The 57211-nt window shown below is 69.8% G+C and carries 49 protein-coding genes and 1 riboswitch (1 of these 50 cut by a window edge); of the genes, 34 read left to right on the forward strand and 15 right to left on the reverse strand.

Going from position 1 to position 57211, the window contains the following annotated elements; translation table 11 throughout:
• Positions 1–292, reverse strand: a 292-nt coding sequence (locus tag FREUN1FDRAFT_RS07520; RefSeq protein WP_083828602.1) for a ferredoxin, incomplete at its 3' end; no start/stop codon positions are given.
• Between the two features lie 120 nt (positions 293–412).
• Between FREUN1FDRAFT_RS07520 and arc the strand changes: the two genes are divergently transcribed.
• The 5 genes from arc (at position 413) to prcA (ending at position 6633) form a co-directional block, all read left to right on the forward strand.
• Positions 413–2218 (forward strand): proteasome ATPase, encoded by a 1806-nt coding sequence (gene arc, locus FREUN1FDRAFT_RS07525; RefSeq protein ID WP_006539392.1) that lies wholly within the window; start codon positions 413–415, stop codon positions 2216–2218.
• Positions 2219–2770: 552 nt separating this feature from the next.
• Positions 2771–4288 carry a depupylase/deamidase Dop gene (gene dop, locus FREUN1FDRAFT_RS07530; protein WP_369809776.1) on the forward strand — a complete coding sequence of 506 codons (1518 nt, stop codon included), beginning with the start codon at positions 2771–2773 and terminating at the stop codon, positions 4286–4288.
• A gap of 222 nt (positions 4289–4510) precedes the next feature.
• Entirely contained in the window at positions 4511–4729 is a 219-nt protein-coding gene (locus FREUN1FDRAFT_RS07535; RefSeq protein WP_006539394.1) for a ubiquitin-like protein Pup, read from the forward strand.
• A gap of 352 nt (positions 4730–5081) precedes the next feature.
• On the forward strand, positions 5082–5903 hold the full coding sequence (gene prcB, locus FREUN1FDRAFT_RS07540; protein ID WP_006539395.1) for a proteasome subunit beta: 822 nt from the start codon (positions 5082–5084) through the stop codon (positions 5901–5903).
• A 1-nt stretch (position 5904) separates the two neighbouring features.
• Positions 5905–6633, forward strand: coding sequence for a proteasome subunit alpha (gene prcA, locus FREUN1FDRAFT_RS07545; protein WP_006539396.1), 729 nt, complete (start codon positions 5905–5907; stop codon positions 6631–6633).
• A gap of 109 nt (positions 6634–6742) precedes the next feature.
• Here prcA and rsgA read toward each other — a convergent pair whose 3' ends face one another.
• Together rsgA and FREUN1FDRAFT_RS07555 are read right to left on the reverse strand one after the other, a co-directional pair.
• Positions 6743–8008 carry a ribosome small subunit-dependent GTPase A gene (rsgA, locus tag FREUN1FDRAFT_RS07550; protein ID WP_006539397.1) on the reverse strand — a complete coding sequence of 422 codons (1266 nt, stop codon included), beginning with the start codon at positions 8006–8008 and terminating at the stop codon, positions 6743–6745.
• Between the two features lie 347 nt (positions 8009–8355).
• A complete protein-coding gene (locus FREUN1FDRAFT_RS07555) occupies positions 8356–9114 on the reverse strand; it encodes a dienelactone hydrolase family protein (protein WP_006539398.1) in 759 nt (252 codons plus the stop codon).
• 294 nt (positions 9115–9408) lie between these two features.
• On the opposite strand from FREUN1FDRAFT_RS07555, the gene FREUN1FDRAFT_RS07560 reads away from it, so the two are divergent.
• The 9 genes from FREUN1FDRAFT_RS07560 (at position 9409) to FREUN1FDRAFT_RS07600 (ending at position 20002) form a co-directional block, all read left to right on the forward strand.
• The gene (locus FREUN1FDRAFT_RS07560) at positions 9409–10521 is read left to right on the forward strand and encodes a hypothetical protein (RefSeq protein ID WP_006539399.1); all 1113 of its coding nucleotides are present in this window, start codon (positions 9409–9411) and stop codon (positions 10519–10521) included.
• Between the two features lie 10 nt (positions 10522–10531).
• The gene (gene pafA, locus FREUN1FDRAFT_RS07565; RefSeq protein ID WP_006539400.1) at positions 10532–11890 is read left to right on the forward strand and encodes a Pup--protein ligase; all 1359 of its coding nucleotides are present in this window, start codon (positions 10532–10534) and stop codon (positions 11888–11890) included.
• A gap of 188 nt (positions 11891–12078) precedes the next feature.
• On the forward strand, positions 12079–12711 hold the full coding sequence (locus tag FREUN1FDRAFT_RS07570; protein ID WP_006539401.1) for an FKBP-type peptidyl-prolyl cis-trans isomerase: 633 nt from the start codon (positions 12079–12081) through the stop codon (positions 12709–12711).
• A gap of 85 nt (positions 12712–12796) precedes the next feature.
• Entirely contained in the window at positions 12797–13951 is a 1155-nt protein-coding gene (locus tag FREUN1FDRAFT_RS07575; protein ID WP_006539402.1) for a YafY family protein, read from the forward strand.
• Positions 13948–14913, forward strand: coding sequence for a YafY family protein (locus tag FREUN1FDRAFT_RS07580; RefSeq protein WP_035950649.1), 966 nt, complete (start codon positions 13948–13950; stop codon positions 14911–14913). The genes FREUN1FDRAFT_RS07575 and FREUN1FDRAFT_RS07580 overlap by 4 nt, the downstream gene beginning before the upstream one ends.
• The gene (locus FREUN1FDRAFT_RS07585; protein ID WP_006539404.1) at positions 14913–15134 is read left to right on the forward strand and encodes a hypothetical protein; all 222 of its coding nucleotides are present in this window, start codon (positions 14913–14915) and stop codon (positions 15132–15134) included. Before FREUN1FDRAFT_RS07580 ends, FREUN1FDRAFT_RS07585 begins: the two co-directional genes overlap by 1 nt.
• 355 nt (positions 15135–15489) lie before the next feature.
• Positions 15490–15768 (forward strand): Sec-independent protein translocase subunit TatA, encoded by a 279-nt coding sequence (gene tatA / locus FREUN1FDRAFT_RS07590; protein WP_006539405.1) that lies wholly within the window; start codon positions 15490–15492, stop codon positions 15766–15768.
• A gap of 208 nt (positions 15769–15976) precedes the next feature.
• Entirely contained in the window at positions 15977–17002 is a 1026-nt protein-coding gene (tatC, locus tag FREUN1FDRAFT_RS07595) for a twin-arginine translocase subunit TatC (protein ID WP_006539406.1), read from the forward strand.
• Between the two features lie 54 nt (positions 17003–17056).
• On the forward strand, positions 17057–20002 hold the full coding sequence (locus FREUN1FDRAFT_RS07600; protein ID WP_035950678.1) for an RNA helicase: 2946 nt from the start codon (positions 17057–17059) through the stop codon (positions 20000–20002).
• A 76-nt stretch (positions 20003–20078) separates the two neighbouring features.
• Here FREUN1FDRAFT_RS07600 and FREUN1FDRAFT_RS07605 read toward each other — a convergent pair whose 3' ends face one another.
• The 4 genes from FREUN1FDRAFT_RS07605 to FREUN1FDRAFT_RS07620 are packed head-to-tail and all read right to left on the reverse strand — an operon-like array spanning position 20079 to position 24255.
• A complete protein-coding gene (locus tag FREUN1FDRAFT_RS07605; RefSeq protein ID WP_006539408.1) occupies positions 20079–21305 on the reverse strand; it encodes an ABC transporter ATP-binding protein in 1227 nt (408 codons plus the stop codon).
• Positions 21306–21320: 15 nt separating this feature from the next.
• On the reverse strand, positions 21321–22163 hold the full coding sequence (locus FREUN1FDRAFT_RS07610; RefSeq protein ID WP_006539409.1) for a carbohydrate ABC transporter permease: 843 nt from the start codon (positions 22161–22163) through the stop codon (positions 21321–21323).
• Positions 22160–23047 carry a carbohydrate ABC transporter permease gene (locus FREUN1FDRAFT_RS07615; protein WP_050795771.1) on the reverse strand — a complete coding sequence of 296 codons (888 nt, stop codon included), beginning with the start codon at positions 23045–23047 and terminating at the stop codon, positions 22160–22162. The genes FREUN1FDRAFT_RS07610 and FREUN1FDRAFT_RS07615 overlap by 4 nt, the downstream gene beginning before the upstream one ends.
• On the reverse strand, positions 23044–24255 hold the full coding sequence (locus FREUN1FDRAFT_RS07620; protein WP_050795772.1) for an ABC transporter substrate-binding protein: 1212 nt from the start codon (positions 24253–24255) through the stop codon (positions 23044–23046). Before FREUN1FDRAFT_RS07620 ends, FREUN1FDRAFT_RS07615 begins: the two co-directional genes overlap by 4 nt.
• A 361-nt stretch (positions 24256–24616) precedes the next feature.
• A riboswitch (cobalamin riboswitch) is annotated at positions 24617–24693 on the forward strand.
• Between the two features lie 53 nt (positions 24694–24746).
• Here FREUN1FDRAFT_RS07620 and FREUN1FDRAFT_RS07625 point away from each other — a divergent pair.
• The 4 genes from FREUN1FDRAFT_RS07625 (at position 24747) to FREUN1FDRAFT_RS07640 (ending at position 27874) form a co-directional block, all read left to right on the forward strand.
• Positions 24747–24983, forward strand: a complete 237-nt coding sequence (locus tag FREUN1FDRAFT_RS07625) for a CbtB domain-containing protein (RefSeq protein ID WP_006539412.1) — start codon at positions 24747–24749, stop codon at positions 24981–24983.
• A 77-nt stretch (positions 24984–25060) separates the two neighbouring features.
• The gene (locus FREUN1FDRAFT_RS07630) at positions 25061–25864 is read left to right on the forward strand and encodes a CbtA family protein (RefSeq protein ID WP_232295087.1); all 804 of its coding nucleotides are present in this window, start codon (positions 25061–25063) and stop codon (positions 25862–25864) included.
• Positions 25861–26853 carry a cobalamin biosynthesis protein gene (locus FREUN1FDRAFT_RS07635; RefSeq protein ID WP_006539414.1) on the forward strand — a complete coding sequence of 331 codons (993 nt, stop codon included), beginning with the start codon at positions 25861–25863 and terminating at the stop codon, positions 26851–26853. Before FREUN1FDRAFT_RS07630 ends, FREUN1FDRAFT_RS07635 begins: the two co-directional genes overlap by 4 nt.
• 226 nt (positions 26854–27079) lie before the next feature.
• The gene (locus FREUN1FDRAFT_RS07640; protein WP_006539415.1) at positions 27080–27874 is read left to right on the forward strand and encodes a VOC family protein; all 795 of its coding nucleotides are present in this window, start codon (positions 27080–27082) and stop codon (positions 27872–27874) included.
• A gap of 198 nt (positions 27875–28072) precedes the next feature.
• Here the strand turns inward: FREUN1FDRAFT_RS07640 and FREUN1FDRAFT_RS07645 are convergent, their stop codons facing one another.
• Entirely contained in the window at positions 28073–29377 is a 1305-nt protein-coding gene (locus FREUN1FDRAFT_RS07645; RefSeq protein WP_006539416.1) for an NtaA/DmoA family FMN-dependent monooxygenase, read from the reverse strand.
• A 435-nt stretch (positions 29378–29812) separates the two neighbouring features.
• Here FREUN1FDRAFT_RS07645 and FREUN1FDRAFT_RS42900 point away from each other — a divergent pair, with 435 nt between their 5' ends.
• From FREUN1FDRAFT_RS42900 to FREUN1FDRAFT_RS07660, 4 genes are all read left to right on the forward strand, one after another.
• The gene (locus tag FREUN1FDRAFT_RS42900; RefSeq protein ID WP_232295090.1) at positions 29813–30178 is read left to right on the forward strand and encodes a PadR family transcriptional regulator; all 366 of its coding nucleotides are present in this window, start codon (positions 29813–29815) and stop codon (positions 30176–30178) included.
• A complete protein-coding gene (locus FREUN1FDRAFT_RS07650; RefSeq protein ID WP_006539418.1) occupies positions 30175–31449 on the forward strand; it encodes a tetratricopeptide repeat protein in 1275 nt (424 codons plus the stop codon). Before FREUN1FDRAFT_RS42900 ends, FREUN1FDRAFT_RS07650 begins: the two co-directional genes overlap by 4 nt.
• Positions 31450–31537: 88 nt before the next feature.
• Complete coding sequence (locus tag FREUN1FDRAFT_RS07655) at positions 31538–32467, forward strand: sugar phosphate isomerase/epimerase (RefSeq protein ID WP_006539419.1); 930 nt, start codon at positions 31538–31540, stop codon at positions 32465–32467.
• 80 nt (positions 32468–32547) lie between these two features.
• Positions 32548–33357: a patatin-like phospholipase family protein gene (locus FREUN1FDRAFT_RS07660; RefSeq protein ID WP_157474443.1), complete on the forward strand. Its 810-nt coding sequence runs from the start codon at positions 32548–32550 to the stop codon at positions 33355–33357.
• Positions 33358–33379: 22 nt separating this feature from the next.
• Here the strand turns inward: FREUN1FDRAFT_RS07660 and FREUN1FDRAFT_RS07665 are convergent, their stop codons facing one another.
• The 3 genes from FREUN1FDRAFT_RS07665 to FREUN1FDRAFT_RS07675 all read right to left on the reverse strand — a co-directional run bounded on the left by FREUN1FDRAFT_RS07665 (position 33380) and on the right by FREUN1FDRAFT_RS07675 (position 36394).
• The gene (locus FREUN1FDRAFT_RS07665; protein ID WP_050795773.1) at positions 33380–34486 is read right to left on the reverse strand and encodes an alpha-hydroxy-acid oxidizing protein; all 1107 of its coding nucleotides are present in this window, start codon (positions 34484–34486) and stop codon (positions 33380–33382) included.
• Positions 34487–34662: 176 nt separating this feature from the next.
• Positions 34663–35439, reverse strand: coding sequence for a FadR/GntR family transcriptional regulator (locus FREUN1FDRAFT_RS07670; RefSeq protein ID WP_006539422.1), 777 nt, complete (start codon positions 35437–35439; stop codon positions 34663–34665).
• A gap of 151 nt (positions 35440–35590) precedes the next feature.
• Positions 35591–36394 carry an enoyl-CoA hydratase/isomerase family protein gene (locus FREUN1FDRAFT_RS07675; RefSeq protein WP_006539423.1) on the reverse strand — a complete coding sequence of 268 codons (804 nt, stop codon included), beginning with the start codon at positions 36392–36394 and terminating at the stop codon, positions 35591–35593.
• 512 nt (positions 36395–36906) lie between these two features.
• Here FREUN1FDRAFT_RS07675 and FREUN1FDRAFT_RS07680 point away from each other — a divergent pair.
• Together FREUN1FDRAFT_RS07680 and FREUN1FDRAFT_RS07685 are read left to right on the forward strand one after the other, a co-directional pair.
• The gene (locus FREUN1FDRAFT_RS07680) at positions 36907–37668 is read left to right on the forward strand and encodes an SDR family oxidoreductase (RefSeq protein WP_006539424.1); all 762 of its coding nucleotides are present in this window, start codon (positions 36907–36909) and stop codon (positions 37666–37668) included.
• A gap of 8 nt (positions 37669–37676) precedes the next feature.
• Positions 37677–38426: an enoyl-CoA hydratase/isomerase family protein gene (locus FREUN1FDRAFT_RS07685; RefSeq protein ID WP_006539425.1), complete on the forward strand. Its 750-nt coding sequence runs from the start codon at positions 37677–37679 to the stop codon at positions 38424–38426.
• 114 nt (positions 38427–38540) lie between these two features.
• Here FREUN1FDRAFT_RS07685 and FREUN1FDRAFT_RS07690 read toward each other — a convergent pair whose 3' ends face one another.
• The gene (locus tag FREUN1FDRAFT_RS07690) at positions 38541–39374 is read right to left on the reverse strand and encodes an amidohydrolase family protein (protein ID WP_006539426.1); all 834 of its coding nucleotides are present in this window, start codon (positions 39372–39374) and stop codon (positions 38541–38543) included.
• 70 nt (positions 39375–39444) lie between these two features.
• Complete coding sequence (locus FREUN1FDRAFT_RS07695) at positions 39445–40506, reverse strand: phosphotransferase family protein (protein WP_006539427.1); 1062 nt, start codon at positions 40504–40506, stop codon at positions 39445–39447.
• 332 nt (positions 40507–40838) lie between these two features.
• Between FREUN1FDRAFT_RS07695 and FREUN1FDRAFT_RS07700 the strand changes: the two genes are divergently transcribed.
• From FREUN1FDRAFT_RS07700 to FREUN1FDRAFT_RS07710, 3 genes are read left to right on the forward strand one after another with little or no spacing between them, the layout of a single operon-like run.
• Positions 40839–41702 carry an SDR family oxidoreductase gene (locus tag FREUN1FDRAFT_RS07700; protein WP_006539428.1) on the forward strand — a complete coding sequence of 288 codons (864 nt, stop codon included), beginning with the start codon at positions 40839–40841 and terminating at the stop codon, positions 41700–41702.
• Complete coding sequence (locus FREUN1FDRAFT_RS07705) at positions 41699–42463, forward strand: carboxymuconolactone decarboxylase family protein (protein WP_006539429.1); 765 nt, start codon at positions 41699–41701, stop codon at positions 42461–42463. The genes FREUN1FDRAFT_RS07700 and FREUN1FDRAFT_RS07705 overlap by 4 nt, the downstream gene beginning before the upstream one ends.
• Complete coding sequence (locus FREUN1FDRAFT_RS07710) at positions 42460–43173, forward strand: TetR/AcrR family transcriptional regulator (protein ID WP_006539430.1); 714 nt, start codon at positions 42460–42462, stop codon at positions 43171–43173. The genes FREUN1FDRAFT_RS07705 and FREUN1FDRAFT_RS07710 overlap by 4 nt, the downstream gene beginning before the upstream one ends.
• Before the next feature lie 4 nt (positions 43174–43177).
• Here the strand turns inward: FREUN1FDRAFT_RS07710 and FREUN1FDRAFT_RS07715 are convergent, their stop codons facing one another.
• Positions 43178–44374 carry a cytochrome P450 gene (locus tag FREUN1FDRAFT_RS07715; protein WP_006539431.1) on the reverse strand — a complete coding sequence of 399 codons (1197 nt, stop codon included), beginning with the start codon at positions 44372–44374 and terminating at the stop codon, positions 43178–43180.
• A 312-nt stretch (positions 44375–44686) separates the two neighbouring features.
• Here FREUN1FDRAFT_RS07715 and FREUN1FDRAFT_RS07720 point away from each other — a divergent pair, with 312 nt between their 5' ends.
• Both FREUN1FDRAFT_RS07720 and FREUN1FDRAFT_RS07725 read left to right on the forward strand, forming a co-directional pair.
• Positions 44687–45730, forward strand: a complete 1044-nt coding sequence (locus tag FREUN1FDRAFT_RS07720; protein WP_006539432.1) for a DUF2382 domain-containing protein — start codon at positions 44687–44689, stop codon at positions 45728–45730.
• A 252-nt stretch (positions 45731–45982) separates the two neighbouring features.
• Positions 45983–47263, forward strand: coding sequence for an amidohydrolase family protein (locus tag FREUN1FDRAFT_RS07725; protein ID WP_006539433.1), 1281 nt, complete (start codon positions 45983–45985; stop codon positions 47261–47263).
• Positions 47264–47547: 284 nt separating this feature from the next.
• Here FREUN1FDRAFT_RS07725 and FREUN1FDRAFT_RS07735 read toward each other — a convergent pair whose 3' ends face one another.
• Positions 47548–48807 carry an amidohydrolase family protein gene (locus FREUN1FDRAFT_RS07735; protein WP_006539434.1) on the reverse strand — a complete coding sequence of 420 codons (1260 nt, stop codon included), beginning with the start codon at positions 48805–48807 and terminating at the stop codon, positions 47548–47550.
• A gap of 361 nt (positions 48808–49168) precedes the next feature.
• Between FREUN1FDRAFT_RS07735 and FREUN1FDRAFT_RS07740 the strand changes: the two genes are divergently transcribed.
• From FREUN1FDRAFT_RS07740 to FREUN1FDRAFT_RS07760, 5 genes are all read left to right on the forward strand, one after another.
• Positions 49169–50254, forward strand: a complete 1086-nt coding sequence (locus FREUN1FDRAFT_RS07740; protein ID WP_006539435.1) for a TIGR03857 family LLM class F420-dependent oxidoreductase — start codon at positions 49169–49171, stop codon at positions 50252–50254.
• Between the two features lie 369 nt (positions 50255–50623).
• Positions 50624–52987 carry a LuxR C-terminal-related transcriptional regulator gene (locus tag FREUN1FDRAFT_RS07745; protein ID WP_006539436.1) on the forward strand — a complete coding sequence of 788 codons (2364 nt, stop codon included), beginning with the start codon at positions 50624–50626 and terminating at the stop codon, positions 52985–52987.
• Between the two features lie 549 nt (positions 52988–53536).
• Complete coding sequence (locus tag FREUN1FDRAFT_RS07750; RefSeq protein ID WP_006539437.1) at positions 53537–54676, forward strand: lipocalin family protein; 1140 nt, start codon at positions 53537–53539, stop codon at positions 54674–54676.
• Positions 54677–55075: 399 nt separating this feature from the next.
• Entirely contained in the window at positions 55076–56587 is a 1512-nt protein-coding gene (locus tag FREUN1FDRAFT_RS07755; protein WP_006539438.1) for an acyl-CoA synthetase, read from the forward strand.
• A gap of 317 nt (positions 56588–56904) precedes the next feature.
• Positions 56905–57211 carry the beginning of an ABC transporter substrate-binding protein gene (locus FREUN1FDRAFT_RS07760; protein ID WP_006539439.1) on the forward strand. Its footprint extends 977 nt past the window's final position, so only the first 307 of its 1284 coding nucleotides appear in the window; its start codon is at positions 56905–56907; its stop codon lies off the right edge, out of view.

A 57211-nucleotide genomic window follows, 5' to 3' on the forward strand; every position in this document is an offset into this window, starting at 1 on the left:
CGAGGTAGATGCAGAAGCCAGGGCACTGCTCGGCGGCGTCACGGACCTCCGTGAGCAGCGGCAGCGGCACGACCACGTGGGTGCCGGGCTCGCTCTGCAGCTCGCCGTCGGCGTTCTTCACGTAGGCGAGGCCGTCGATGTCGAACTCGAACACGGAGGGTGCATACTGGACGCACAGACCGTCGCCGGTGCAGGAGTCCTGGTCGATGCGGACCCGGAGGTCGGGCGAGAGGTCGGGCGAATCGCCCGGGTTCACTGGTGTTGCCACAGAGCTCCGATCTTCTGTCACCATGGCACCGTAACCCGCTGTTTACGGCAAAGCCGCGTCGTACTCGTGCGACAGGCCTGCCAGCGGCTGTGACAACGGTAGTGTTGGTTGCGTCCCGGTCGGCACGGGGGAGGTGGAGGCGCGGTGTCCGGTCCCCGTTCGGGCTCTGGCTCCGGTGGGAGCACGGGTCGTCCTGGTGACGCCGATTCGCAACGGTCGGTGTCCGAGAAGGAAGTACACGAACTCACGACTCAGGTCACCTTCCTGGAGGAAGAAGTGGCCATGCTGCGGCGAAGGCTGTCTGAATCGCCTCGACAGGTACGTGTCCTGGAGGAGCGGCTTGCCCAGATACAGGCGGAGCTACAGACCGCCACTGGGCAGAACGACAGGCTTGTCGCGACCCTGCGGGAGGCACGTGACCAGATCATCTCACTGAAGGAGGAGGTCGACCGGCTCGCGCAACCGCCGAGCGGGTACGGCGTCTTCGTTCATGGATACGACGACGGCACGGTCGACGTGTTCACGCAGGGCCGAAAGCTCCGCGTGACGGTGTCGCCGAACGTCGACGTCAAGCTCCTGCAGCCCGGTCAGGAGGTCATGCTCAACGAGGCGCTCAACGTCGTGGAGATCCGCGCGTTCGAGCGGCAGGGCGAGATCGTCCTGCTCAAGGAGGTCCTCGAGAGCGGTGACCGGGCTCTGGTGATCGGCCATACCGACGAGGAACGGGTCGTCATGCTGGCCCAGCCCCTCCTGGACGGGCCGATCCGAGCGGGCGACTCGCTTCTCATCGAGCCCCGGTCGGGCTTCGCCTTCGAGCGGATCCCGAAGTCCGAGGTCGAGGAGCTCGTCCTGGAAGAGGTGCCCGACATCGGGTACGAGCAGATCGGTGGGCTCAAGGGTCAGATCGAGTCGATCCGCGACGCCGTCGAGCTGCCGTTCCTCTACAAGGACCTGTTCCTGGAGCATCAGCTCAAGCCGCCGAAGGGTGTGCTGCTCTACGGCCCACCCGGCTGCGGCAAGACGCTGATCGCCAAGGCGGTGGCGAACTCCCTGGCCAAGAAGGTCGAGGCGCAGACAGGCCAGGGCTCCGGCCGGGCCTTCTTCCTCAACATCAAGGGTCCGGAGCTGCTCAACAAGTACGTCGGTGAGACCGAGCGGCAGATCCGGCTGGTGTTCCAGCGGGCGCGTGAGAAGGCGTCCGAGGGGATGCCGGTGATCGTGTTCTTCGACGAGATGGACTCGATCTTCCGGACCCGTGGCTCGGGTGTCTCCTCGGACGTGGAGAACACGATCGTTCCGCAGCTGCTCAGCGAGATCGACGGCGTCGAGCAGCTGGAGAACGTGATCGTGATCGGCGCGTCCAACCGGGAGGACATGATCGACCCGGCGATCCTGCGGCCGGGCCGGCTGGACGTGAAGATCAAGGTGGAGCGCCCCGACGCCGAGGCGGCCAAGGACATCTTCGCCAAGTACGTCCTGCCCGAGCTCCCGCTGCACGCCGACGATCTCGCCGAGCACGGAGGCAATCGCGAGGCGACCTGCCAGGGCATGATCCAGCGGGTCGTCGAGCGGATGTACGCCGAGAGCGAGGAGAACCGGTTCCTCGAGGTCACCTACGCCAACGGTGACAAGGAGGTCCTGTACTTCAAGGACTTCAACTCGGGTGCCATGATCGAGAACATCGTCGCTCGGGCGAAGAAGATGGCGGTGAAGGACCTCATCGAGAGCAACGTCCGGGGCCTGCGCATGCAGCACCTGCTGTCGGCGTGCCTGGATGAGTTCAAGGAGAACGAGGACCTGCCCAACACCACGAACCCGGACGACTGGGCCCGGATCTCCGGCAAGAAGGGCGAGCGGATCGTCTACATCCGCACGCTCGTCACCGGGACGAAGGGCACCGAGGCCGGGCGCTCCATCGACACCGTGGCGAACACCGGCCAGTACCTGTAGGTCGGATGAGCAGGTGGGTGCGGGCCGGTGGCGGGCCCGTACCGGTAGGGCACGCGCGGCGGCCGTCTCGCTAGGCGAGGCGGCCGCCGCCGCTTTGGTTCAGCCCGCCTGCGCGGCGACCCGCTGGAGATCCCGTGCCGCCACACGGCGCGCCAGCAATTCGCGCCAATGGGGCACAGGGCACCGAGTCGCTTGGCGGTCCGCAAGAAGTGCGGATTTCGGTTGCTGCAGCAGCCAAGATCCTCACTTCTTGCTCGAGGGCGGCGGCGGCAACGGCGGCCCGAAGCTCGGGGGACTCTGCCTACATGCTCCCGGAGCCGGCTGACGATTCGCGCCGTCGGCGCCTGTGCCGCGCGAAATTCAAGATAGTCAACGATGTTGACGTGCGGCCGCGTCCAAAAACGATCATGGAAATTCATGCTGCTGTCCGTGGGTTCCGGACCCCGCGAAGACCACACTTCCGTCGCCGGGGACGTTCCGGGCGGACGGGTCGGAACGACCAAGGGCGCCGTCCGGCCGCCCAGGTGGCTCCTCAGCACCTACGCTTGCAGGGTGAGCGTGCGCCGGATCATGGGGATCGAGACCGAATACGGCGTGTCCGTGCCCGGTCAACCCAACACAAACCAGATGCTGGCCTCGTCGTTGGTGGTGAACTCGTACGCCAACAGAGCCGCGACCGGGGGCAGTCGTGCCAGGTGGGACTTCGAGGAGGAGTCGCCACTGCGCGACGCCCGCGGCTTCGAGCTGCCCAGGGAGCCCGCGGTCGATCCGAGCGCACCCGCGAACGAGGATGACCTGGGGCTGGCGAACGTCATCCTGACCAACGGCGCCCGGCTGTACGTCGACCACGCCCACCCGGAGTTCTCGACGCCCGAGGTGACGAACCCACGCGACATCGTCCTGTGGGACAAGGCCGGCGAGCGGGTGATGGCGGAGGCGGCCCGCCGTGCTCTCGCGGTTCCCGGCACGATGCCGGTCCACCTGTACAAGAACAACACCGACAACAAGGGTGTCTCGTACGGGTGCCACGAGAACTACCTGATGGCCCGGTCCACCCCCTTCGGGGAGATCGTGCGGCACCTGACTCCGTTCTTCGTCTCCCGGCAGGTCTTCTGTGGCGCGGGCCGGGTGGGGATCGGCGCGGACGGGCGCGAGGCGGGCTTCCAGATCAGCCAGCGCGCGGATTTCTTCGAGGTCGAGGTCGGCCTGGAGACCACGCTCAAGCGCCCCATCATCAACACGCGCGACGAGCCGCACGCCGACCCCGAGAAGTACCGGCGCCTGCATGTGATCATCGGTGACGCCAACATGAGCGAGATCTCCACCTACCTCAAGGTGGGTACGACCTCGCTGGTGCTCGCCATGATCGAGGCGGGCTGGCTGGAGGTCGACCTGTCGGTGGACGCGCCGGTCGCGACCCTGCGCGCGATCTCCCACGACCCGTCGCTGCGGCACCTGCTGACGCTGCGGGACGGGCGGCGGATGACCGCGGTCCAGCTGCAGATGGAGTACTTCGAGCAGGCCCGCAAGTTCGTCGAGGACCGGCAGGGGGCGGACGTCGACGCCCAGACGGCCGATGTGCTCTCGCGCTGGGAGTCGGTGCTCGCTCGCCTGGAGGTCGACCCGATGTCCTGCTCGCGGGAGCTGGACTGGGTGGCGAAGCTGTCGATCCTGGAGGGCTACCGCTCGCGCGACACGCTCGGCTGGGACTCGCCCCGGCTGCAGCTCGTCGACCTGCAGTACCACGACGTCCGGCCGGAGAAGGGCCTCTACAACCGCCTGGTGGAGCGTGGGCGCTTCAACCTGCTGCTCGGCGAGGATGAGGTCACCAGCGCGATGACGGAGCCTCCCGAGGACACCAGGGCGTTCTTCCGCGGCCGCTGCCTGGCGAAGTACCCGCAGCAGGTGGCGGCCGCGTCCTGGGATTCGGTCATCTTCGACATCGGCCGGGAATCGCTGCAGCGTGTGCCAACCCTGGAACCACTGCGCGGCACCAAGGCCCATGTGGGTGCGTTGCTCGACCGTTGCCGTACCGCTTCCGACCTGGTGGACGCTCTGTCGGGGAACTGACACCCAACCGTTCTGGTGGGCGTGTCTCCGGAGGCCTGCAACCGCGAGGCGGCGGTTCATCCGGGGATGGCGGACGGTGCCATGGGTGGTCGGAGTTTTTGCGCCCTCGGCGGACGAGGCGACGTCGTCGCAGGTTCGTGATGGAGTGGAGCACGCACCGGTCCATCGGAAGTTGTCGGTGGAGCGGGATAGTGTCGCCCCAGGCGATCGAAGGAGGCTCCCATGGCCCAGAGGGACAGCGGTGGCGGGCAGCAGCACACCAGCCGCCGCACCGACGAGAGTGGCGAGGCCCAGGTCGAGGAATCCGGTGCCTCGGACCTCAAGGAAAGGCACGAGAAGCTCTCCGAGGACGTCGACTCCCTGCTTGACGAAATCGACGACGTTCTTGAGGAGAACGCCGAGGAGTTCGTGAAGGGATACGTCCAGAAGGGCGGCCAGTAGGGTCTGTCGTCCCCGCGGGCGGTCAGGTCGGGCACTCGCCGTGCCCGGCGGGCCGGCCCGCGGAGGGCTGCGGAGCTTTGACCTGAGCTGCTTTGGTCGGTGCGGCTCCTGCCCTGTGCTGCTTCCGCCCTGCGTTGGCCCACGGTCCGGTTGGTCCCGATGGAGGGTCGGATCGGGCCGGGCCGAGTGCCCGGTCTCGATGTGGCCCTGGTGGGACGGAGCGGGGCCACTGCCACTGCGGCCGCCCACCACGCGACCTCACGTGGCATGTTGTGCGTCACCGGCGGCGGGCTGGGCCAGGGGGCCATCCGACGCTGCCGGGGGGAATGATCGACTATCTGAAGGGGGATGCGTGCCTGATCCATCGGGATTCGGGCGTCTACCGGCTGTGTTCATGACGCCGGGAACGTCGTCGTTCACCGATTTCCTGTCCGTTGCGGCTCCGGAACTGCTTCCGGGCGCCCGCGGTCCGTTGCCCGCTCCGGTGACCGACGCGGCTCACGGCACCACCATCGTGGCCGTGACCTTTCCCGGTGGTGTGATCATGGCCGGCGACCGCCGTGCCACACAGGGGCACATGATTGCCCAGCGGGACGTCGAGAAGGTCCACCACGCGGACGAGTTCTCCTGCGTGGGGTACGCCGGCACCGCCGGCGTGGGCGCCGAGCTGATCCGCCTGTTCCAGGTGGAGCTGGAGCACTACGAGAAGATCGAGGGCTCCACGCTGAGCCTGGACGCGAAGGCGAACCGGCTCGCGTTCATGGTGAAGGGCAACCTTCCCATGGCGATGCAGGGCCTCGCGGTCATCCCGCTGTTCGCCGGCTTCGACACCGAGACCGGCCAGGGGCGGATCTTCTCCTACGACGTCGCCGCGGCGAAGTCCGAGGAGCGCACCTACGAGTCGATCGGGTCGGGTTCGGTCTTCGCCCGCGGCTCGCTCAAGAAGCGCTTCCGCCCGGACCTCAGCGCCGACGACGCGGTCCGCATCAGCGTCGAGGCTCTCTACGACGCCGCCGACGACGACTCGGCGACCGGTGGGCCCGACCTCATCCGCAAGCTGTACCCGATCGTCGCCTCGGTGACCGCGGACGGCTACCGTCGCCTCACCGATGACGAGGTCGGACCGGTGGTCGAGGCGCTCATCGACGCCCGCGCGCAGAACCCAGGAGGCTGACGTGACCATGCCGTTCGGCTACGCGAGTCCCGAACAGCAGGTCCGGGACAAGTCCGAGTACGCGCGCAAGGGCATCGCCCGCGGCCGGAGCGTGGTCGTCCTGACCTACGTGGACGGGATCCTCTTCGTCGCGGAGAACCCGTCCTCGACCCTGCACAAGATCAGCGAGATCTACGACCGCATCGGTTTCGCCGCGGTCGGCAAGTACAACGAGTTCGAGAACCTCCGCACCGCGGGTATCCGGATCATGGACACGCGGGGCTACATGTACGACCGCCGCGACGTCACCAGCCGGGCACTCGCGAACGCCTACGCGCAGACGCTGGGCGCGATCTTCACCGAGAGCATCAAGCCCTACGAGGTCGAGATCGTCGTCGCCGAGGTGGGGGACACCGTCGCGGCGGACCAGATCTACCGGCTGACCTACGACGGCTCGATCGCGGACGAGCGTGGCTTCATCGCGATCGGTGGGCAGTCCGAGCAGGTGATGACCTCGCTGCGCGAGCACCACACCGAGGGCCAGCCGCTGGCCACCGCGCTGCGGGTCGCCGTGTCCGCGCTGACCGCCGGTGCCCCTCCGGGAACGGCACAGAACGGCGAGCGCAGCCTGACGGCGGCCAACCTCGAGGTCGCGATGCTCGACCGCACCCGCAGCCGGCGGCAGTTCAAGCGGATCGCCGGCAGCCAGCTCGAAAGCCTCCTGGCGGAGTCCGCACCCTCCTCGTCCTGACACGGGCGGTTCTCTCACCGCGCCGTCCCGGGGCCAACCCCGGGACGGCGCCGCGGCTCAGTCGGCCCTACCGCCGTAGGGGCTCGACTGCTGCACTGTCAGGTCCGGCTCACCGATGCCGGCCCTGACGCTCACGGTCGGCGTACAGCCGACGCATCTCCTTATGGGTGCTCTTCCACCGGGCCCGTTCCTCGGCGGCGAGCCGGGCATCGTGACGGGCCTGCATCCAGGTGCTTTCCCGGTGGAGCTTCCGGTAGCTCGCCAGCCTTCGACTGGGCAGGGAGCCGTCCTCGACCGCGGCGAGCACCGCGCATCCGGGTTCGGAGCTGTGCTCGCAGTCGGTGAACCGGCAGCCGGACGCAAGCTCGGTGATCTCGGCGAAGGTCGAGTCGACGCCATCACCGGCCCCCCAGAGCCCGACCCCGCGGATGCCGGGAGTATCGATGAGCACTCCGCCGGCGGGCAGAGCGATCAGCTCCCGGCGGACGGTGGTGTGCCGGCCCTTCCGGTCGCTGGCCCGTACGGGCCCGACGGCGAGCAGGTCCGTGCCGACGAGGGCGTTGACGAGGGTGGACTTCCCCACGCCAGAAGGTCCGACGAGCACGGCGGAGCGACCGGCTGGGCCGGGCCCGGCCAGCTCGCCGCGCAGTTCGTCCATGCCGAGTCCGTCCGCGGCGCTCACGGTGAGGACGTCGACGCCGGGTGCGGCGGCCGCCGCAGCAGGCAGCCATGCCGAGTGGGCGGCCGTTCCGGCGGCAGCCAGGTCGGCCTTCGTCAGGACGATCAGTGGTCTGGCACCACTCTCCCAGGCCAGTGCGAGCAGCCGTTCCAGCCGGGCCATTCGTGGTGGCTCGGTGAGCGCCGCGACGACCAGCACCAGATCGATGTTCGCGGCGAGAGCCTGGCCGGTGGAGCGCCCGCCGGCGGTGGCGCGGACGAGCACGCTGTGCCGGGGGAGTACCTCGAGGATCACTGCGGCACTGGCCGGGTCATGCGTCGCCGGTCGTCGCGGGCTGGGGGTGCCCAGGGTCACCCAGTCGCCGGTGCACGCAGACAGGAGCGGATCGACCGCGACGTCCCGGCCGATCTCGGCCTCGCACGGCCCGTGCTCACTGATCAGGCTGCATCTGCTCCGGTCGCGCCGGACGACCCGGGCCGGTGTCTGACCCGCCTGGCGACGGGCCGCGAACGCGGTTTCGTCCTTCTCGGTCCAGCCGTAGCGGCTCAGGAGAGGTCGCGGCGCGCTGGGAGTGACGGTTGCCGGGCCCGACGGGAGGTCGGCGGAGAAGGCGATCTGCTGGCCGGGAACCAGCGGACGAGCGGGATACCGAGAAGACGATGAATTCAGAGAAGATGACGGATTCTGAGAAGACATGGTGGAGACCTTCGGGATGAGGCCTCCCTGACCCTGCCATGAGTACTCAAAGCCACCCGGCCGGGGCCGACTGGCTGGTCGTGGCGAGGTTCAGACAGAGGCCCTGCGGATGAGACGGAACGGCTCGTCTGAGGCGGTCGCAGTCCGCGTGGTCATGGCCACCTCTCCCGTGTTCTCCTGCTCGGTCATCTGCCGCCAGCGGCCGTCCAGCCCGGCGTGATCAGGCGCCGCGGTTCTGGTCGTTCTCGCTCGCGGGATGGGACGTTACCGTGCCGGCGTGGTGGTGCCCACCGGTTTTCCGCGCCGCCCGCGGGGAGCACCCGCCTGCACGCCGGCACGTGGTCCGCTCAGGCCGGGCGCACCCGCTGCTCCAGGAATTTGACCGTCCGCCGCCAGGCGTCGGCGGCCGCCTCGGGGCGGTGGACGGCCGGCCGGTCGTGGCTGTGGAAGGCGTGGCCGGCGCCCGGGTAGCTGACGAGCTCCGTCGGCTGGCCCGATCGAGCCGCGGCGACCCGAAGCTCGTTGATGTCGGCGAGCGGGATCAGGGCGTCCTCCTCGCCGTACAGGCCGAGCCAGGGGCCCATCAGCGCCGGCGCGATGTCGAGCAGCGGGGGTACTCCGGGCCAGGCGGAGGCACTGACCGATCCGCCGTAGAACGACACCGCGGCGGCGAGTGGCCGGCGGCTCGCCGTGGCCAGCGCCACGGTTCCGCCCATGCAGAAGCCGATGACGGCCGTCTGGGACGGGTCGAGGCCGGCGTCGCTCAGGTGCGCGAGGCAGTCATCCACATCCGCGTGGATCCCGTCACCGGTGAGCGTGCCCATCTGCGGTATCGCGCCGGCCCAGCCGTCGGTGGGGTCGACCTCGGCGATGCCGTCCCGGTGGTACAGGTGGGGCGCGATCGCGAGATAGCCCGCATCGGCCAGCTCGTCGCAGACGGACAGCAGGTAGGGGGTGATCCCGCGGGCGTCCTGGATCACCACGATCCCGCCGCGCGGCGGGTCGTCGGCGGCGGGGGCGGTCACGGTCGCGGGCGTGCGGTCCCGGGCCGCCACCTCGGTTCGCAGATGGTCGTGGGTGTGATTCTCGTTGGCCTCGGTTGTCATGTCGGCCATCCTTCCCCCGCGTGGGGCAGGGCAGCACCATCCGGGCCGATGTTCCCGCTTCGGTTCCCGCTTCCGCTCCCACCCGGTTGCGGCCAGGTCGTGGCGGACACCCGCGGCGCGCACCGTTTCCGCCGCGGTGTCGGTGACGCGGGCGATGTGGCCTCCGGTGTGGTCCCGCCCGGACACGCCACCCCTGATGCCACCCCACCCGGACGCCCTGACCTGCGGGACGCTGCCCCTGGTCGCCCTCTGTAGGGGAGTGGCCGCCGACGGTGGCTTGGTAGTGGAGGGGTGATGGTGCTGACGGTGGAACGCCGCCGCCTGACCATGGTGCGTCGCGCGGCGGCGCTGCCCGTGGGGATGGCTGTCCTGCTCGGCCTGATCGTCTGCCTCTACGGCTCGACCGTCACCTCCGTGCGCCCTCGTGGCCTGCCGGTGCTCGTGGCGGGCCCGGCGCAGTCGACGAAGGCGTTCATGGACGAGGTCGAGCACATGTCGCCCGGTGCCATGCGGGTGACCGTCGTCACGGACGCCGATGCCGCCGACCGCGCACTGCGTGACCGCAAGGCGTACGCGGCGTTCGTCTTCACCGCGGACGGCCTGTCGCTGCGGCTTGCCTCCGCCGCCAGCCCGGCGGTGGCCGAGGCGCTGGTGCGCGGTATGGCGATGACGTTTCCCGATCTGCGCATCCCGGTCGTGGATGTCGTCCCGAACGCCGCCGCCGATCACCAGGGTGGCGGGGTGTCGGCCGGGTACCTGCCGCTGGTGCTGATCGCGGCGGCGGTGGGGGTGTTGCTGGCACGTTCGGGCCGGTCCCGGCAGCAGCGTCTCGTGGGCCTGTCGTGCTTCGTGGTCGCCGGTGGGGTGGCTGGCACGCTGGCGTTGAGCGGTGGTCTTGATGTGCTTCCCGACAACTTCCTGCGCAGCGTGGTCGTGCTGGCCGTGATCACGGCGGCGGTCACCGCGCCCGTGATGGGGCTGGGCGCGGTTGCCGCTGTGCGCGGTCTCGTCGCCGCCGTCGCCCTGACGGTGGTCGGGGTGGCGTTGTCCGGGGCGTCGTCGGCGCCGGAGATGCTGCCGACCCCGTGGGGCGGGCTCGGCCAGTTGTTGCCGCCCGGAGCGGGGGTGACCCTGGCGCGGTCGACGCTCTACTTCGACGGGGCTGGTGGAGCCGGGGCCGCCGCGGTGCTGACGATCTGGGCCGTGGCCGGGATCGCGCTCGTGCTCGTCGGCCGGGAGCGGGCCGGCGCCGGGATCGCCCGTCGGCCGGGAGCCCCGTTGCCGGGTGAGCCCGCCCCCGCGGAGGTGGGCACGACGCCGGTGACGGGGCAGATCGTACGACCCCGAGAGGGTGGACTCGAGATCAGCCACGGCGTCTCGCCGCGCGAGGAGGGCTTCCGAGCATAGGGTCGGTCTCGTGGATCGCCGCATCTTCGGCCTGGAAAACGAGTACGGCGTCACCTGCGTGTTCCGAGGGCAGCGGAGGCTGTCTCCGGACGAGGTGGCGCGGTACCTGTTTCGGCGTGTCGTGTCCTGGGGGCGCAGCAGCAACGTGTTCCTGAAGAACGGCGCCCGGCTCTATCTGGACGTCGGTAGCCACCCGGAGTACGCCACTCCCGAGTGCGATTCCGTGCCGGATCTCGTCACGCACGACAAGGCCGGTGAACGCATCCTGGAGGGCCTCCTCGTCGAAGCCGAGCGCAGGCTGCGGGAGGAGGGCATCGCGGGCGACATCCATCTGTTCAAGAACAACACGGACTCGGCCGGGAACAGCTACGGCTGCCACGAGAACTACCTCGTCGGCCGGCACGGGGAGTTCAGCCGGCTGGCCGACGTCCTGGTGCCGTTCCTGGTCAGCCGCCAGATCCTGTGCGGTGCGGGCAAGGTGCTGCAGACTCCGCGCGGTGCGGTCTACTGCATCTCGCAGCGCGCCGAGCACATCTGGGAGTCGGTGTCCTCGGCGACGACCCGCTCGCGGCCGATCATCAACACCCGCGACGAGCCGCACGCCGATGCGGAGCGCTTCCGTCGCCTGCACGTCATCGTCGGTGACTCGAACATGAGCGAGACGACGATGCTGCTCAAGCTCGGCTCGACCGACCTCGTGCTGCGCATGATCGAGGCTGGTGTGGTGCTGCGGGACATGTCGCTGGAGAACCCGATCCGGGCCATCCGCGAGGTCTCGCACGACATGACCTGTCAGCGTCGGATCAAGCTCGCCAACGGCCGCGAGGTGAGCGCGCTGGACATCCAGCGTGAGTACTACGCGAAGGCGGTGGAGTTCGTCGAGCGGCGCGGCGGGGATGCCGTCGCGAAGCGGGTCCTCGACCTGTGGGGCCGTACCCTGCTGGCCATCGAGACCGAGGATCTGGAGCTTGTCGCCCGGGAGATCGACTGGGTGACGAAATACGTGCTGATCGACCGGTTCCGGCATCGGCACGGCCTGCCGTTGTCGTCGCCGCGTGTCGCCGAACTGGACCTGAAGTACCACGACATCCACCGCGACCGCGGGCTCTACTACCGGATGGAGCGGGCCGGCCTGGTCGAGCGGGTGTGCCGCGACCTCGACATCTTCGAGGCCAAGTCGGTTCCGCCGCAGACCACCCGGGCCCGCTTGCGTGGGGAGTTCATCAAGCGGGCGCAGGAGAAGCGGCGCGACTTCACGGTGGACTGGGTCCATCTGAAGCTCAACGACCAGGCGCAGCGCACGGTGCTGTGCAAGGACCCGTTCCGCTCGGTCGACGACCGGGTGGACAAGCTGATCGCGAGCATGTAGGCGCGAGCAGCCCAAGGCCTTCGGCGCGGCCGGGGCGTTCGCCGCAGCCAGGTCGCGGGTGGTCGGTGTGTGGTCCTCTACAGTCGTCTGCACATGTGCAGCCAGCTCGTCCGGAGTGTGGCGCCGAACGCGGCGGCGGTGTTGCCTGCCGTGCCGGCGTCCCGCGCAAGCAGAGGATCTCAGTTTCCGTGACCGTTTTCTCCCGTGACGTCGCAGCCCGTCATCGTCGCCGGCTGATCGGCCTCGTTCTCCCCGCCGTGCTGCTGGTGCCGATGGCCGCCTGCAGCTCGTCGGACGCCCCCGACGGAACCAAGGCCGCTCCGGTTGCGGCGCCGTCCGCGGCGGCGACTGCGGTCGGGGGCGCGCCCGCGGTGGAGAACGCCACCGACCTCAGGCGCAAGCCCGTCGCGGCGGCCGGTGCGGGCGAGGCACCGTCCGAGCTGGTCACCAAGGACCTGGTGACCGGCGACGGCAAGGTGGCGACCGACTCGAGCACCGTCACGATCCACTACGCCGGCACGATCTGGAAGACCGGCAAGCAGTTCGACGCGAGCTGGGACCGGAGCACCCCCGAAACGTTCCCGCTGCAGAACACGGTGACCGGTTTCGGCCAGGGCATCGCCGGGATGAAGGAGGGCGGTCGTCGCCTGATCGTGATCCCGCCCGACCTGGGCTACGGTCCGATGGGCGGCCAGCCGGCAGCGGGGATCGAGGCCGATGACACGCTGGTCTTCATCGTCGACCTGCTCGCCGTGGGCAGCGGCGACGCCACCGGCAGCGGCTCCGGGGGTGCGGCGGGCTCGACCTCCGGGCAACTGTGAGTAGCAGGCGTAGCTGACGATCGGCGTGGTCATCGCGGCAGGCCGGTTGCCGAGATCACGCCGAGTACGGCTAGCCTGATCAGATGTGTCCCGCCGACGGCTGGAGCGCCTGCTCAATCTGACGATGTGCCTCATGGCGACATCGCGTTTCCTCACCGTGTCCCAGATCGGGGAGATGGTGGACGGCTACGAGCCGGGGGAGTCGGAGGAGGCCCGGGAGGCGTTCCGCCGGATGTTCGAGCGAGACAAGCAGTCGCTGCGTGAGATCGGCATCCCGGTCGAGACCGGTTCCGACTCGGCCTTCAGCGACGAGCTCGGCTACCGCATCCCGCGCGGCGACTACGCGCTCGGCGAGATCCCACTGGATCCCGACGAGTTCGCCGCGCTGGCACTTGCGGCATCCCTGTGGTCCAGCGAGGCACTGGCCGCGCCGGCGGCGAGCGCGCTGCGCAAGCTCGCCGCCGCCGGGGCGCCGGTCCGTCCCGCGGCGCTGCGTGGGCCGGACCCGCTGGCTGTCGCCTCCGGGCCCGCGGCCGGGTTCGACGCGGCGGATGGCTTGGGCGGCCTCGGGTCCACCGACGGGTTCGCGGGGTTCGAACCAAGGGTCGACGCGACGGAGCCGGCGTTCGAGGCCGTGCTCGCCGCCGTCCAGGCCAGGCGAGAGGTGCGCTTCCCCTACCGCCGCCCTGGCCAGACTGAGGACACCGAGAGGCACCTGCAGCCCTGGGGCGTGTTGTCCTGGCGTGGCCGCTGGTATCTGGTCGGGCACGACCTGAACCGGCAGGCGTCGCGGGTGTTCCGGCTGTCGCGGGTGACCGGCCCGGTGCGGTCGGTCGGCCCGGCCGAGGCGTTCACCGTGCCACCCGAGGTGGATCTGCGGGCGATGGTGTCCGCGACGGAGCCCACCGAGCCCACCCGCACGGCCCTGCTGTGGGTCCGGCGTGGCTGTGGGCACGCGCTGCGCCGCCATGGGCGGCCCGCGGGGCCTGCTCGGGCGGCGGCAGCGGAGCGGGTGGGCCGCCTCCCGGGCGGTGATCTTCTGGAGGTCGAGTTCTCCGATCTGGAGCGCTTCGCCCGCTGGGCGGTCGGCTACGGTCCCGACGTGGTCGTCCTCGAGCCGGCGGACCTGCGCGGCGAGGTCGTCCGCAGGCTGCGGGCCACTGTCGCGGCGACAGCGCCGCCAACGCCGGCAGCGCCGCCGGTTGCCCGTGCGGCGGCTGTGGGAACCGGGCCGAGGTGAGCGGATCGGTGGATCGGTTCAGCCGCCTGCTCGCGCTGGTTCCGTGGCTGCGGGCCCACCCGGGGGTATCGCTGGAGGACGCGGCGAGCGAGTTCGGGATCACGGAGCGCCAGCTCCGGGCCGACCTCGATCTGCTGTTCGTCTGCGGGCTGCCCGGTGGTGCTCCGGGTGACCTCATCGATGTGAGCTACTCCGGGGACCGGGTGACCGTGGTCGACCCGCAGACCCTCGACCGGCCGCTGCGGCTGTCGGCCGACGAGGCCATGGCGCTTCTCGTCGCTGCCCGGGCGCTGACCGACGTGCCGGGGCTGACCGGCCGCGAGGCCCTCGACCGGGCGGTGCGCAAGGTGGAGGAGGCCGTCGGTCACGAGTCGGCCCGCCATGTGCGGGTGGCGCTCGACCCGCACGACGAGGTGCTCGCGGTGTTGCAGGAAGCGATCCGCCTGCGCCGTCGGGTGCGCCTGCGCTACCTGGTCTGGGCCCGGGACGAGATGACCGAGCGGGAGGTCGACCCGATGCGGGTCCTCGTGCGCGGTGGCTACTGGTACCTGGAGGGCTGGTGCCGTCGGGCTTCGGCGGTGCGTCTGTTCCGGCTCGACCGGATCGATGGCCGCGCGGGCGTCGACGTTCTGGACGTCGCCGCGCAGCCGCCGCCGGACGCGACCCCCCGGGACACCGCCGAGGGGGTGTACCAGCCGGGGCCGGACGACATCCCGGTCCGGCTCGATCTCGATCCGCGGGCGCGCTGGGTGGTCGACTACTACCCGGTGTCCCAGGCGTGTGACCTGCCTGACGGGGGGGTCAGCGTGGTGCTGCGGGTGGCCGACCTGGCGTGGCTGAGCCGGCTGGTCCTCGGCTTGGGCGAGCTGGTGCGCGAAGTGGAGCCGGCGTCGGTCGCCGCGAGCGTGCACGAGGTCGCGGGCCGCGCGCTCGCCGGGTACGGCGACGGGACCATAGGGTGATGGGTGTGCCTCTGCTCCTCGTGCATCTCGTGATGATCTTCGGCTCGCTCGGCGTGCTGGCGCTGTGCGCCCTGCGGCTGTGGAGGCAGATCAAGGCGACGAAATCCGCGGCCTTCGAGCTGAAGGACCGCGCCGCCGACCTCGGAAACAAGGTGTCGGAACTGGCCGAGCGCCTGGAATCCGTGGATGTCGCCGCCCGGCTGGCGGCCAACGCGAGGTGAGGCAGTCGACTTCGGCGACGGTCGCGCCAGGTTTCCGTATGGCGACGCCGGGTGCCGATGTGGCCGTGCGGGGTCACTGAATGACCTCGCAGGGTCATGGTGTCGTGGCGGTCTGATACCAAACGCCGGTCGGTTCCGTCGATAAGGCGTGGTCGGAGTGTCCTGGATGCCCTGCGCCGGCGGCCCGGTTTGTAGCGGAAAGTGCCGGTGAGGCAGCTCATCATCTTCGCGTTGCGAAGACGTCACCTGCGGGATACCCGGTTACTGTCTATCCCTTCCTAGGCTGACCGACGTAGCATCGACCGCACCGGTCTCCCGACCGCGCCGGCATTTGCATTTTTGGAGGACGCCTGCCATGCCCAACCTTGGCACGACCGAGATCATCATCATCGCGCTGGTAGTCATGGTGCTGTTCGGCTCCAAGAAGCTTCCCGACGCGGCCCGTTCCTTCGGCCGGTCGCTGCGCATCTTCAAGGCTGAGACGAAGGGCCTCCGCGAGGACGACGTCTCGTCCCAGCCGGCCCCGGCGCCCGCGGCGCAGCCCGTCGCTCCGCTCCCGATCGAGAGCCGTCCCGTGGTGACTCCGGCCACCTCGGTCAACGGCGCATCGCCGGTCGACGCCGAGCGCCGCTGAACGATGCCGGTGCGGTCCGGGCCGTCAGGCCCGGACCAGCTTGCCGACTGGTCCGCGCGCTGGCTGGCCCGGCGTGCGCACATCGGCGGAACCTCCGTTTGAACCCCACGGAGCGGTAGCGGCGAGCTGAGCGACAGCGTCGCCCCGGTCATCCGTGGTGAGCCCGTCCGTCCGAACCATCGCCCTCATCGAGCAGGAGCCTCAGCCCGTGCCACGGTTGCCAACGCCGCGCACCCTCGCCTCGTCGGTGAACCAGCGGCGCACCCGCACGGTCGAGGACAGCAGGATGCCCCTCACCGAGCACCTGCGCGAGCTACGGAACCGCCTGGCCAAGGCGCTTCTCGCCTTCGGCATCGCGTCGATCATCTGCTTCATCCGGGAGCCGCACATCTTCCAGTGGCTGATCGACCCGTACTGCTCCCTGCCAGCGGACAAGCGCGGTGACTTCGGCGGTGGCGACGGATCCTGCAACCTGTACTTCTTCGGCATCCTGGATGCCTTCACCATCCGGCTGAAGATCGCGATGCTCTCGGGCGCGGTGTTCTCGGCCCCGATCTGGCTCTACCAGCTCTGGTCGTTCATCACCCCCGGTCTGCACCGCAATGAGCGGCGCTGGTCGCTGACCTTCGTCCTCGCCTCGCTCGTCCTGTTCGCCGCCGGTGGCTTCTTCGCCTACATCACGCTCCAGACCGGCCTGAAGCTGCTGCTCGGTTTCGGCGGCGATGGTCTTGTCAGCGTCCTGGACGGAAGCAAGTACCTGAGCTACGTCTTCGCGATGCTGCTGGTCTTCGGGCTGTCGTTCGAGGTGCCGCTGCTCATCACGATGCTGAACCTCGCGGGCCTCGTCACGACCGCGAAGCTGCGCTCCTGGCGGCGGGCCGAGATCTTCCTGGTGTTCGTCTTCGCCGCCGTCGTCACGCCGAGCCAGGACCCCTTCACCATGCTGGCGCTGGGTCTGCCGATGATCATCCTTTATGAGGTGGCGCTGATCATCGGGTGGGCCAACGACCGGCGCAAGATCCGCCGGGGCGACACCTCGCCGTACGCGGACCTGGCTGACGACGAGGTCTCACCGCTCGACTTCGACGACACCAGGGCGGACCGCGCGAGCGGCGCGGGCAGCCGCGGTGCCGGGGCCGCGGCCGGCTCGGGAAGCGGGTTGAACGTGGACACGGTGGTGGCCGGTGCCGCCGGTGCGTCCCCCGCCGACAACCTCCACGGCGACGTCACCTGATTCCGCCGAACACCCGCTTTTTGCGCCACGCCCAGGCGGCGTAGGGTGAGCAACGTGTCCTCCGCGCCTGGCGCCGTCGAGGAATTCGCGGCCCGGTATCCCTTCGGGCTCGATCCGTTCCAGTCCGAGGCCGTCAACGCCCTCGCCCAGGGCGAAGGTGTGCTTGTGGCCGCGCCGACGGGCGCCGGCAAGACGGTCGTCGGCGAGTTCGCGGCGCACCTCGCGCTCGCCACCGGCACCCGCTGCTTCTACACCACGCCGATCAAGGCGCTGTCGAACCAGAAGTACGCGGATCTGGTCGCCCGCTACGGTGCCGACTCGATCGGCCTGCTGACCGGCGACACGTCGCGCAACGGCGACGCCCCGGTGGTCGTGATGACCACCGAGGTCCTGCGCAACATGCTCTACTCCGAGGCCGCGGGCAGCGGCCGGCTCGACGCGCTCGCCTACGTGGTCATGGACGAGGTCCACTACCTCGCCGACCGCCAGCGGGGCGCCGTGTGGGAGGAAGTGATCATTCACCTTCCTCAGCACGTGCGCCTGGTCTCCCTGTCGGCGACGGTCAGCAACGCCGAGGAGTTCGCCGAGTGGCTGGTCACCGTGCGGGGCCACACCAGGGTGATCGTCAGCGAGCATCGCCCGGTGCCGCTCTACCAGCATGTGCTCGCCGATCGGTCCCTGCACGATCTCTTCGTCGATCGCTCCTCCGGGTCGCGTGCCACGGCCTCGGACGGCCCGGTCTCCGGCTCCGACGCACGCACCACCACCACCACCACCCCGGACAGCCCCGACACCCCCGTGGTCGGGAGGCGTGCCGCGAACCGGGCCGCCGCCGCGGAGCGTGTAACGCCGGGCGGCCCGCGGTCGGGTGACTCGGGTGGCCAGGCAGCGGGCGGCCGGGTGGTCAACCCGGACCTGCTCAGGCTCGCGCGCGAGGAGTCACAGTCCGGCTACGAGCGCGGCCGCGGGCCCCGCTCCGCGCGGCCGGGCCGGCCGGGTGGCGGTGGCGGTGGCGGTAATGGTGGCGGTCGGCGTCGTTTCGGGCCCCCGAGCCGCCCGGACGTCGTGATCCGGCTCGACCGGGCCGGTCTGCTCCCCGCGATCGTGTTCATCTTCAGCCGGGTCGGCTGCGACGCCGCGGTCAACTCCTGCGTCCAGGCGGGCCTGCGCCTGACGACATCCGACGAGCGGCGGGAGATCAACGCGCATGTGCGGGCCCGGACGGCGGGCATTCCGCAGGCCGACCTCGACGTGCTCGGCTACTGGCAGTGGCTCGACGGGCTGGAACGCGGCATCGCCGCCCACCACGCCGGCATGCTCCCCACCTTCAAGGAGGTGGTGGAGGAGCTGTTCGTCCGCGGGCTGGTTCGGGCCGTGTTCGCCACCGAGACCCTCGCCCTGGGCATCAACATGCCGGCTCGCACCGTCGTGCTCGAACGCCTGACGAAGTTCAACGGCCAGACCCGGGCGGACATCACCCCGGGGGAGTACACCCAGCTCACCGGGCGTGCCGGGCGACGCGGGATCGACGTCGAGGGCCATGCGGTGGTGCTGTGGCAGCCCGGGCTGGACCCACTTGCCCTCGCCGGCCTCGCGTCGACCCGTACCTACCCGTTGAAGTCGTCGTTCCGGCCGTCGTACAACATGGCCGTCAACCTGGTCGGGCGGCTCGGTGCGCAGCACGCGCGGGTGGTGCTCGAGTCGTCGTTCGCGCAGTTCCAGGCGGACAAGGCGGTGGTGGGGATCGCCCGTGCCGTACGCCGCAACCAGACCGCGATCGAGGAGCTCACCGCCGCGCTGGACTGCGACCGCGGTGCCGTCGCGGAGTATGACGAGCTGCGTCGCCAGATCCGGGAGCGGGAGAACAACCTGTCCCGTGCGGGCACGGCGCGCCGGCAGTCCGAGGTGGCCGAGGCGTTGGCGAGACTGCGCAGTGGGGACGTGGTGCGCGTTCCGTCGGGGCGGCGCGGCGGCCTCGTCGTGGTGCTGGATGCCGGGCTCGACACCGGGTCGCCGGAAGGGCCCCGGCCGGTCGTCCTCACCGTGGACCGGCAGGTCCGGCGGCTGTCGATGATCGATTTCCCGGTCCCGGTGGAGCCGCTGGCGCGGGTGCGGATCCCGAAGTCGTTCAACCCCCGCTCACCGCAGGCCCGCCGCGATCTGGCGTCGTCACTGCGCAACACCCGGCTGCCCGAGGAGCCCGGCCGGCGGGAGCGGATGCGGTCGCTGGCGGCGGACGACACCGAGCTCGCCCGGCTGCGGCGCGCCATGCGGGCCCATCCCGTGCACGACTGCCCGCAGCGTGAGGCTCACCTGCGTTCCGCCGAGCGCATCGACCGGCTGCGCCGGGAGACCGCCGGCCTCGAACGCAAGGTCGAGGGGCGCACGAACACGGTGGCCCGAACGTTCGACCGGGTCCGGGACACCCTCGCCGAGCTCGGCTACCTCAGCACCGGCGGCGACTCCGTCACCGAGGCCGGGGCCATGCTGGCACGGATCTACACCGAGCAGGACCTGCAGGTCGCGGAATGCCTGCGCACCGGGGCGTGGGAAGGGCTGACCCCGCCCGCGCTGGCCGCGGCCGTCTCGACGCTGGTGTTCGAACCGCGTGGCGACGACGTCGCGGCTCCCGCGTTGCCCGGCGGTGCGGCCCTGCAGGAAGCCCTCGCGGACATGGCGAACATCTACACCCGTCTGAGCACGGTCGAGGATGAGCACCGGCTGGGCTTCCTCCGCCCACCGGATCTGGGTTTCGTCGCGGCAGCCTTCGGGTGGGCATCGGGCCGCGGGCTGGAACGGGTGCTCTCGGAGGCCGGCACCGAGCTCACCGCCGGTGATTTCGTCCGCTGGATGCGCCAACTCCTCGACCTTCTCGACCAGATCGCGCAGCTGGCACCCAGGTTCATGGCGGGCGAGAGCGGGGCCGGGGTGGGCAAGGCCGCCCGGGACGCGATGGACGCGATCCGCCGCGGAGTGGTCGCCTACTCGATGTCGGTCTGAGCGCGCGTCGGGCCCGTGCGCACGTTTGGCCTGCGTGGACGCCGGGCCTGCGTGGACGTCGGGCCTGCGCGGACTCTCAGACCCGGGGCGCGGTGAGGTTGGCACCGCTGACCGGGTCGAACAGGTGGAGCCGTGTCGTGTCCACCCACAGCCGCACCGGCTCGCCCTTGGTCGCGCGGCTGGCCGCGTCGAGCCGCGCCACCAGCTGCGTGCCGCCGCTGCCGGGCAGGGGCGGATCGATGGGCAGATCGGCGTGCAGATCGGTGCCCAGCGCCACCGGGCCCGCCCAGGAGGAGTGGACGTACTTGTCGGAGCCGAGGGACTCCACGACCTCGGCGCGCACCGTGCACCGCGCGCCACTGCGGTCGGCGGGGACGAGGGCGGCGTCCTCGAAGTGCTCGGGACGGATCCCGCACACGAGTGGGCGCTCACCCGACGGCGGTGCCGCCCGGCGCAGCCGCTCCAGCAGCCGCCCGACGTCGGGCTGACGTCCGTCGTCGGGCTGCGGCCCGTCCAGCCGCCACTCGCCCAGGGGAGTGCGCAGCGCGCGGCCGTCGGCGGTGAGGGTCACCGGAAGGAAGTTCATCGCCGGCGAGCCGATGAACCCGGCGACGAAGATGTTCACCGGCGCCGCGTAGAGCTCGCCCGGGGGTGCGATCTGCTGGATGCGTCCCGCCCGCATGACCGCCACCCGGTCGCCCAGCGTCATCGCCTCGGTCTGGTCGTGGGTCACGTACACGGTGGTCGTCCCGAGGCGGTTCTGCAGCCGGGAGATCTGGGTCCGGGTCTGCACGCGCAGCTTCGCGTCCAGGTTCGAGAGTGGTTCGTCCATGAGGAAGGCCTGCGGCGAGCGGACGATCGCGCGGCCCATCGCCACCCGTTGGCGCTGCCCGCCGGACAGTGCGGCCGGCCGGCGTTCGAGGTGTTCGGTCAGGCCGAGGATCCGCGCGGCCTCCTCCACCTTGCGGGCGATCTCGATCTTCGGCAGCTTCGCCAACGACAGCGCGAACCCCATGTTCTGCCGCACCGTCATATGCGGGTACAGCGCGTACGACTGGAACACCATCGCGATGTCGCGATCCCTCGGCGGCAGCCGGTTGACGACCTTCCCGCCGATGCGCAGCTCGCCGGCGGTGATGTCCTCCAGCCCGGCGATCATGTTCAGGGTGGTCGACTTCCCGCATCCTGACGGGCCGACCAGGATCAGGAACTCGCCGTCGGCGATCGTCAGGGTGACGTCGTCGACCACGACCCGGCCGTCGGCGAAGCGCTTGCTCACGTGATCCAGAACGATGTCGGCCATGACCGGTGCCAACCCCTAGCCCTTCACCGCGCCGGAGGTCAGCCCGGCGACGATCCGTCGTTGGAACAGCAGAACGAAGACGATGATCGGGATGGTGATGACCACGGCCGCCGCCGCGATCGACCCGATCGGCTGGGCGAACTGCGACGCCCCGGTGAAGAAGGCGATCGCCGCCGGGGCCGTGCGGGACGACTCCGTGGACGTCAGCGAGATCGCGAACAGGAAGTCGTTCCAGCAGAAGATGAACACCAGGATCGCGGTGGTCACCGTCCCGGGCGCCGCCAGCGGGGCGATCACCCGGACGAAGGTCTGAGCCGGCGTGGCCCCGTCCATCGCGGCGGCCTTCTCCAGGTCCGGCGGGATCTCCCGGAAGAACGTGGCGAGGGTGTAGATGGCCAGCGGCAGCGAGAACGTCAGGTACGGGACGATCAGCCCGATCCAGGTGTCGAAGATCCCCAGCTGGCGCCACAGGTTGAACAGCGGGCTGATCAGGGAGATCTGCGGGAACATCGCGATCAGCAGCGCCAGCCCCACCAGCGCCCGCCGCCCCGGGAAACGCAGCCGGGCGATCGCGTACGCGGCCAGGCCGCCGATCCCGACGGCGAGCAGGGTCGAGATCAGCGCGATGCCGAGTGAGTTCACCAGCGCCCGGGTGAACAGCGACTGCGTGAAGATTCCCCGGTAGTTCGCCAGTGTCGGGTCGGTGGGCACGAGACGGCCGTCGCCGATGGACTCCGGCGTCTTGAACGACAGCGACACCAGCCACAGCAGCGGTACCAGCGACAGGACGACGACGACTGTGTTCGCCGTCACCCAGCCCAGCAGGGCCCGGTTTCCGGCTGCCGGGTCGCTGGTCAACGGTGGTCCGTTTCCTGGCCCGGCGCCGCCGTACCGAATCCCCGGACGAAGACGACGGCGATCAGGGCGACGACTCCGAAGATCAGAACGGACAGCGCGGAGCCGACGCCGAGGTTCAACGCGGTGAACAGGTTGTCGTAGCCGAGGATCGACACCGAGCGGGTGTCGTGGGCGCCCGCCGTCAGCACATAGATGTCGTCGAAGATGCGGAAGCCGTCCAGGGTGCGGAAAAGCAGCGCCACCAGGATCGCCGGCTTCATCAGCGGTAGCGTCACCCGGCGCAGCCGCGCCCACGCCCCGGCTCCGTCCACCTGTGCCGCGCGCAGCAGCTCCTCGGGAACCAGCGCCAGCCCCGCGAGCAGCAGCAATGCCATGAACGGCGTCGTCTTCCACACCTCCGCGAGGATGATCACGGCCACGCCCCAGGTCTGCGAGGTCAGGGGCGCGGCGTCCCCGAACAGACCGGCCAGGTAGCCGGTGCCCGGCGTCCAGGCGAAACGCCAGCCGAAGGCGGCGACCACGGTCACGATGCCGTAGGGGATCAGGATCACCGTGCGTACCAGGCCGCGGCCGACCAGCGTCCGGTGCATCAGCAGCGCGAGCGCCAGGCCCAGCACGAACTCGATCGCCACCGAGACCACCGTGATGATCATGGTGATCTTCAGCGCCTGCCACCACAGCCCGCTCGACAGCACCGTGCCGTAGTTCGCCAGCCCCACGAACGCCGTGTCGGCGGGGAAGCGCAGGTCGTACCGGCGCAGCGACAGATAGACCGCGTAGCCGATCGGATACGCGGTGACCAGCAGGATCACCAGCACCGCCGGCGCGCACAGCAGCCAGCCCAACCGCCGCTCGGCCCGCGCCCGCGGCGACAGCCCGCTCAGGGGACCAGCCCCTTCGACTCGAGCGCGTCGGCGATCGCGGTGCGCAGGCCGTCGAGCCGCCCCACCGAAGCCGACCGTGGCGGCGACAGGGCGTCGGAGATCTGCAACGACACGGTCTGGTACGCCGGGGTCCGCGGCCGGACGCTCGCGTTGCGCAACGCCTCACCGACCGCGGCGGCGAACGGGTAGCCGCCGTCGATCAGCTCCCGGTCGGTGTAGAGGGCCTCCAACGTGGGCGCCAGCCCACCCCTGATCGCGGTACGGATCTGGTTGGCCCGGCCGCGCAGGCATTCGATCGCCCGCCGGGCCAGGTCGGGATGGGCCGAATAGGAACTGACCGCGAGGTTGTAACCACCGATGGTGGGATGCGACGGCTGCCCGGCGACGAGGCCAGGCCACTGTGCCCAGCCGATCTCGGGCGCCAGGCCCGGCGCGTTGTGCCGCGCCGACGGATAGACGAACGGGTAGTTGAGCTGGAACGCCGCCGCCCCGCTCTCGAATACCAGCCGGTTGTCGTCCTCCCGCTGGTTCGACCAGGACGGGTCGGCCGCCGGTGAGTCCGCCAGGGCCCGGATCGCCGCCACCGCCTGCTCCGCCGGCGCTCCCAGCCGCACCCGTGATCCGTCCGCGGAGAGGATCGAACCACCCGCCGAGGCCACCAGCGTGTTGAACAGGACCGTCAGCCCCTCGTACTGGGCTCCCTGCACCTCGACGAGGTGCGGCCTCCCGCGCGCTGCGAGACCGCGGGCCGCCGCGAGCATCTCGTCCCAGGTCCGCGGGGGAGTGGGCACCAGGTCCTTGCGATACCACAGCAGTTGCACGTTGGTGTTCAACGGTGCCGCGTACAGGTGGTTCGCCCAGGTGCCGGTGCGGGTCGCGACCGGGAGCGTGCCGGTGGTGATCCGCTGCGCGGTCGCGTCGTCGAACGCCTCGATCCACCCGGCCTCGGCGAACTCGGGCGTCCAGGTCACGTCGAGGGCGAGGATGTCCATCGAGGTGTCCTCGGCGGCCAGCCTGCGCACCAGCTGCTGGCGCTGGCCGTCGGCGTCGTTCGGCAGGACGTCGATGCTGATCCGGTAGGCGCCACCCGAGGACGCGGAGCAGTCCGCCGCCGCTGCCGCGAACGACCCGGACGACTCGTTGTAGACGTACCAGCGCAGGGCCGGTGGACCGCCGGCCGGCCGGCTCCCGCAGGTGGCGACCAGCATCGTCGCCGAGCCGACCACTACCGTGCGGACCACTACCGTGCGGACCGCTGCCGAGCGGACCGCTGCCGAGCGGACCGCTGCCGAGCGGAGCAGCGCTGCGTGGGCCGGCCGCACCAACACCGAGCGGGCCGACCGCGCTTCGAGCGTCACCGGCCCAGGCCGCCTTCTCGGGAGCACAGCCTCTCCTTCCTGACGGAGATCAGAGTGCTACCCGGTGCGGCCCCATGCCCGGATTTCGTGTGAGAAGCGTTGCGTGCCGATCACGGCAGGCGTTGTGACTTGGAACAGACAGGTAGAACTCGCCGTTGACGGTTCGTTCGGAAATCTCGTAGCCTGACTGCCGATAGTCGTGATGTTGACAGGAAGCCGGTGAGATTCCGGCGCGGCCGCGCCACTGTGACCGCCTGTGGGGATTTCCCTCAAGGGCGGAAGCCAGACCCGATTCGTCACGTAACAACCAGCGGGACGCGTGATCCCTGGGAGGTCCTCGCATGGCCGAGTCCGTTGTTCCCCCGTCTGTTGTCCCCGCTCCGTCAGTCGGCGGCGCGCGGCCGTTGCAGCTTCCGCTGCGCGAGATCGTTCCGTGGGCTGTGCTCACGGGCGTGCTCATGCTGCTCGTGATCTACTTCGTCGGGTCCGAAGAGGGCGCCTTCTCGATGGTGGGCGGCACCTGGATCCACGAGTTCGTGCACGATGGTCGGCACCTGCTCGGTTTCCCCTGCCACTGAACCGCCTACGCCCGCGGAGCTTTCCGCGTTGACGGCGGAGGCCGTTTCACATGATGCGCAGACTCCTTGTATTTGGCATGCTCGTAGGCCTCCTCGCCGGTCTGGTCGCCTTCGGGTTCGCCTCCATCGCGGGTGAGCCGCAGGTCGACGCGGCGATCGCCCTCGAGGAGGCAGCGGCCCAAGGGGAGGCCGTGGCCCCGCATTCCCACGGCGAGGACGAGGCCGCGGCCACGCACTCGCACGAGGAGCCCGCGGAGGTGTCGCGGTCGACCCAGAAGGGGATCGGCCTCGCCGTCGCGACCGGCCTGTACGGCGTCGCGATGGGCGGGCTTTTCGCCATCGCGTGCGCCGTCGCCTACGGCCGCATCGGCGTGCCGGGGATGCGGGCCACCGCCGCGACAGTGGCACTGGTCGGTTTCATCGCGGTCGCCCTGGTTCCCTTTCTCAAATACCCGGCGAACCCCCCGGCTGTGGGGAACCCTGACACCATCGACCGCCGCACCGGCCTGTATGTGGTGATGGTTCTGGTCTCGGTGCTGGCCGCACTGATCGCGGCGCAGGTCGGCCGGGTGCTCGCCGGCCGGAGCGCCGGACGCGGCGGCGGGTGGAACGCCTGGCTCGCCTCGGCCGGGGCGTTCACCGTTCTGGTGACGGTGGCCGCCGTGCTCCTGCCCGTGGTCAACGAGGTGCCCGTGTCCTTCCCGGCCGAGCTGTTGTGGCGTTTCCGGTTGTCCTCGCTGGGCACCCAGGCGCTGGTCTGGGTGGTGCTCGGGCTCGGGTTCGGCCCGCTCGCCGAACGTGTGCTCAACCCGTCACCGGCCCGGCGTACGACGGCCCTCCCGGTGTCGGCCTCGCCCGCGTCGAGCGGCACGGCCGGTTGATCGACCGGCGAGCCCTGGGTCTGCTGCTTGGCGCGGGGCTCGACGTGCTTTTCGCGGATCCGGCCCGGTCCCATCCGGTGGCTGGTTTCGGCCGGGTCGCCGGGAGTCTCGAGCAGGTCGTCCATCGCGACAACCGGCTGGTCGGCGCCGCGTACGCGGCGGTGCTCGTCGGGGTCCCGGCGCTGGCCGCGCACCGGGTGGAACGAGCGCTGGCCGCCCGCCCCGCCAGCCCGGCGGCCGGGCTGGCCATGACGGCGCTGACCGCCGCGACCACGTGGGCGGTGCTGGGCGGCACGTCGCTGCGTCGGGAGGGCCGGGCGCTCGGCGGTGAGCTGGCCCGGGCCGACCTGGCCGCCGCGCGTCGCCGGCTGCCGTCGCTGTGCGGGCGGGATCCGTCGGTGCTCGACGCGGCCGGGCTGGCGCGGGCCGGGGTCGAGTCGCTGGCCGAGAACACCTCGGACGCCGTCGTCGCGCCGCTCCTGTGGGGCGCGGCCGCCGGCCTGCCCGGTCTGGTCGCCTACCGGGCGGTGAACACCCTGGACGCGATGGTCGGCTACCGCAACGCCCGCCATCGCCGCTTCGGCTGGGCCGCCGCTCGGGCCGACGACCTGGCCAACCTGGTACCCGCCCGGATCTGCGCGCTGCTCACCTGTGCCTGCGCCCCGGTGGTCGGCGGCTCACCGGCGCAGGCGCTGCGGACGGTGCGCCGGGACGGCCGGCGCCATCCCAGTCCGAACTCCGGTATGGCCGAGGCCGCGTTCGCCGGGGCGGCCGGTCTGCGGCTCGGCGGTGAGCTGCGGTATGCCCACGGCGTCGAGCACCGTCCCGAGCTGGGCGCGGGACGTCGGCCGCAGGTCGAGGACCTGGCGGTCGCGGCGCGACTGTCCGGAGCGGTCACGGTGGCCGCGGCCGGGCTCAGCGCCGGCGTCGCCGCCGCCGCGGCGCGGTCGCGGTCGAGGTCGAGGGCCGCGGCGGGAAAGCAGGCCTGATCGCCGGTGCTGCCACGGCGGCGCGCCCTGCTTCGCCCGCTCTGATCGCCGGGCGATCGCCGGGTGGCGGCACGCCGTCGGCGAATTTCTCGCGATGTCGCGGCCGTGCGGCGATGAGTTTCTGTCGGTGGTCGGGTCCAATCTGTCGACAGCACGAGCACGGCGACCTGCGGGCGCACCTCCCGCGCCCGGCGCGCCGCGTGCCGCGACGATGAAGGAGCCTGTGATGCCCGCCAACGACACCACCCTGCCTGGCGCCCCCTGCTGGATCGACCTGATGACCTCGGATGTCGAAGGTGCCCGCACGTTCTACGCGGAGCTGTTCGGCTGGGTCCCGGCGGAGCCGTCCGAGGAGTTCGGCGGCTACTTCATGTTCTTCAGCAAGGACGGGAAGATGATCGCCGGCGGGATGCCGAAGCAGGAGGCCGAACTCCCCGACGTCTGGACCACCTATCTGATGGTGCAGGATGCGGAGAAGACCGTCGCGGCGGCATCCGCGCACGGGGGAAGCGTGCTGGTCCCGCCGATGCCCGTGGCCGACCTGGGAACCATGGCCGTGGTGACCGACCCCGCGGGTGCGGTGATCGGCCTGTGGCAGCAGGGCAGCCACCGCGGTTTCCAACTGCTGGCCGAGCCGGGAGCGCCCGGCTGGTTCGAGCTGATGAGCCGTGACTTCGCCGCCTCCGTCCCCTTCTACCAGGAGGTCTTCGGCTGGAAGACGAAGGTCATGGGCGACACCGACGACTTCCGCTACCTCGTCCAGGTCGACGACGCCGGCGAGCAGTACGCGGGGATCATGGACGCCGCGCGTTTCCTCCCCGAGGGCGTCCCGTCGCACTGGGGTGTGTACATCGCGGTGGAGGACACCGACGCCACGGTGGCCCTGGCCGAGAAGCTCGGCGGCACGGTCGCCCAGCCGCCGATCGACACCCCCTACGGCCGGCTCGCGATCGCGGCCGACCCGTTCGGCGCCGCCTTCAAGCTGGTCGGGCCCAACAAGGAGGAGCAGGCGACTGGCTGAGGCGGATGCACGCCCGCGGCCCCGGTGCGATCCGCCCGGCGGGAGGTCCGGCCCCGGTGAGAGATGGTTACCGGGGCGGGCCGCACGTCGTCCCGGGTTCCGCCTGGCCGCTGCCCGCCTGGCCGCTGCCCGTCCGGCCGCTGGCCGGTGTCGCGTTCTGCCAGGCCGTCGCGCGAAGGCAGCGTCAGAGCCGATCGATCAGAAGTCGAGCAGGTTGTCGCGGAACAGCCGGTGCGGGTACGACCCGCGCATGAGCCCGCGGCGGCGCAGCGCCGGGGCGAGCCCGTCCACGATCTCGCTGACCGAACGGCGGTGCACCGGCGTGGCGATCAGGAAGCCGTCGCCGCCGACGGCGTCCATCACCTCGCCCATCTGCACGGCGACGGTGTCCGGCGAGCCGACCAGCTCCACCGACTCGACCGTGTCGTGATCCATCACGGTCTCCCGCAGCGTGCGTCCACCCGCGGCGGCGGCGAACCGGGCCATCGAGCTCTGGTGGCCGTTCACCTGGCCGGTCAGATCCGGGAAAGGAGCGTCCAGGTCGAACTGCGCGAAATCGATGCCGCTGAAGTAGGACATCTGCCCGAGGATGGTGTCCATGACGTCGGGGTCGTGCTGCCGGGCGCGGCGCTGGGCCAGGGTCTCGCGGGCCTCCGCGTCGGTCTCGCCCAGAACCGGGTTGACCAGGAACAGCACCTTGCAGTCGGCCGGCTTGCGCCCATGCCGAAGCATGCGCTCGGAGATGTCGTCCCGGTAGGCGCGCATCGCGTCCACGCCGTGCGGCACCGCGATGATGGTGTCGGCGTACGTCGCGGCGAGCTCCCGGCCCGCGGGTGACCCGCCGGCCTGGCAGATCACCGGGCGGCCCTGCGGCCCGGCCGGGGCGTTGAGAGGCCCGCGGCTGCGGTGGAAACGCCCGTCGAAGTCGACGGTGTGCACCTTGCGGTGATCCGCGAAGACCCCGCCACTGGCGACCACCGCGCCGGGCTCCCAGGAGGACAGAAGCTGATCTACCAGGTCCATCCACTCGCCGGCCATCTCGTAGCGCAGGTCGTGCTCGAAATGTTCCGCGAAACCGAAGTTCTGGGCCGAGCGGTGGCTGCTGGACGTCACCAGGTTCGCCCCGACCCTGCCTTCGGAGAGGTGGTCGAGAGAGGCCAGCATCCGGGCCGCCATGAACGGCGGATAGAACGACGTCGACAGTGTCGCCACCAACCCGATGCGCGAGGTGGCCTGGCTCATCACGGCCACGGCGGCCATCGGGTCCAGCCGCGGTGACTCCCAGGCGTGGGCGAGATCGACCTCCATCGTCCCCTTGTAGGTATCAGTGATCATCAGGCCGTCTTCGAGGATCAGATAGTCGAAGAACGCGCGCTCGAGCGAACGGGCGAGATCGGTGTAGAAGCCGCCCCGGGTCCATTCCGCGGAAAGCGTGCCCGACCACATGTCGTTCCAGGCCTGCGGCCCGAATCCACTGCCGACGAACCAGCCCAGGTGGAACATGCGCACCTCTTCCTCACGGTCGTAACCACGACGGGCGGCGGCGGCCGGGGCCGACGGGGCCGACGGGGCCGTGCACGGGTCGTTGATCCAGGCACGCGGCAGTCTCGTCGCCGTGGATTGCCGGCCTGGGGCCGTCTGGTTGCCCTGCCGTTGCGCCGGTTGATCCGTCGCGTGGTGCCCGATCGGAGCCCGGTGTGCTTCGATCGCGCCGCCGTACGCGACGGTGACGCGTGTCAGGGCCGTGCGCCTGGCGGCAGAACTCCCAGCCCCGGCCGGAGCGGCCGGAGGGTCGGCGGACGGCCCTTTTCCCGATAATTGTCGGGTTTGACGAAATGGCTGCGGCGCTTATTCTTCCTAGGTAGATTAAGGGTCATGCCGGATCCCACGCGGGTCACGGGCCCGCTTCTCGACGTCCTGGAAGCCTTTCTTGACGCCATGCAAAAATCCGAGGAGCTCCATGGATGGGTCATCTCCAGGTCGACGGGGAGGTCAGGGCCGACCGTCTACGGAATTCTCGACCGCCTCGAGGACCTGGGGTGGGTGACCGGCCGGTGGGAGGAGCCGCCGGCGGAGCCGTCCCGGCCCCGTCGCCGCCTGTACGTTCTTTCGGCCGAAGGAGCCGCGGCGGCGCGGGAACTACTGGCCGAGCGCCGGGGAAGCAGCACCCGCCGGGGAAGCAGCACCCGCCGAGGCGTGGTGCGGCCGGCCGGGTCCGGACCCACACGACCCTCTGACGCGCTTCGGGGCCTCTCCTTCACCGGGGCTTGCCGCCGTTTCGTTCTCTTCGGTGGTACGCGGTGAATATCGCCGGCCCTCTGCTGGGGATTCTGTGCTGCTATCTGCTGAACGAGATCTACGACATCTCTCCATGGTTTGGCCGGGTGCTCGCCCGCTGGGCCGCACACCTGCGCTATGCGGACCCGTTGCGAGCCCACGTGCGAGCCGAGGAGCTGGCCGCACACATCGACGCCCGGCCGGGCAAGCTCCTCAAACTGTGTACCGCTGCCGGGCTGTTCGTCTCCGCTGTCGGGGCCGCGCTCGGGCGGCGGCTAGGCCGGCCTGATCGACTCGCCGCCCGGTCGGCGGCGACCACCTGGCGCCTCAGCGCGATCGAGTCGCTGTCACGGGCGATATACGCGTTCGGGGATATCCGTGGTCTGCCACGGGCCAGCCGTCGGCGGTTCATCTCGCTGACGCGGCTGCTGCTCCAGCTGCTCGGCAGCCCGGCAGGCACGTTCGACCGGCGGAGCAGGGACGCACTGCTCGCTCTGGTCGCCCACACCGGCGCGGTGCTCGTCGAGAACCGCGACGACCGGGCCGGCGCCGCGCTGATCGCCGCGGCGCGGCCGCACGTGATCCTGCTGGACGCGGATCGGCCAGCGGCGCTGAGCTGCCGCTTCACCGGCGCGATGGCGGCGCTGCGGATCGGTGACCGTGACTGGGCGGAGAGCGAGCTGCGGGACGTCCACACGAGGCAGACGAGGGTGCTTGGCCCGGGTCATCCCGAGACGGTGGAGTCGTGCCGCTACCTGGCCTGGGCCCTGGTGCAGCAGGGGCGGCCGGACGAAGCCGAGGTGGTCTTCGCCGAACTCGGGGCCATGATCGAGCAGGCCGTCGACACGACCGCGACGCAGCGGCTGCACTTCGACTGCATGTACGCCTGGCTGCTGGGCAGGCAGCGGCGATGGGCCGACGCCGAGGCGGCCTACCGCGCTGTCATCGAAAGCCGGGCCGCTCTTCTCGGGCCACTGCACGCGGACACGTTGGACGCGGAGCATTCGCTGGCTCAGGTGCTGCTGGCGATGGGGGACACCCCGGGTGCCCGCGATCTGTGCGCGCGGGTGCTGGTGGCTCGCCGCAGAATATTCGGGGCCAGGCATCCCGACACGCTAGAGACACGGAAGTACCACGCGCTGGCCACGGCACGGATCGACCGACGGCGTGTTCCGGCGGCGCGCCGCGAGCTGCGGAGGATCCTCCGGACGCAGACGAGCCGTCTCGGCGCGGACCATCCGAGCACCGCCGACACCCGTGCATGCCTCCTCGAGCTCGTCGGCTCGCCGGGCGCCTGACCGGGCTTCGCCGTGGGTGGTCATCCCGCGCGCCGCGAGGACGACGTCCCGAACAAAGACGTCCCGAACAAAACAGAAAGGGACCACCGTGGAACTTGGCCTGTTCACCGCCTGTCTGCCGCGGCTCGGGCTCGCCGACATCGCGGCCTGGTGCGTCCGGTCGGGCTACCAGACGCTGGAGGTCGCTGCCTGGCCGGTCGGAAGCGAGCACGCTCACCAGGCCAGCCACATCGATGCCGAGAGCTTCTCCGCGGCGGAGGCGACCGCCGTCCGCAAGCTGTTGGCTCAGCACGGACTTTCCATTTCGGCGGTCAGCTACTACGGCAACAACCTTCACGCCGACGAGGACGAACGGCGACGGACGCATGACCATCTCCGCCGCTGCGTCGATGCCGCGGCCAGGCTCGAGGTTCCGTGCGTCGGGACCTTCATCGGCAGGGATCCCTCGCGCACCGTCGCGGCGAACGTGGAGCTCGCGGAGAAGTCCCTGCCACGGCTGGTCGATTACGCGCGGCGGCGCGATGTGCGGCTCGTCGTCGAGAACTGCCCCATGGAAGGCTGGCACCCCGACGGGTATCCGGGGAACCTGGCCTATTCACCGGAGCTGTGGGACTGGATCTTCGATCTCGGTTTCTACCTGAACTACGATCCGTCCCACCTTTGCTGGCTCGGCATCGACCCCATCGACGCGCTGCGGCCCGCCCTGGAAGGCGGAAAAGTGCTGCATGTGCAGGCGAAGGACATCGAGATCGACGAACGGCGGCGCAGCCAGTACAGCGTTTTCGGGCGGGCGTTGGGCCGGGTGAGACCCGAGGACGTCGGCTGGTGGCGTTACCGGGTTCCGGGCCGCGGCCAGCTCGACTGGAACCGCATCATCGACGTCCTCCATGACGGGGGTTTCTCCGGGACGGTCGCCGTCGAGCACGAGGACCCGGTGTGGAGCGGTTCGGAGGAGAAGGTCAAGAGGGGCCTTGAGATCGCCGCGCGTACTCTCGGCCCGCTGGTCCTGGGCGGATGATTTCTGGGCGAACCCGCCTGCCGGTCCATTCACGGGCGGGACTTGACCTCAACCTCTCTTGAGGTCCGATGCTGGCGCGCATGACCTTCTCTGCTGCCCAGGCGGTCGTGCTCGGTCCCGGTGGGATCGTCGGCATGGCGTGGCTGTTCGGGCTCGCGGCCGGGCTTCGTGACGAGGGTGTGGACCTGGCGGACGCCGACCTGATCGTGGGAACCTCCGCGGGGGCGATCGCCGGCGCGGCGCTGGCCTCCGGCGGTGATCTCCGGCGGCTGGCGGCGCCTCCCGAGTCGTCCGGACCGTGGCGCCGGCCAGATCCCGATCTCATGGCCCGGGTGCGGGCCCTCCTCGGTGATACCGGGCTGGCGCCGGCGGAGGCCCGCCGCCGCGTCGGCCGGCTCGCGCTCACCGCGCCCACCATCGCGCAGGACGAACATGTGGCCTCGATGGAGTACCTGGTCGGTGCCGGCGACTGGCCGGACCGCGCAATGCTGATCACCACCGTGGATCTCGATAGCGGTGAGCCCGTGGTGTGGGACCGCACCAGCGCCGCTCCGCTGGCGAGAGTGGTGGCGGCGAGCTGTGCGATGCCCGGTGCCTATCCGCCGGTCACGATCAACGGCCGTCGTTATATCGACGGAGCCCTCGCAGGGGGATCCCATCCGCATCTTGCCGCCGGGGCGAAGACGATTGTCCTGGTAGAGCCCTTCGGGGTCGACTCGGGCGAGGCGCCGGTGCCTGGCACCCGCACCATCGGAGTCGTCCCCGACGATGCAGCGCGCGTGGCCATCGGCACGGATGTGGGCGACCACACCCGTTGGGTACCGGCCTTCGAGGCGGGCCTGCGACAGGCCCCGGCGGCCGCCGGGCGAATTCGCCTTCCGGTCCCCTGATACCGGACCTCGCGCGGAAGACCTATCGACGGCGCAGGGCCGAAGGGCCGAGGTCGGCGATCCGTGGGTAACCGTCGACCGCCATGAGCAGGTCGGCCTCGGCAAGCAGCGAACGCAGCACGTGAACGACTCCGTCCTCGCCGCCGAGCGACAGACCGTACACATAAGGTCTTCCCACGCCGACCGCCCGGGCACCCAGCGCGAGCGCCTTGACGATGTGGTCACCGGAGCGCACACCGGAGTCGAAGACCACCGGAATCTCGCCGGCGGCCTCGACCACGTCGGGCAGCATGTCGAGCGAGGCCAGACCGCCGTTCGCCTGGCGACCACCATGGTTGGAGCAGTAGATCGCGTCGACACCACCGTCGACTGCTCGTCGGACGTCCTCGGGATGCATGATCCCTTTGAGGATCAGCGGCAGGCTGGTCATGGACCGGAACCAGGCCAGGTCCGTCCAGGTCAGGCTCGGGTTGCCGAAGGTCAGCGCCCAGGTCCCCACGGCGGCCTGGAGATCCTCTTTCGGCGGTCTGGCCAGTCGGGAGACGAAGACCGGGTCGCTGAAGTAGTTCTCGAGTGCCAGCCCGCGCAACTGGGGAAAGTTCGATCGGGTGAGATCACGGGGCCGCCATCCCGGAACCCAGGTGTCGAGCGTGACGACAATCCCCCTGAAGCCCGCGTTCTCAGCCCGGTGCACCAGGCTCTCGGCGAGCTCACGGTCGTTGGGTGTGTAGAGCTGGAAGAATCCCGGAGTTTCCCCGAGCTGGGACGCGACATCCTCCAACGGGTCGGCCGCGAGAGTGGAGGCGATCATGGGTACGCCGGTCCTCGCCGAAGCCCGCGCCACCGCCAGGTCGCCGTGACCGTCCTGGGCGCACAGACCGATCACGCCGACGGGAGCCATCAGCAGCGGCGACGGCAGCGTGATCCCGCAGAGCTCGACCGACAGATCCCGGTGGCTGCCGTCGACGAGCATCCTGGGGATCAGGCCCCAGTCGTCGAACACCGAGACGTTGAGATCCTGGGTTCGTTCGTCGCCGGCACCGCCGGCCACGTACGAGAGCAGCCACGGGTCGAGGGCCCGGGAGCCGCGTTCCTCCAGTTCGGCATAGGTCATCGGCATCGTCGGCATGATGCCGGAGAGACCGTTCAGGTAGATCTCAAACTGGTAGTCACCGAAGTTCGCCACAGGGCTCGCCTGCTCGCTCGTAGGTGCCGAAACGTACGCCCGCACCGCCGTATCCGCCACGGCCGGTTGCCGGGCGAGCTACCACCGCCGGACCATATCCGGTCGGACGCCACATCCGGTCAGAAGGCGTGTTGCATCAGATCGATGACGGTCTTCGCGCGCTGTGCGAGCATGACCCGGCCGACGATCTTCATGTGCCCGGCCCAGTGCTCCTCGGCCGCGCCGGCGTCGCCCTGCTCGATGAGGGTGGCGAGCCGGGCCTGGGAACGCAGGCCGCGCAGTTTGGTGGTGGTGGCGTCGCCGGCGTCGTCGGGCTGGCTCACCGCGGCCACGGCCCGGGCGACGACCTCGTTGAGCATTTCGGTGACGATGGCCAGTGTCTGGTTGCCGGCGAGCTCCACGAGCCGGCTGTGAAAACGTGAGTTGGCCTGCCCGAAGGCGTCGGGGTCGTCCACCGCCTCAAGCTGCTCGGCGGTGAGCCGGCGCAGCTCCGCGGCCGCTGACCGGTGTGAGCGCGACGCGGCCACCATCCGTGCCGCGACCGGCTCGATCAAGCTGCGGGCGTCGTAGACGTCCACCAGCGGGACGTTGCGGGCCTGCAGGACCATCGCCGCGGTGCGTGCCGTCAGCCGCTCGTCGGGCTGGTGGACGATCACACCACCGAGCACCCCGCGGCGCACGGAGATGAGGCCTTCCGTCTCCAGGATGCGCAGCGCCTCCCGCAGCGACGGGCGGGACACCCCGAACCGGTCGACCAGGTCGGGCTCGCGGCCGAGTGACTCACCCTCCGCCAGTTCGCCCTGCACGATGAGCCGCCGGAGCTCGTCGGCGATCCGCTGCGGCTTCTCGCGGGGCGCTGCCCGCTCACCGCCGCGGGCGTTCCCGGCCTCGGTCACCTGGGTTGACCTTCCTTCCGCTGGTTACCTTCCACGGGTCGCCTTCCGCTGGCCGCCCCGCCCAGGCCACCTGCCTTACACCTGCCTTCCACCTGCCTTCCACGGACCGGCACGCGCTCGGCGCCGGCGGCAACGGCCACGGTCCGCGGGATCAGCTGCACTGCCACTTGGGCGTGCGCTTCTCCATGAACGCCTGCGGTCCCTCCTGGGCGTCGTCGGTGCGGACGACGCGTTCGCGGTAGGCCTCGGCCATGATCTCGGCCTCGTGCAGGGGGAGGTCGCGGCCCTTGCGGATTGCGAGGCGGGTGCCGCGTACGGCGAGGGGGGCGTTGCGGTTCACGATGCCGGCGATCTCGTGTGCGCGTTCGAGCAGCCGGTCGTGTTCGACGACTTCGGAGACGAGCCCGAGGTCGTAGGCGCGCTGGGCGCTCATGCGCTCGTGCCGGCCCATCAGCGCCATCCGCATGGCGATGTTGGTGGGCAGGGCGCGGGCGAGGCGGACGGCCTCCCGTCCGCTGACGAGGCCGATGCTCACGTGAGGGTCGAAGAACTCGGCGCGTTCGGAGGCGATGACGATGTCACCGGTGGTGACCAGGTCGAGTCCGGCGCCGCAGCACAGCCCGTTGATCGCGGCGAGGATCGGCTTGGTCATGGTCCGGAAGGGAGGTGTGCCTTCCTGCGGGGCCTCCCACTGGGGGTAGGTCGTCAGGTACGGCTCTTCGTAGACGACCCGTCCGTCGCCGGAGATCTCGCCGACGTCGGCGCCGGCGCAGAAGGCCCGGCCGTTGCCGGTGATGACGAGGATCCAGACGTTGTCGTCGGCTTCGGCCTCGGCATAGGCACGGCGCAGTTCCTCGATCATGGCCGGGCTCAGGGCGTTGAGCTGGTCGGGCCGGTCGAAGGTGATCGTGGCGATGCGGTCGGCGACGTCGTACTGGATCGACTCGAACCCCATGGGTGATTCTCCCTCTCGTCCGTCTGCCCTGCACCGACGTCAGGCGCCTTAAACATATATATATTATGGAGCCTAGCTTCTGTCGTGGCGTGCGCGCAACGGTCGCGGACCGTGCTGCGGTCACCTGTGCCATCCGCCCACCCGCGTGCCGCCGTCGGCTGGGCTGTCGCCGCGGGGGACCCCGCGTGCCGCGCCTGCCGGCGGCGGTGCGCGGATCGGTGGGGGCGTCGATCCTCCGCGAGGTGTGGCGTGAACGCGACGGCCAAAAAGTGTAGATTTTTTGGAGTTAGCTGGTTCGTTGCCGCATCTGGACCGGTCACCCGCGCTGTGCTTGCGGGTGACCGGTCCGCAGGATAAAAGAAAGAAATACTTTATCCAAAATCAGCCTCGCCGCCCGCGGATGTCGTCCAGTGGGCGGGGCGGCCGAGGCGCGGGCCCACCGCCCGCATCGGGTGGCCGGCCAGGAACCGGCCGGGCCGGCCAGGACGTGAACCTCAGAGAGGAAGCATCACGTGGAACTGAAAGGCATACGGGCGGTCGCCGTGGGCGGCGCCTCCGGGATGGCCCGTGCGACGGCCGAGCTGATCGGTGCCCGCGGTGGCCGGGTCGCGATCCTCGACCGCGCCGCAAGTGACGGGGAAGCGGTCGCCGCGGGCCTCAACGGCACGTTCCACCCCTGCGATGTCACCGACTTCGCAGGGTTCGAGGCGGTCCTGGACGCGGCCGTGGCCGCGCTCGGCGGCATCGACGTCGTGGTGAACACCGCGGGCGGGGCGACACCCGGGCGCACCCTGGGCAAGGCGGGCCCGCTGCCGATCGAGGAGTTCCAGCGGGTCGTCGACCTCAACCTCGTCGGCACGTTCAACGTGGCCCGGCTGGCCGCCGCACGGATGGCCACCAACGAGCCGAACGCCGAGGGCGAGCGGGGCGTGATCATCAACACGGCGTCGATCGCCGCGTTCGAGGGCCAGATCGGCCAGATCGCCTACACCGCGGCCAAGGGCGGCGTCGCGGCGATGAGTCTCACGATGGCCCGGGAGCTGGGCTCGCTGGGGATCCGGGTGAACGCGATCGCGCCCAGCCTGTTCCACACCGGGCTGACCGCGGGGATCCCCGAGGAGTACGAGAAGGTGCTGACGAAGGACGCGGCCTTCCCCAAGCGGATGGGCCGGCCCGAGGAGTACGCCCTGCTCGCCGTCGGGATCGTCGAGAACCCGATGCTCAACGGCCAGACGATCCGTCTGGACGGCGGCCAGCGCTTCGCCCCGAAGTGAGCGACCAGATGAGCATCCTCACCGACCTGACCGACGGCGCGCTCGTCGTCACCATCAACCGCCCCGAGGCCCGCAACGCCCTGAACGGCGAGGTCGGCCAGGGTATCGTCGACGCCCTCGCGCGTGCCTCGGACGATGCGGACATCCGCTGTGTCGTTCTCACCGGCGCCGGCGATCGCAGCTTCTGCGCCGGCCTCGATCTCAAGGCCCTGGCCAGGGGCGAGAACCTCAAGCCCGTCATGGACGGCCTGAACGCGCTGCGTGACTTCCCGAAGCCGCTGCTGGGCGCGGTGAACGGTGCCTGCCTGGGTGGTGGCTTCGAGGTCATGATGTCCTGTGACCTCGTGGTCGCCGTCGAGAACACGCCGTTCGGGCTGCCCGAGGTCCGGCGCGGCCTGCTGGCCGGTGGCGGTGGCACCCGACTGCCGCAGCGGCTGCCGATCGCGGTCGCCCTCGAGCTCGGCCTCACGGGTGAGCCGATTCCCGCGGCGGAGGCGCTGCGCTGGGGTCTGATCAACCGCGTGGTTCCCCGCGAGGAGTTGCTGCCCGCGGCGCTCGAGCTCGCCGCGCGCATCAGGGCCGGCGGCCCGCTCGCTGTCTCCGCGACCAAGCGGCTGATGCGTGCCGAGCTCGGCGACGACGAGGCGGCGATGAAGCCGGTCTTCGAGGCGATGGGCACGCTCATGGGGAGCGAGGACGCCCAGGAGGCCGGTCGCGCCTTCGCCGAGAAGCGGACACCAGTCTGGAAGGGCCGCTGATCGCCAGCGGGCGATAGAGCAACGCCTCTGCGTGGTCGTTCGCATTCTCTGAACCTGGATGGCGGATCCTACGACTGGTCCGCCATCCGGGTTCCCGTGGCATGGCGTCCGCTGTTACGAGGCGGGCTTGCGGTCGAAGAAGAAGGCGTCCGCATTTCCGTACAGCCAGTTGTCGCGGACCTCGTCGGTCAGCGGGAGGGCCTCGGCCTCACCGAGGCACCGCTTGAACGACAGCACGGGGTAGTCCGAGGCGAAGATGACCCGGTTCTTGCCGCGGGTCGACATGAAGTGCAGCAGCGATTCGGGCAGCCGCTTCGGCGACCACGCCGACGTCATCAGGCGCAGGTTGCGGTACTTGATCATCAGGCGGATCGCGGTGTCCCACCACGGGTCGGCGCCATGGATCATGCACAGCTTCAGCTCGGGGAACCGGTAGCAGACCCGGTCGATGTGGATCGGGTTCTGCGGTTCGGCCGGCAGCGGCGGGCCGGGGATGCCGGTGTTGACGCACAGCGGCAGGTCGAGCTCGCAGCACTTGGTGTAGAGGGGGTAGTAGACCGGGTCGGTGGGCGGGTACATGCCGTCCCCCCAGAAGCTGGGGCCGACGGTGGCGCTCACCACCGGATAGTCGCGGGCGAACGACTCCAGGGCGCGGACCGTCGGCATGGGGTGGAGCAGGTTGAAGCCGCCGATCGCGAGGGCGAACCGGTCCGGGCGGGCCTCGGCGAACTGGAACGCACGGCCGTCGGGCTTCCCGGCCTTCGCGATCAGGACCGCGCGCTCGACACCGTTCGCGTCCATGTCCTCGAGCAACTCGGGAAGCTCCGGGCTGCGGAAGAAGTTGTCGCCGCCCTTGAAGTAGTCCTCCTTCACACGGACCATCCAGTCGGGCTGCTTCTTCGTGTCGCCGAAGTCGACGTTCACCAGGCAGTCGATGGCACGGGTCATCGTGATCTCCTTTCCTTGTCGGGAGTGTTCGGCCCGCGTATTCCCCCTGCGCAGTCGCGCTGGGCCGTGGTCAGACCTGGGAGAGCACTCGGCGGAGCGCCTGGCTGACCATGTTGTCGTAGGGGAAGGTGTCGGGCATGAAGCCCATGTCGACGACCAGCTTCCCGATCCGGACCATGATGACGGTGAACCGTAGCCCGGCGAACACCTCGAAGTAGTCGAGGTTGTCGGTGGGGCGCCCGGTGATCGACTGCCAGAGCGCGGCCGTCTCGTCGCGGGAGGGAAAGCCTGGCAGCCGGTTGACACCGGGGCCGGTGGTGAGGGTCTCGTCGGCGAAGATCCACCAGCCCAGGTCCAGGAGGGGATCGCCGACGCTCGCCATCTCCCAGTCGAGCACCGCGGCGACCTCGAAGTCCTGGAAGATGAGGTTGCTGAGCCGGGCGTCGCCCCAACACAGCGCCGGGGCGCCGACGGGCGTGGATGGCTTGTTGCGCTTGAGCCAGGCGAGTGCGTCCCGGGCCAGCTCGAAGGGCTTGCCCTCCTCGGCCCAGGCCAGGAACCGTTCGTAGCGGTCGATTTCCGCGCCAACCGGATCGTCCGCGGGCACCAGCAGGCCCGCGGGGAGGTTGAGATCGGCGAATGCGGTGGTGTGGACGCCCGCCAGCGCGCGGACCCCGCTCACCCAGGCCTGTCGCTGCTGCTCGGGAGACGCCTCGGCCAGCCACCCGGCGGACGCGTAGGGCGGGGTGTCGCTGGGGATCAGGCCCGCGACCCTTTCCATGATCCAAAAAGGGGCGCCGAACCAGGAGATGTCCGGTTCGAACCAGTGCATGCGGGCCATCGGCACGCTGGAGGCCTCGGCGAGCGCGCGCATCACGTGGAACTGCAGCGCGAACGTGTCGTCGGGGAACACCACGTAGCTCGTCGGCGCGATGCGCGCGACCAGGCGATGCCGTTCCGGCCCGGCGGGGCCGGCCCAGCTGGCGTCGAACAGGACTGTCTCGTTGGATGCCCCGGTCCCGGCCGGGATGGTCGGTTCCCCGACCTCGACGTCGGTCAGCCCGCGGACGTCGGTGAGCCAGGTGCGCAGGCGGCTGGCGGTCTCGAGGGGGTCTCGTAACTGGAAGTCCATGGGCAGGCCTCACGATGGTAGCGGCTAAAAGAACTATATATTTCGAGGGTCTGTGCCGCTAGCCTGCAGCCCGCCCCGACGGTGGAAAGCCGCGCCTGTTCGCGTGCGGAAGTCACGGTACCAGCGGCGTGTGCGGCACGACAGCTCCAGATGCTGGCTGGGCTGGCCCATCGACGCGCTGGATGGGCGGGCGTCCGCCGTGGATGCCGTGCGGCCATGTATCTAAACTATTCGGACCTTCCTCGTCTCCGTCATGGCGTGCGCCTGCCCGCGCGAAGGCAACTACCTTATCTTCTAAGCTGTCTGCTTTAAGTGAGGGAGGCCTGCATCGGATGACACATCCCCTGAAACTGACCGGAGCCGCCGTGGTCGTCACCGGCGGGGGCAGCGGCATCGGACGGGCCAGCGCGCTCGCGTTCGCGCGCCGCGGGGCCCGGGTCGTCGTGAGCGACCTCGACGCGGCCCGGGCCCACGCCGTCGCGACGGAGATCGCCGCCGCCGGCGGCGAGGCGATCGGCCTGCGCGTCGACGCCACGAGCGAGGCCGACCTCACGGCGCTGCGTACCGCCTGCCTCGAACGGTTCGGCCGGGTCGACGTCGTGATGAACAACGTCGGCGTGCTGGCCCTCGGCGCGCCCGAGTCGCTGCCCGACGAGGCCTGGCAACGTGTCCTCGACGTGAACCTGATGAGCGTGGCGCGCAGTAACCGGGTCTTCCTCCCGCTGCTGCTCGCCCAGGGCTCGGGGCACGTGGTGAACACGTCGTCCGCCTCGGGGCTGCTCGCCTACGGCTTCGACCGGCTGCCCTACGTGGCGAGCAAGCACGCGATCGTCGGGCTGTCCGAAGCGCTCGCGCTGTACCTGGGCCCCCGCGGTGTCGGGGTCACCTGCCTCTGCCCCTCGGGTGTGATCACGAACATCGTGGAACAGATCGCCGTCTACGGCGAGATGGCCGCGTCGCCGCGCGCGCCCGACCACCCCCTCGTCTCGGCGGAGACCGTGGGCGAGCTGGTGGCCGAAGCCGTGGCGCAGGGGCGGTTCCTCGTCCTCACCGTGCCCGAGATCTCCGACGAGCTGGTCGCCCGGGCCGCCGACCTGGACGCCTACCTGCGGACCCGTATCGCGCAGCAGTCATCAGACGCCGCGAGCGGCACCCCGCCAACCGTTCCACCCACTGCACGAAAGGAAAGATCATGACTGTGAGTCTGCCCGCCGATGATCTCTACCGCCTGGTGATGACCGTCGAGCCGCCGGCGGTGGAGACGCCCTTCGAAGCCGCGTCCCGCCGGTTCCTGTTCGGGGAGATCTGGAGCCGGCCGGAACTGGGCATCCGCGACCGGCGCCTGGTGTCACTGGCCTGCGTCGCCGCGGCCGACGCGGCGACGCCGATCGCCGACAACGTCTACGCGGCGTTACGCAGCGGCGATCTGACCATCGAGCAGCTGAACGAGGTGACACTGCACTTCGCCGTCTACTGCGGCTGGCCGAAGGCCTCGTTCCTGGAACAGACCGTCCGTGCGCAGTGGCAGCGGCTGCACGAGGAGCGTGGGCAGGAGGCACCGGCCTCGGCGACCCTGACCGTCGAGGACCTCGGGCCCGAGGACCGTGCGGAACGGATCCGCGGCGGGCAGGAGGAGTTCCGGACCGTCAACGTCATTCCGGCGCCACCGTCCGACTCGCCGTATTTCTACGCCGGCATCCTCAACTTCGTCTTCGGCCATGTGTGGCGCCGACCGGGCCTGAGCCGCCGTGAACGACGACTTGTCACGATCCCCTGCGTGGGGGCGTCGGACGCGGTCGGGCCGATCTTCTCGCACGTCGGTTCGGCACTAGAGTCGGGCGATGTGAGCTACGAGGAGATGCAGGAGATCATTCTGCACTTCAGTGCCTACTACGGTTTCGCCAAGGGTGAGGTGCTGCACGACGCTGCTCGACGCTGGCGAGCGGGCCGGTCATGAGCCAGCCGCAGGGCACCCCGTCGAGCCATGTGCCGGGCACCCCGCCGGGTGCGATGGCGCTGCGGCTCCTGCTGACCGCGGAGCGGCTGTTCGCCGAGCACGGTATCGACGGGGTGTCCCTGCGGCAGATCGCCGCACAGGCCGGCTCGGCCAACAACTCGGCGGTGCACTACCACTTCGGCTCGAAGAGCCAGCTGATCGAAGCGATCTTCGCCCACCGGCTGCCCCAGCTGGTGCAGCGGCGGGCGCTGCTGCTCGCCCGTAGCGACCGGGACGACCTGCGGGCACGTTTCGAGGCGCAACTGCTGCCGGTGCTCGAACTGGCCGAGTCGCCCGACAACTTCTACGTGTCCTTCGTCGAGCAGCTACAGCGCAGTGAGGAGTCGGGCGCGCTCGCCCATTCGGCGGAGATCCAGCGGTCGCAGCAGGATTTCCTCGAAGACATGCGCCGGCTGCTGGCCCATCTCGATGAGCCGGTGCGCACGATGCGCATCCGCGAGGTGCAGGAGCTCAGCGTGCATGCCGCCGCGCGGCGCGAGCGGGCGATCGTGGCAGGCGAGCAGGTCAGTCCGTTCGGCCTGTTCGTCAGCACCCTGATCGACGGCTTCACCGGGCACCTCGAGGCCCCGATGTCGCCGGAGACCCGCCGCTTCCTCCTCGGGACCGACCAGGACCAGGCTTCCTCGGCCATGCCCCTGCCGATGCTCTGACGGCCTAGCGGCTGACCGCGAGAGGGAGGGATTCCCAGCCGCGCATGGTCGAGGTGGAGGACAACGCGGTGTTGTCCCAGTCGACGTCCCATGCCGGGAACCGGTTGAGGAGCTCGTCGAGGGCGATGCGGCCCTCGAGCCTCGCCAGGGCGGCGCCCAGGCAGTAGTGGGTACCGAGCCCGAAGGTGATGTGCTGGTCGATCCGGCGGCGGATGTCGTAGCTTTCGCCGTCGCTCCACCGCCGCTCGTCGCGGTTGGCGGAGGCGACGAGCAGCATCATCGCGCTGCCCGCCGGGACGGTCTGGCCGTGCAGCTCGACGTCCCGTGTGACATAGCGGGCGATGGCGTGCCCGGTGGGCTCGAAGCGCAGCGTCTCCTCGATGGTGTTCGGGATCAGGTCCCGGTTCGCGACGAGGTCGGCGCGGTGGGCGGGGTGGCGGTCGAGCAGGGCGACCAGCCAGCCGATCAGGCGGGCGGTGGTCTCGTTCCCGGCCCCGGCCAGGACGGTGACGTAGGTCAGGATCTCCTCGCGGGTGAGCGTACGGGTGACGCCCTTCTCGTCGACGAACTCGGCGCGCAGGAGCTCTGTCATCAGGTCGTCGGAGGGATGCTCGGCCCGCCAGTCGATGTAGTCGGCGAAGATGTCGGTGTCCATGAGCGCGCCGGCCGACACCTTCATCTGATGGCCGGGCTCGGTGCGCAGCTTGGCGTCGGCGCGCTCGCGGACGGTCAGCTGGTCGGATTCGGGGATGCCGAGCAGCATGCCGATGACCCGCATGGGCACCTCGTTGGCGAACTCGGTCATCAGGTCGAACCGGTCGGCTCCGTCGAGCCGGTCGAGGCAGCGGACGCAGTACTCCCGGATCTCGGGCTCCAGCGCGAGCACTCGGCGCGGCGTGAACACCCGCGCGAGCAGCCGCCGGTAGATGTCGTGGATGGGCGGGTCCTCCATGAGTAACGTGCCCGGCGGGATCTCGATGTCGGCCTTGATGACCTCGAGGATCGGCCCTTTGGCGGAGGAGTAGGTGGCCCAGTCGACCAGCCCGCCGTTGACGTCGTCCCAGCGGCTGAGGACCCAGAAGTCGTGGCGGTCGTTGTACCAGAGCGGGGCCTCGGCCCGCAGCCGCCGGTAGACCGGGTACGGGTCGCGCGCGATCTCACGGTCGAACGGATCCCAGTACACCGGGCTCGAGTCGCTCACTCGGACACCTCCTGACATGGCCGCATTTCGCGGTCGAAGTTTGAACAGTGATTCAAACTAGCGGTGAGGCTACTGTCAACATCGATTGGCGGCCGGCCGACCCTGACCGGCGGCGGGCCGACCCCGGGCGGCGGCAGGCTCGCGGCCCCGAGCGGCGAGTCGGCGATTAATAGTTTTGGTGCACCTGACGCCCGAAAATCCGTTTCGCGTGCTGTTGTCCCGCGGCCGACTATCTTGCCGCCGCGCGTATTAGACGCGCCCCTGCGGGAAAACGAACATCAGTGACCGGACTAATCAGGAGAAGGGGATCGCATGCCTGCGCTCACCGAATTCGACCGCTGGCCGGGCCGTACCGTCGTCGGCCGCGACGGGGAGAAGATCGGGACGATCTCGACTCTCTACGTCGAGCCCTCCAACACCGAGCGCCCCGCCTACGCCGCCGTGCACACCGGGCTGTTCGGGACGAAGACGACGGTCGTGCCGCTGGACAAGGCCTCCGTCCAGGGGGACAAGCTCGCCGTGCCACTGACCAGGGAGCAGGTGAAGGACGCGCCGAGGATCGATTCCGGCGAGGACATCTCGCCACGCAAGCAGGAGGAGATCAACGCCTACTACGGCTTCGGCACCGGCAGGACAGTCCGGGGTTCCGCGGCCGGTTCAGCTGCCGGTACGGCGGCGGGCGCCACGGGAGGGACCCTCGGGACCGGTGAGCGGGCCGACCAGCGAACCACCCTGGAGGCGGACGAGCGGGCGGCCAGCCAGCGGACCATGGAGGCAGGCGAGCGATCGGCCGGGCAGCGCGCCATGGAGAAGGAGCAGAGGGCCTCCCGGCAGGGCGCGTCGGCGACGGACCAGCGGGCCTCCCGGCAGGGCGCGTCGGCGACGGACCAGCGGGCCGGCTCGGCCCGGGGCGCAGCGCCGGACGAGCGGGAACGCGGCGTACCGGTCCGTGGTGCCGAAGGCGAGATGACCCGTTCGGAGGAACGCCTCCGGATCAGCACCGAGACCGTCGAGACCGGCCGGGCCCGGCTGCACAAATACGTGGTGACCGAGAATGTCCGCAAGTCCGTTCCGTTCAGCCACGAGGAGGTGCGGCTCGAACGCGAGACCATCACCGATGCCGACCGGGCCGCGATACGCACCAGGCCCGAGCTGACCGAACAGGATCAGGAGGTGACGCTGCACGCGGAGCGGCCCGTGATCCAGAAGGAGACCGTGCCTGTCGAACGTGTGCGGCTGACCACCGAGCGGGTAACCGAGGAGCGGCAGATCGAGGAGCAGCTCCGCCACGAGGAAATCAACATGGACGTCGACGAAAGCCAGGGGCGCGGCGAACAGCGGCCCCGCCGGCCCTGAAACCCACGCCGGTCGCGGTAGCGGGCGCGCCTCACCTGTGTCGGATACTCGTCCGCTACCCGGGCCGGGCCCGCACCTGCGCAGTGGGGCGGAGCCGGTGCCGGGAACCGGCGCGACCCTGGCCAGGTGCAATAGCTCTAGACATTTTACGGTCGTGCGGCCTAGGCTGCTCGCGTTACGCGTCATTTCGATCGCGGGTGCGGGGCCGTGCGCGGCCTTTGCGGCGCGCTCGTCGAGCTTGGGGAGGGTGCTGTGAAGGCAGACGACATGATCCTGGTGAGCGTCGACGACCACCTCGTCGAGCCTCCGGACGTGTTCGAGGGGCGTTTGCCGGCGAGGTTCGCGGACCTGGCGCCGAAGGTCGTGCGTACACCTGAGGGCAGTGATGTGTGGACGTTCAACGGCTCGGTGATCCCGAACATCGGGCTGAACGCGGTGGCGGGGCGGCCGAAGGCGGAGTACGGCATCGAGCCGACCGCGTTCGAGGAGATGCGGCCTGGTTGTTACGACGTGCACGAGCGGGTCAAGGACATGAACGCCGGTGGTGTGCTGGGTTCGATGTGCTTCCCGTCGTTCCCGGGGTTCAGCGGCCGGCTTTTTGCCGCGGCGGCGGACAAGGATCTGGCGTTGGCGGTGCTGCGGGCGTACAACGACTGGCACATCGACGAATGGTGCGGTGCGTATCCAAACCGGTTCATCCCGATGGCGTTGCCGATCCTGTGGGATGCGGAGCTGTGTGCCGAGGAGGTGCGGAGGGTGGCGGCGAAGGGCTGCCACTCGCTGACGTTCACGGAGAACCCGGCGACGTTGGGCTACCCGAGTTTTCACAACACCTACTGGGATCCGCTGTGGCGGGCGGTGTCGGAGACGGGCACGGTGCTGTCGATCCACCTGGGCTCGTCCGGGAAGCTTTCGGTGACGGCGCCGGACGCCCCGGTCGACGTCATGATCACGCTGCAGCCGATGAACATCTGCCAGGCGGCGGCGGACCTGCTGTGGTCGCGGGTCATCAAGGAGTTCCCGGATGTGCGGATCGCGTTGTCGGAGGGTGGCACGGGCTGGATTCCGTATTTCCTGGACCGTGTTGACCGCACCTATGACATGCATCATCTGTGGACGGGTCAGGACTTCGGCGGGAAGATGCCGAGCGAGGTGTTCCGGGAGCGCTTCCTGACCTGTTTCATCGCGGATCCGGTCGGGGTCAGGCTGCGGCATGACATCGGCATCGACAACATCTCGTGGGAGTGTGACTACCCGCATTCGGACTCGTCCTGGCCGTCGGCGGCAGAGGAACTGGAGCGGGTCACCGCGGGCGTCCCCGACGACGAGATCAACAAGATCACTTTCGAGAACGCGTGCCGCTGGTACTCGTTCGACCCCTTCGCTCACCAGCCGCGGGCGCAGAGCACGGTGGGTGCGCTGCGTGCGCTGGCCGCAGGCCATGACGTGTCCGAGCGGAGCTTCGACCAGGGCCGGTTCGAGCGTCAGATCGGCGTGCACGCGGCCGACATCGCGAAGAAGGCGTCCGCCTGATCCGCCACGAGCCGGGCTGCCGCGGGGGAGATCCCATGAGGACCAACCAGCTCGACGGCTCGACCGCGGTATCTGACCAAAGCACCTGACCGCAGTGCCTGGGCGGTGTGGCGACCGGGCCGGCACCAGCGTGCCAGCCGGTTCGCCGCACACCGGTTCGCCGCACACCGGTTCGCCGCACACCGGTTCGCCGCACACCGGTTCGCCGCACACCACGGTCAGCGGGCGCTCCCGTCGGGACGCACGCTGACCGGTGGGCGGAGCTGGGCCGGAACGGAAGCCCGCTACCCCGCGAACGTTGCCGGCGACGCGGCGGATGGCGTGTGACTGGTGGCCTGGACGGTGGCGGGTGCCGGACGTCCGAGCCCGAGCAGGTCGAACATGTTGGTGGACATGATCTTCTCGATCTCGGCCGGGGTCCGGTCGCCGAGCTCGTCTGCGAACGACAGGGGTTCGGCGAGGCCTTCGGGGTGGGGGTAGTCGGAGCCGAAGCAGACCCGGTCGGCACCCATGAGGCTGATGAGGCCGTCGAGGGAGTCCTCCCAGAACGGATTGATCCAGATGTTGCGCCGCAGGACCTCGATGGGGTGCGTGGGGAACTCCCGGGGCATCTTCTTCCAGGCGAGCTCGAGGTTCCTGGCCAGCAGGCCCACCCAGCTTCCGCCGTTCTCGACGCTGATGAGGCGAACGCCGGGGAAGCGGTCGAGCATGCCATGGCAGATGGCGGAGGCGAGGGTGTCCTGGATGGTACGGCCGCCGTCGGCGACGTAGGCGAAGGTCTTCGGCTTGAAGGCGACGTACTCGCCGGTGTTGCCTTCCCAGGTGTTGAGGTAGTCCTGGTAGCCGCTGTCGGAGGCGTGCAGGGCGACCAGCACGCCGGCTTCCTGGACACGGGCCCAGAAGGGGTCGAACTCCGGCAGGAACGGGGAGCGCAGGCCGCGCAGGCCGGCGACCGGTGCCGGACGGACCAGGATCGCGCGGGCGCCGCGTTCCAGGACACGTTCGAGTTCGGCGATGCCACCCTCGACGTCGCAGGGGGAGATGATCGGGGTGGTGATGATCCGGTCGGCGTAGCTGTACGTCCAGTCGTCGTACAGCCAGTCGTTGAAGGCCCGGATCGCGATCTGGGTGAGCGCCGGGTCGTCGCGCAGCCGTTCCTCGATGAGGCTGGCCAACGTCGGGAACAGCAGGCAGGCCGCGACGCCCTGCTCATCGAGCAGGGCGAGGCGCGCCGCCGGTTCGCGGAACGCGGGGAGCGGCCGGATGGGCTTGCCGCTGAGCTCCCGCAGGGACCTGCCCTCGGGGTTGTTGCCCGAATAGAACGCCATGTGGGCGCCGGGCGCGGCGACGACCTCGAAGGTCGGGTTGGGAATGAACTCGGTGAGGGTGTTGCGCACGACCAGCTTCTTGCGGCCGCCGAGCTCGACGAAGCGGAACAGGTCCTTGTGTCGCGCCGGTAGGTGCCGGGTGAAGGCGTCCTCCGTCTCGTACAGGTGGTGATCCGCGTCGAAGACCGGAAAGCCGAGATCCTTGCTGGTGGTCATCCTGGACATCCTGGGTGCGTAGGGGAAAGTGGCGCTTTCGAAAAATGAAATCATCACTTCGCCGCCCGCGCTGCTCCTCCGATCGCAGTCGGGCGGATCTGGCGGCGCTCACACGTGCGAGATGCCGCGAGATGCGTCGTGGACCGGCCGACGTGGATCCGTCGGTCGCGGGCGGGAGGTCGCGGGAGGTCGGGAGCGCCCCTCCTGCTCCGACCGCGCTCACCGGCCGGAGGGGCGCGGGTCTTGCCCGCGGTGCCCTCTTCGGGTTATACCCCAGGGGACGTGAAGACATCTAGATGTATTGAGGCTCTCCGGCTTGCTGGCTTCGGCACGAGCCGGGCCGCCGTGAGGGAGACCGCCCATGACGACCGACCAGCTCACGGAACTTGGCTTCTACACCCTGCCCGGGCATTCCGGCACGCCTCGTGACCTGGTCATGGAGGTCCTGGCCGGCGAGCGGCTGGGTCTTGGTGCCACGTTCGTCTCCGAGCGGTTCTCGACGAAGGACGCGGCGGTGCTGTCGGGCGCGGCCGGCGCCCTCACCGAGACGCTCGGGATCGCGACGGCGGCGACCAACCACCACACCCGCCATCCGCTGGTCACCGCGACCTTCGCGACGACCATGCACCGCCTCACCGGAGGGAGGTTCGCTCTCGGGCTGGGGCGGGGCTTCGACCGGTTCTGGTCCGCGGTCGGGCTCAGCCCGGTGACCAGCGCCCAGATCGAGGACTTCGCCGGGCTCATGCGCCGGCTGTGGCGAGGGGAGATGATCCTCGGCCACGACGGCCCGACGGGGAAGTACCCGTACCTGCAGCAGGACCCGGACTTCGACGAGGACATCCCGCTCATGCTCGCCGCGCTCGGCCCGCGCAGCCTCGAGCTCGCCGGGCGCTGCCTGGACGGCGTCGTCCTGCACACCTTCTTCTCGGACGTCGCGCTGACGGAGTCCGTGGAGGCGGTGCGCCGTGGTGCGAAGGCGGCGGGCCGGGACCCGGACAGCGTCCGGATCTGGTCGGTGCTGGCCGTCATCGGTGATCACATCCCACCGGACCAGATGCTGCGGCGCACCGTCGGGCGGCTGGCCACCTACCTGCTGGGCTACGGCGACATCCTGGTGCGGGTCAACGACTGGGACCCGGCGGTGCTCGCCCGGTTCCGGGCCGACGAGTTCGTCCAGGGGTTCCAGGGTGCGTTCGACGCGAAGGCCGACGAGCGGCAGCTGGAGCATCTCGCCACGCTGATTCCGGCGGAATGGCTGGCGGCGAGCGCGACGGGGACCGCCGAGCAGTGCGCTGCGGCCGTGGCCCGCCAGTTCGAGCTGGGGGCCACCGGCGTGATCCTGCATGGAGTCTCGCCGGACGAGGTCGCTCCGGTGGTCGAGGCCTATCGCGGGATCCGGCCGTCGTCGGTGCGCGGCCTGCCCGCGAACCCGGGCCGGCTGTCCTGACAGGCCGGCGATGCCGTACTTCCGCCAGCATGATCCCGAGTGGGCGCACGCTGCACCGCATGCACTTCACGCGGAGGGGTCGCAGGTGGACCCGGATGGTGCGGCCTCAGCGTGGTCCAGCCTCCTTTCGGTACGTGACTCGGTACGCGACTCGGTACGCGACGCGTCGGAGCACCGGGGCCCGGTGCCTGGGGTCGGACGGGGTAGCGCGGGACACACACCCCGAACGTGCGGAGCGGCCGAGATGTCGGACCCGACCACGGGGAAAGAATCGGCGGTTTTCCCGGGCCCGTCCACAGTGGAACTACGTAGACGGACTACGGAGATGTCTGACTTGACGTCCGGTTCCGCGCCCAGAAAAGGTTGGTCATGACCGCGTCCGTGCCCGGGTCACCGCAGCTGCCCGGTGCCGACCTGCCCACGGAAGTGACCAGCTTCGTCGGCCGGCGGCAGGAGCGCGCCGACCTACGGCAGCGGCTCGGGCGGTTTCGGCTGGTGACGCTCGTGGGCGTGGGCGGTGTGGGCAAGACGCGGCTGGCCCTGCGTACCGCGGCGGAGGTCCGCGGTGAGTTTCCCGACGGGGTGTGGTTCGTCGAACTGGCGCAGCTGCGTGACCCAGACCTGCTCGCGTATCAGCTCGCGGCGACGCTCGGCTGCTCGGCGCCGGCGGATCGGACCGTTCTGAGCACGCTGTCGCGGCACCTGAACGAGAGGCGGTTGCTGCTCGTTCTCGACAACTGCGAGCACCTGGCGGACGCCTGCGCAGACCTGGTCGACAGGCTGCTGCGGGCGTGCCCGCGGCTGCGTGTTCTCGTGACGAGCCGAGAATCGCTGCGTGTCGAGGGCGAGTGCACGTACCTGGTCACGCCGTTCTCAATGCCTGAGCGGCCCAGCCTCGAGGATCGCGGTGAGTCCGGCGGCGACGCCGCCACGCTCTTCCTGGAGCGGGCTCGCGCGGTGTGGTCAGGCATCGATCTCACCCAGGACGACCGCGACGCGATCGGGGACATCTGCCGTCTGGTCGACGGGATCCCGCTCGCGATCGAGCTGGCGGCCGTCAGGCTGCGGGCGCTGTCGCCAGCCGAGATCCTGCGGCTGCTCCACGAAGGCAGCGAGGTCCTGCGGCACGACGGTCGCCGGATGCCGGAGCGGCGGCGCACCCTGCGGGGCTGCATCGACTGGAGCTTCGACCTCTGCACCAGTGCCGAACAGCGCCTGTGGGCGCGGCTGTCGGTGTTCGCCGGCGGCTTCGAACTCGATGCCGTGGAGGGGATCTGCCAGGGCCCGGGGCTGCCTGAGCCGGTGGTCGACCTGATCCTGTCGCTGGTGGACAAGTCCATCCTGATGCCCGAGCCGGGCTCCGGGAACGCGCGTTTCCGGCTCCTGGAGATGCTGCGCCAGTACGGCTACGAGAAGCTGCGGGAAAGCGGCGAGGAAACCGCGATGCGCCGGGCTCACCGCGACTGGTTCCTCGATCTCGCGACGCGGGCGGAGGGCGGGCTGCTCGGCACCGACCGGCGGCAGTGGCTGCACCGCCTGCGCCGTGACCACGCCAACCTCCAGCGGGCGATGGCCTACAGCGCCGAGGCGCACGACCACGCGCAGGGGCGCACCATGGCGCGGTCGCTGCAGCACTACTGGGTGGCCGACGGGCGGTTCGACGAGGGCCGGACCTGGCTCGCGCGGTTCCTGCGCGCCGACGACGGAACCGTGCTGGATCGCCTCCAGACCGTGCATGCCGCAGGCTGGCTGGCGACCTTACAGGGCGACGCCGTCGCGTCGGCGGCGATCCTGCGCCAGGGAGCACAGCTGGCCGCCAGCAGCGATGACGCCTCGGCCGCCGCTCTGATCACCCAGCTGGACGGAATGGACGCGCTCTACACCGGGCAGCCGGTGGCGACCGAGCACCTCGAACTCGCACTGGAGCGGTTTCGCCAGGTCGGTGACGTCGACCGCCAGTTGGAGACCCTCGCCCTGCTCACCGTGGCCGCGGCGCTCAGCCCCGCCCCCGTGGAGGCCGGGCGTTACCACGCGGAGTGTGGCGCGCTGGCCAGGTCCCGTCGCGAGCCGGCACTGCGTCTGTACACGGCCTGGCCCTATGCGCTCGCGGTCTGGCGCTCCGGTGACGTGGAAGCCGCGCTGTCGAGCGCCCGGGACGCGCTGTCCTTCTCGGCCAGCCGCTCGGACCAGCTGAGCCTCGCGCTGTGCCTGGAGACCATCGCCTGGATCGAGGCAGGCCGCGGCCGGCACGTGACCGCCGCCGTCCTGCTCGGCGCGGCGGATCGACTGTGGTCGCGGATGGGGACGTCCACCGCGGCCTTCCCCGGCCTGTTCCGCTTTCGTCGTGATTGTGAGACGGACTCCCGCCGGTTGCTCGGTGATGGCCCGTTCGAGGCCGCGCGGGTTCGCGGTGCCGAGCTGACGCTGGAGGAGGCCTGTTCTCGCGGCCGCGGCCAGCATGAGGAAGGCGTCCCGCCTGGTGTCGCGAGCGGGATCGCCGACAGGGGCCCACTGTCGGCCGCGGGGCTGACCCGCCGCGAACGGGAGGTCGCCGGCCTGTTGGCCCTGGGGCGGACCAACAGGGAGATCGCGATGGAGCTGATGATCGCTCCGCGGACCGCGGAGTCACATGTCCACCAGGTCCTCAGCAAGCTCGGCTTCCACTCCCGCGCGAAGGTCACTGTGTGGTTGGCCGACCAGCTTCGTGGCGCCCCCGAGGCGACGGCCAGCTGACAGACGCTGTCGGCGGACCGACGCCCGCCTCGGATCGGCTCGAACATCGGCTTGAAACTTCTGGATATTTCGGCTAGGTTCACTCGTCGGATGATCGTCGTATGTCGGCGGCGGCTGTCCGGACTCCCGCGGTTCACCCACGACCAACAGGCCCAGGCGATCGTCGCGGTTGCCTCGAGTGCGGTTTCCTGTTCGAGATCCTCCGCCCGTCCGTATTCTGGACGCAGGGACGATGTACGACATGAAATCCACCGACGAGGCGGCGACGAAGCGGGTCACGTAACCCTCTCGAACGCGTACTTTCCCCGGTCGGCGGTAGTTGCCGAAATCCTGTGGACAGCGCCGCTGTCAACCGGAGATGAATCGGATTCCTGCCTGGCCGGCGAAAGCGGCCCCCTGCGTCTCCCAGAAGTATCTCACCTCGGTGTTTCCGTCTGCTCGGGCAGGGGTCGCCGATTCTATGGACCTCGGCGGCATGGGACAGGCCGCTGACGGCCGGCGAAGCGCCTGCTTCGTCGCGCGACCGCAATTTACGAAAGGAGCGACGTTATGACGTCGACCAAGGGCTTCCGGGTCCGGCCGCGGTTCCGAAGACTCGCATCGGTCGTGTTAGGCGCAGCAGCCAGCCTCGCGCTGGTCGCGGTGCATGCGCCGGTGGCCTCGGCGGCGACGCCCCCGGTGGTGCTGCCGGCGGACGAGTCCGCCCACCCGGATGCGGGGATGGAGTGGTGGTACTTCACCGGCCACCTCTCCGGCAAGGACGTCTTCGGCAAGAGCCACTCGTACGGCTTCGAGACAATGGTCGTCCGTAACGACGGGCTCGACACCGCGCCGACCGGGGTCATCTACAACGTGAACATGTCGGTCACGGACCTGACCAGGGGTACCTTCAAGCAGAACCGGGACATCTACAGCATCCAGAATGATCAGACCCCGGCCGGCGGCGGATTCAGCTTCGATGTCGGTGGCGTGCACATGGACGGAAAGAACGGCGTCAATCACATCTGGGGAGGCTTCCCCGACCTCAGCTATGTGTACAGCGGGCTGACGCTGAAGCAGAGCACGCCGGCCGCGCTGCACGGGGGACCCTCGGGCGTGATCCCCTACGGCCCGTTCGGTGAGTCGGCCTACTACTCGCAGACGAATCTCGACGTCTCCGGGAAGCTCTTCGACCACGGCCTGCTGGTGAACGTCACCGGAAAGGCCTGGATGGACCACCAGTGGGGCAACTGGAACCCCGGCAAGGGTGGCTGGGAGTGGTTCAGTATCCAGCTGTCCAACAACACCCAGTACATGCTCTACTTCATCCGCGACGAGAACCACAACTACGTCCAGACGGTCGGGACGCTCGTCAAGCCCGACGGCAGCACCGTGAACCTGCCGGCGAGCCAGCTCAGCGAGACGGCGCTCGGCAGCTGGACCAGTCCACACACCGGAATCGTGTATCCCCAGAACTGGAATGTCACTGTTCCGGGCGGCACGCTGACTGTGACGTCGCAGTTCCCTGACCAGGAGGTCTACAGCGACATCGTCACGGTGGGATCGTACTGGGAGGGCACCACGACCGTGTCCGGGACGGTCAACGGCCAGGCTGTGACCGGGCAGGCCTACGCCGAGGTCATCCCGTTCATCGCGATGCCGGGCCACGGCTATGTCTGGGAGCAGGTCGGAGATCTCCTGGGCCTTTAGCCCGTCGTCTGTACCCCTTCTCGGGAAAATCCGCTGACCTGGGTGGCGGGATCCATCACGGACCCGCCACCTGGTTGGCGGGGGGCTTGGTGCCAACTCCGTGGAGGAGACCCGGGTCCGCGTAGGAGCCTCGGCGCAGGGTGCGGCACCCCGGCCCCGGCCCCCGGCGCAGCGGAGAGCTGAGGGCGATGGCGGGCCGGTGCCACGGGTCCGCCATCGCCGGGCAGGTTCTCGGCCAGCCAGTGAGCGAGAACATGACCCCGGTCGACGACTTCGCGGCGGCCGCACGCGACTACCGGCCGCGTCGAAGGTCGCCACGGAAGGGTCGGTTGATACATCTACATCTATTGCTCTAGGGTTCCGGGAGGCGGTACAGGAACGCGAGGGGGTACGCAGGTCATGGAGCATCCGAAACTGTTCGCGGAGACGGCGCCTGACCGCGCGGCGGTGATCATTGGTGATCAGGTCGTTTCGTATGCCGAGCTCGAGGCGCGGTCGAACCGGTTGGCGCACGCGCTGAGATCTTTGGGTCTGGCGACGGGTAGTCATCTGGCTGTGTTGATGGAGAACCGGTCGGAGTATTTCGAGGTTGTGTGGGCGGGGCTGCGTTCCGGGTTGCTGGTGACTCCGATCAACTGGCATCTGTCGGCTGCCGAGGCCGAGTACATCGTGGTGGACTGTGGTGCGACGGCTCTGGTCGCCTCGGCGCCGCGGGCGGACATCGTGGCCGGTATCAACGCGCCGGCGTTGACGGTGCGGCTTGCTGTGGGTGGGCATATCGATGGGTTCGCCTCGTATGAGGAGACCGTCGCGGCTCATCCGTCGTCGCCGATCGGTGACGAGTGCGAGGGTAACTGGATGTTCTATTCGTCGGGTACGACCGGCCGGCCGAAGGGGATCGCGCCGGCGGTGGTCGGTGGTTCCCTGGGTGAGCCGACTGGTTTTACCGCGATGGTCCGGTTCCTTTTCGGCGGTGATGAGTCGACTGTGTATCTCAGTCCGGCGCCGTTTTATCATGCGGCGCCGTTGGGGTGGGCGACGGCGATTCATCGGATCGGTGGGACGGTCGTGGCGGTGGAGCGCTTTGACGCGGGTGAGTTCCTCGGGCTGATCGAACGTCATCGGGTGACGTTGGCACAGGTGGTGCCGACGCATATGGTTCGGTTGTTGAAGCTGTCCGAGGTGGAGCGGGCCGGGTTCGACCTGTCCAGTCTGCGGACTCTTGTGCATGCGGCGGCGCCGTGCCCGCCGGAGGTGAAGCGGGCTGTTCTGGACTGGCTGGGGCCGGTGGTCCATGAGTACTACTCCGGCAGCGAGGGCATCGGGTTCTGCGTGATCGGGCCGGAGGAATGGCTTGCCCACCCGGGATCAGTCGGGAAGTCGATGCTCGGTCCGGTGCACATTGTCGGGGAGGACGGCAACGAACTGCCGCCGCGCTCCGAGGGCAGGGTGTATTTCGAGTCGCCGAACGGTTTCGCCTATCACGGTGATCCGGAGAAGACGGCGGGGGCGTTCAACGAGAAGGGCTGGGGTACGTTCGGGGAGATCGGATGGGTCGATGAGGAGGGGTATCTCTATCTGACCGACCGGGCGTCGAACATGATTATCTCGGGTGGGGTGAACATCTATCCGCGTGAGATCGAGGACGTGCTGATCCTGCATCCGGCTGTCGCGGACGTCGTCGTGATCGGTGTGCCGGACGCGGAGATGGGGGAGTCGGTGCGTGCTGTGGTGGAGCCGGTGAGTCCGCCGGCTGACCCGGCCGTGCTCGAGGCGGAGCTCATCGAGTTCGTCCGGGATCGGATCGCTCGTTACAAGGCCCCGCGTTCGGTGGTGTTTTTGGCAGAGTTGCCGCGGTTGCTGACCGGAAAGGTCGCCCGGCGGCTGCTGCCCGCGGAGGTAACCCGCTGAACCGGCGCCCCATCGACCGGAAGACGCAGAGTGCGGGGGGCAGGGTCCGACGGCGCGGTGCTCGGTGCTGGAAAGATGTAGATATTATCCTCTAGACTCCGTGCTGCTGGACGTCCGGCGCGAACCGCAGGCGGTCATGAAGCACCGCGTTTCCGGCTCAGCCCACGGACGGATGGCGCCAGGGCCGGGCGAGGTGCGGCCTCGTTCTGGCGGCGGGCCGAGAAGACCGGGCCTCCTGCCGCGAGGAGCACCTTTCAGGGGCCTTCGGGACACGTTCACAGGGCGGCCCCCTGGCCGTCGACCCAGCAGGGAGAAACATGGATCAGACCAGCAGTACCGCCGGTTTAGGCATGGCGCAGGGCGTGCGGCGCATGGTCGCGGTGGTCGCCGTCGCGGCGCTCACGTTCGTCGGTGCCGGGTGCGGCAGCAGCGACAAGGACGACTCGAAGCCGCCGGTCGACGCGTCGGTGCTCGGCCCCGACCAGGTGGCGACCGGTACTCCGATCAAGTTCGGTGTGGTCAGCGACGGCCAGACTCCGGCGTTCGACAACACCATCCAGCTCGACGCCGCCGAGGCCGTCACCAAGTACCTCAACCAGCACCGCAACGGCGTCGGGGGACACC

It is taken from the genome of Parafrankia sp. EUN1f, from assembly GCF_000177675.1.
Classification (GTDB): Bacteria; Actinomycetota; Actinomycetes; order Frankiales; family Frankiaceae; genus Parafrankia.

Bases quoted from the DNA above. Each gene is read 5' to 3' on its own strand.
- FREUN1FDRAFT_RS07700 (WP_006539428.1), top strand. From the start codon at position 40,839: ATGACACATCCCCTGAAACTGACCGGAGCCGCCGTGGTCGTCACCGGC.
- FREUN1FDRAFT_RS07640 (WP_006539415.1), top strand. From the start codon at position 27,080: ATGCCCGCCAACGACACCACCCTGCCTGGCGCCCCCTGCTGGATCGAC.
- FREUN1FDRAFT_RS07675 (WP_006539423.1), bottom strand. From the start codon at position 36,394: ATGGGGTTCGAGTCGATCCAGTACGACGTCGCCGACCGCATCGCCACG.
- FREUN1FDRAFT_RS07705 (WP_006539429.1), top strand. From the start codon at position 41,699: ATGACTGTGAGTCTGCCCGCCGATGATCTCTACCGCCTGGTGATGACC.
- FREUN1FDRAFT_RS07710 (WP_006539430.1), top strand. From the start codon at position 42,460: ATGAGCCAGCCGCAGGGCACCCCGTCGAGCCATGTGCCGGGCACCCCG.
- tatA (WP_006539405.1), top strand. From the start codon at position 15,490: ATGCCCAACCTTGGCACGACCGAGATCATCATCATCGCGCTGGTAGTC.
- FREUN1FDRAFT_RS07660 (WP_157474443.1), top strand. From the start codon at position 32,548: ATGACCTTCTCTGCTGCCCAGGCGGTCGTGCTCGGTCCCGGTGGGATC.
- FREUN1FDRAFT_RS07605 (WP_006539408.1), bottom strand. From the start codon at position 21,305: ATGGCCGACATCGTTCTGGATCACGTGAGCAAGCGCTTCGCCGACGGC.
- FREUN1FDRAFT_RS07745 (WP_006539436.1), top strand. From the start codon at position 50,624: ATGACCGCGTCCGTGCCCGGGTCACCGCAGCTGCCCGGTGCCGACCTG.
- FREUN1FDRAFT_RS07695 (WP_006539427.1), bottom strand. From the start codon at position 40,506: ATGGACTTCCAGTTACGAGACCCCCTCGAGACCGCCAGCCGCCTGCGC.
- FREUN1FDRAFT_RS07555 (WP_006539398.1), bottom strand. From the start codon at position 9,114: ATGACAACCGAGGCCAACGAGAATCACACCCACGACCATCTGCGAACC.
- rsgA (WP_006539397.1), bottom strand. From the start codon at position 8,008: ATGTCTTCTCAGAATCCGTCATCTTCTCTGAATTCATCGTCTTCTCGG.
- FREUN1FDRAFT_RS07535 (WP_006539394.1), top strand. From the start codon at position 4,511: ATGGCCCAGAGGGACAGCGGTGGCGGGCAGCAGCACACCAGCCGCCGC.
- FREUN1FDRAFT_RS07750 (WP_006539437.1), top strand. From the start codon at position 53,537: ATGACGTCGACCAAGGGCTTCCGGGTCCGGCCGCGGTTCCGAAGACTC.
- FREUN1FDRAFT_RS07740 (WP_006539435.1), top strand. From the start codon at position 49,169: ATGACGACCGACCAGCTCACGGAACTTGGCTTCTACACCCTGCCCGGG.
- FREUN1FDRAFT_RS07625 (WP_006539412.1), top strand. From the start codon at position 24,747: ATGGCCGAGTCCGTTGTTCCCCCGTCTGTTGTCCCCGCTCCGTCAGTC.
- FREUN1FDRAFT_RS07645 (WP_006539416.1), bottom strand. From the start codon at position 29,377: ATGTTCCACCTGGGCTGGTTCGTCGGCAGTGGATTCGGGCCGCAGGCC.
- FREUN1FDRAFT_RS07665 (WP_050795773.1), bottom strand. From the start codon at position 34,486: ATGCCGACGATGCCGATGACCTATGCCGAACTGGAGGAACGCGGCTCC.
- FREUN1FDRAFT_RS07755 (WP_006539438.1), top strand. From the start codon at position 55,076: ATGGAGCATCCGAAACTGTTCGCGGAGACGGCGCCTGACCGCGCGGCG.
- FREUN1FDRAFT_RS07690 (WP_006539426.1), bottom strand. From the start codon at position 39,374: ATGACCCGTGCCATCGACTGCCTGGTGAACGTCGACTTCGGCGACACG.
- FREUN1FDRAFT_RS07685 (WP_006539425.1), top strand. From the start codon at position 37,677: ATGAGCATCCTCACCGACCTGACCGACGGCGCGCTCGTCGTCACCATC.
- FREUN1FDRAFT_RS07630 (WP_232295087.1), top strand. From the start codon at position 25,061: ATGCTCGTAGGCCTCCTCGCCGGTCTGGTCGCCTTCGGGTTCGCCTCC.
- FREUN1FDRAFT_RS07585 (WP_006539404.1), top strand. From the start codon at position 14,913: ATGGGTGTGCCTCTGCTCCTCGTGCATCTCGTGATGATCTTCGGCTCG.
- FREUN1FDRAFT_RS07560 (WP_006539399.1), top strand. From the start codon at position 9,409: ATGGTGCTGACGGTGGAACGCCGCCGCCTGACCATGGTGCGTCGCGCG.
- FREUN1FDRAFT_RS42900 (WP_232295090.1), top strand. From the start codon at position 29,813: ATGCAAAAATCCGAGGAGCTCCATGGATGGGTCATCTCCAGGTCGACG.
- FREUN1FDRAFT_RS07620 (WP_050795772.1), bottom strand. From the start codon at position 24,255: ATGCTGGTCGCCACCTGCGGGAGCCGGCCGGCCGGCGGTCCACCGGCC.
- FREUN1FDRAFT_RS07735 (WP_006539434.1), bottom strand. From the start codon at position 48,807: ATGACCACCAGCAAGGATCTCGGCTTTCCGGTCTTCGACGCGGATCAC.
- FREUN1FDRAFT_RS07720 (WP_006539432.1), top strand. From the start codon at position 44,687: ATGCCTGCGCTCACCGAATTCGACCGCTGGCCGGGCCGTACCGTCGTC.